The organism is Pseudomonas sp. 382, from assembly GCF_002759075.1.
GTDB lineage: Bacteria > Pseudomonadota > Gammaproteobacteria > Pseudomonadales > Pseudomonadaceae > Aquipseudomonas > Aquipseudomonas vlassakiae.
Genome location: NZ_PEMX01000004.1, coordinates 114,092 through 171,762, shown reverse-complemented (window position 1 = coordinate 171,762; position 57,671 = coordinate 114,092). Strand labels below are relative to the sequence as shown.

Below are 57,671 nucleotides of genomic sequence, written 5' to 3'. Positions count from 1 at the left end.
TTGGCGGCCGCCAGCAGGGTGCCGCCGGTGGCAATCAAGTCATCGAAGATCAATACCGAATCGCCTTCGCACAGGCTGTCGGCATGCACTTCCAGGAAGGCTTCGCCGTACTCGGTCTGGTAGCCCTCGCTCAATACGTCAGCCGGCAGCTTGCCCTGTTTGCGGAACAGGATCAGCGGCTTGTTCAGCTGGTGGGCGATGATCGAGCCGATCAGGAAGCCGCGTGCATCCATGGCGCCGATGTGGCTGAACTCAGCCTCGACATAACGCTCGATGAACTGGTCGGCCACGTAACGCAGCCCGCGCGGCGACTGGAACAGCGGGGTGATGTCGCGAAAGATCACGCCGGGCTTGGGGAAGTCCACTACCGGGCGGATCAGGGCTTTGAGGTCGAAGGCGTCGCTGTGCATTGTTGCGGGTATCCTGGGAAAACGAATGCCCAAGTATACCCGCTAAACGCTGGTCTCAGGCCTCCATTGCACCGCCGGCCAGCGCGCACAGCTGGATCGGGTCGAGGATGTGCACTTCCTTGCCTTCGGCGCGAATCAGGCCGTTCTGCTGGAAGCGGGTGAATACCCGCGACACGGTTTCCACCGCCAGGCCCAGGTAGTTGCCGATTTCGTTGCGCGACATGCTCAGGCGGAACTGGTTGGCCGAGTACCCGCGGGCGCGGAAGCGTGCGGACAGGTTGACCAGGAACGTTGCGATGCGTTCGTCGGCGGTCTTCTTCGACAACAACAGCATCATCTGCTGGTCGTCGCGAATTTCGCGGCTCATCACCCGCATCAACTGGCGACGCAGCTGCGGCAGTTGAACGGAGAGCTCATCGAGGCGCTCGAAGGGGATCTCGCAAACCGAGGTGGTTTCCTGGGCCTGGGCCGACACCGGGTAGGCCTCGGTGTCCATGCCGGACAGGCCGACCAGCTCGCTGGGCAGGTGGAAACCGGTGATCTGTTCTTCACCGCTGTCGCTCAGGCTGAAGGTCTTGAGGGCGCCGGAGCGTACGGCATAAACCGAGCCGAAATTGTCACCCTGGCGGAACAGAAACTCGCCTTTTTTCAGCGGGCGTCCGCGTTTGACGATCTCATCCAGTGCATCCATGTCTTCGAGGTTGAGCGAAAGAGGCAGGCACAGGGGGGCCAGGCTGCAGTCCTTGCAGTGGGCCTGGTTGTGGGCGCGCAGTTTGACTGGCTCGGACATTTGAATCGATCCTTGTGGGAAAACACACATAAGTCGTAAGGGTAACTCACGACCGAGGGTGTAGGCCAGCCTGCGCTACTTTGAAGCGAACTGGCGAAACCCCGGCGGAAAACTGCCGGGAGTCCTTGTCAGCCCATAGTGTGCCTGCCCTGGAGGGCTTGTCCATGTGGTCGATTGACTCCGTGATCAGATTACCCGTGAGAAGCGCTGGCGGTTGTGCATCGCCAGGTAGGCATCGAACACCATGCACACCGAGCGCGCCAGCAGGCGCCCGGCCGGAAGGATACGGATGCCCTTGTCGTCCAGGCTGATCAGGCCATCGCGCTGTAGAGCCTGCAGTTCTGGCCAGAGGTCGTCGAAATAGCCGCGAAAATCGATGGTAAAGGCTTCCTCGATCGGTGCGAAGTCCAGTTCGAAATGGCAGATCAGCTGCTGGATCACGGCCCGCCGCAGACGGTCGTCGTGGTTGCAGACCAACCCGCGCTGGGTCGCCAGCTGGGCATTGGACAGGGTGTCCTGGTAGGTATTGAGGTCGCTGCTGTTCTGGCAGTAAAGGTCGCCAATCTGGCTGATCGCCGAAACGCCCAGGCCGATCAGGTCACAATGACCGTGGGTGGTGTAACCCTGGAAGTTGCGCTGCAGGGTGCCTTCTTCCTGGGCAATCGCCAGTTCGTCGTCGGGCAGGGCGAAGTGGTCCATGCCGATGTAGCGGTAGCCGGCGGCTGTCAGCTGTTCGATGGTGTTGCGCAGCATCTCGAGTTTGACTGACGGTGCCGGCAGGTCGTTGCCATCGATGCGCCGCTGCGGCATGAAGCGCTCGGGCAGGTGGGCGTAGTTGAACACCGAAAGACGGTCGGGTTGCAGGCGGATCACCTCGTCGACGGTGCGGGCGAAGCCTTCCACGGTTTGTTTCGGCAAGCCGTAGATCAGGTCGAGGTTGACCGAGCGAAACTGCAGGGTGCGGGCGGCCTCGATCAGGGTGCGGGTCTGCTCCAGGCTCTGCAGGCGGTTGACCGCACGCTGAACGGCCGGGTCGAGGTCCTGCACGCCAAGGCTGACACGGTTGAAGCCCAGTTCGCGGAGCAGGCCCATGGTCGACCAGTCGGCTTCGCGCGGGTCGATCTCGATGCCATAGTCGCCGGAGTCGTCATCCAGCAGGTTGAAGTGCTGGCGCAGGGTGGCCATCAGCTGGCGCAGTTCGACGTGGCTGAGGAAGGTCGGCGTGCCGCCGCCGAAATGCAGCTGCTCAACACGCTGTTTAGGGGCCAGGTGGCAGGCGATCAGCTGGATCTCCTGCTCCAGGCGTTGCAGGTAAGGCGCAGCGCGGCCGCGGTCCTTGGTAATGACCTTGTTGCAGGCGCAGTAATAGCAGATGTTGGCGCAGAACGGCACGTGCACGTACAGCGACAGCGGGCGCACGGCCCGGCGGCTCTCGCGCAGGGCGTGGAGCAGGTCGAACGAACCTACCTCGCTGTGCAGTTGCACGGCGGTCGGGTAGGAGGTGTAGCGTGGGCCGGCGAGATCGTAGCGGCGGATCAGGTCGGCATCCCAGCTTAGGTCGGCGAGCATGTGGGAGTCCCCGGATGATGCAGCAGTGTCCGGAGTCTATGACTGTCTGTAGGAATGTGTGTTGATTTGTATCAAGCGTCCATCAGTGGCCCATGAGCAAATGCTGGTGCGGGCCGGGCAAGGTCCAGATACCAAACAGCACCACCAATACACCACCGGCCACGCGCACACTACGCCGTCTCAACACGGCGTTTACCCGCTCCGCCGCCAAGCCGGTGGCGAGCAAGATGGGCCATGTGCCCAGCCCGAATGCCAGCATCAACGCTGCGCTGTAGCCGGCGTTGCCCTGGCTGGCCGCCCACAGCAAGGTGCTGTAGACCAGGCCGCACGGCAACCAGCCCCACAGTGCCCCCAACAGCAGTGCACGGGGCACGCTGGAGACCGGCATCAGGCGCGAAGCAGCTGGCTGGATGTGCCGCCACAGCCCACGGCCCAGTGCTTCGATACGGGTCAGGCCGCTCCACCAGCCGGCCAGGTACAGCCCCATGGCGATCAGCAGCAGCGCTGCCACCACGCGCAAGGCCATGGCCGCCGGGCTGCTGGCTAGTGCCCAGCCAGCCAGGCCGAGCAGCAGGCCGGCGCAGGCATAGCTGAGGATACGCCCCAGGTTGTAGGCCATCAGCAGGCGCAGGCGCCGGCCGCGTTGCTCGGGGGGAATGGCCAGGGTCAGTGCGCCCATCAGGCCGCCGCACATGCCCAGGCAGTGCCCGCCGCCGAGCAGGCCGAGCACCAGTGCCGAGCCGAGCAGGGGAAGCAGGTCAGGCACGGGGTGGTGTTTCCTTGTCGTCTGGCGTTGCGCTTTCTTCGGGTTTGACGGCCGCCTGGTGGCGCGGGTCCTGTTCATCGAACAGGATGCTGTGGGCCGGGCTTTCGAGGTCGTCGTACTGGCCGCTGTCCACCGCCCAGAAGAAGATGTAGACGGCCACGCCAACCAACAGCAGGGCAGCAGGGATCATCACATAGAGGGCGGGCATGGCGACTTCCTTCCGTAAGCGGCTGTGTCGTTCGCCGCCAGGCCTGCCACCGCCGGCAGGCGGGTCAGGCGCAGGGCATTGAGCACCACGATCAGCGAACTGACCGACATGCCGATGGCCGCCCAGACCGGGGTGATCCAGCCAAGCGCCGCGAACGGCAACATCAGGCCATTATACAGGGTTGCCCAGAGCAGGTTCTCGAGGATGTTGCGGCGGGTTCGGCGGGCCAGGTCGAAGGCCTGCACCAGTGCCTGCAGGCGGTTGGACAGCAGCACCGCATCGGCGCAGGTCTTGGCAAGGTCCGTGGCGCTGCCCATGGCGATGCTGATGTCGGCAGCCGCCAGCACCGGCACGTCGTTGACCCCGTCACCGAGCATCAGCACCTTGCGCCCGGAGGCCTGCAGTGCCTTGAGCCGATCGAGCTTGTCATCCGGGCGCAGGCCACCGATAGCCTGGTCGATGCCCAATTGGGCGGCCACCTCGGCAACCATCGGCGAGCTGTCACCGGACAGCAGCAGGGTACGCCAGCCTCTCGCCTGGCAGGCAGCGAGCAGGGCGGGGGCGTCGTCGCGCAGGCGATCATCGAGGCCGAACCAGGCGAGTGGCCCTTGGCGGTCGCCCAGTAGCAACCATTGGCCACGCGGCTCCGGCACGCTGGGGATCTCGGCGCCGCTCAAGGCGCAGACGAACGTGGCCTGGCCGATGCGCAACGGTTGGCCGTCGACCCGGCCTTCAAGGCCGAGCCCGGCAACTGTCTGCACATCATCGGCGGCGGCGGCGGTGCGGCCGAAGGCGCGCGCAATCGGGTGCTCGGAGCGGTTTTCGAGGGCGGCGGCAAGGGCCAGGCAACGGTCGGCCGGCAGCGTTGCCAATGGGCGGATGCTGCGCAGGGTCAGGCGGCCCTCGGTCAGGGTGCCAGTCTTGTCGAAAATCACCGTGTCGATCTGGTTCAGGCCCTCGAGTACATGGCCACGGGTTACCAACAGGCCGAGCTTGTGCAGCGTTCCGGTGGCGGCAGTAAGCGCGGTCGGGGTGGCCAGCGAGAGCGCGCACGGGCAGGTCGCCACCAGCATGGCCAGGACGATCCAGAAGGCCCGCCCCGGGTCCAGGTACCACCACCACAGGCCGATGGCTGCAGCGGCCAGCAGCGAGAACAGCAGGAAATACTGCGAGGCGCGGTCGGCAATTTCCGCCAGCCGTGGCTTTTCCGTCTGTGCACGCTCAAGCAGGCGGACGATGGCCGACAGCCGCGAGTCATGGCCTAGCGCTTCGACCTCAACGTTCAGTGTGCTCTCGACGTTCAGCGTGCCGCCGGTGACGCGCTCGCCGACGCGCCGTGGTTGCGGCAGGTACTCGCCGGTCAGCAGCGATTCGTCGACGCTTGAGCGGCCGGCGACGATGCGCCCATCGGCCGGGATCACTGCGCCGGGCAACACCTGCACGGTGTCGCCACGCTGCAATTCGCCGAGCAGGATGCGTTCGGCCTGCCCGCAGCTGTCCAGGCGCAGGCACGAGGCCGGTAGCAGGTTGACCAGCTGCGCGGTGGCTGCGGCCGTGCGCTCGCGGGCGCGGCGCTCGAGGTAGCGGCCGGTAAGCAGGAACAGTGCGAACATGCCGACGGTATCGAAATACAACTCGCCGCTGCCGGTCACGGCCGTCCAGATACCCGCGCCGAAGGCCAGGCCGATAGCCAGCGACACCGACACGTCCATGGTCAGGTGGCGGGTGCGCAGGTCGCGCGCGGCGCCTTTGAAGAATGGCGCGCAGCTATAGAACACGATGGGAATGGTGAGGAACAGTGCAACCCAGCGCAGGATGGTGTGCATTTCCGGCGACAGGTCGATGTTGAACTCCGGCCAGGTGGCCATGGTTGCCATCATCGCCTGGAACCACAGCAGGCCGGCCACGCCCAGCCGGCGCAGGGCGCTGCGGTTGTCCATGGCAAGCTGTTCGGCGGCCTGGTCGGGCTGGTACGGGTGGGCGGCGTAGCCGATCTGACGCAGTTCGGCGAGCAGCCGCGACAGCGGCAGCTGGTGGTCGTCCCAGTTGAGCAGCAGGCGGTGGTTGGACAGGTTCAGGCGGGCTTCGGCGACGCCGGGCAGATTGCGCAGGTGCTTTTCGATCAGCCAGCCGCAGGCGGCGCAACTGATGCCTTCGACCAGCAAGGTCGCCTCGGCCAGGTCGCCCGTATGGCGGACGAAATGCTGCTGCACATCGCTGCGGTCGTACAGGGCCAGCTCATCTTGCAGTTGCTTCGGCAGTGCCTCGGGGTTGGCGCTGCTGTCGCTGCGGTGTTGGTAATAGTGTGCAAGGCCGCTGGCGACGATCGACTCGGCCACCGCCTGACAGCCGGGGCAGCAGAACTGCCGGGGCTCGCCGAGGACCACGGCGGTGAAGCGGCTGCCGGCGGGGACGGGCAGGGCGCAGTGGTAGCAGGGGGTGGGTTGGGTCATAAGGCGAACACGGCTGGTGGGGCAGATGATATACCCTGTGGGAGCGGGCTTGCCCGCGAATGCGGTTGATCAGGCAATGATGTTTTCAGGTCTGGCGCATTCGCGGGCAAGCCCGCTCCCAAAGGGAATGATGATGTGGCTATTGCTGGTGTTCGGCTCCCTGGAGCGCTTCATCGCCTAGCTGCAAGGTCACGCCATGCTCGACCTTCTCTTCCTCGAACAACCGCCATACATGCTCATCCTGGCTGCCCAGCAATTCGACGAACCGCCGCCCGTCGACCTTGTCTTCCAGCTGCCCTACGTAACGCCCGCTCGCTACCTTGCTGAGCAGCACCTTGCGGTCCTTGTCCGGCTGGGTCGGCGAAATCAGGTTGAGCTCCAGGCTTTGCGGGTCGCTGTTGCCGCTCAGGCGCACCTCCACCTCGCCGGTCAGCTCATCCAGGTGCACGCTGGCCTTGAGGTTGAGGGTCTGGGCCAGCAGCTCGCGGTCCAGCGAACGGTTGATGCCTTTGCCCGCTTCGTAGTAGTTGTCGTTGACCAGGTTGTCCGGATTGCGCACGGCGATGCTGACCATGGTCAGGCTCAGGCACACCGAGGTGGTCAGGATGCCGATGATGATCCAGGGCCAGAGGTGCTTGTACCAAGGGCTGGCGGCGGTGGCGGCAGGCATTGTCAGTGTTCTCTCTGTCAGCGGATCTGTGGGCCGATGAAGCGGCTCTTGGCTTCAACCTTGGCAGCACTGTCGTCGGCGCTGTGGAGGATGAAGGTGATTTCGTTGGTGGTGGATGGCAGCTTCTCGGGCGCAATCGACAGCTGTACCGGCAGGCTGACGATATCGCCGGCGGCCACGCGGATCTCGCGCTGGCCTTCCAGGCGCAGGTCAGGCAGGCCGGTGGCGTCCAGCACGTAGACGTGGTCGCGCTGGTCCTTGTTCATGACCTTGAGGCTGTATACGTTCTCGATCCGGCCTTGGCCGTTCTCGCGGTACAGCACGCGGTCCTTGCTGACGTCGAAACCGACCAGCGAACGGGTGGCGAAGGCCGTGCCCAGGGCAATGATCATCACCAGCAGCACCACGGCATAGCCGATCAGGCGAGGGCGCAGCATGTGGGTCTTCTGGCCCGAGAGGTTGTGCTCGGTGGTGTAGCTGATCAGGCCTTTGGGGTAGTTCATCTTGTCCATGATGCTGTCGCAGGCATCGATGCACGCCGCGCAGCCGATGCATTCGATCTGCAGGCCGTCGCGGATGTCGATGCCGGTGGGGCAGACCTGCACGCACAGGGTGCAGTCGATGCAGTCGCCCAGGCCCTTGGCCTTGTAGTCGATGCCTTTCTTGCGCGGGCCGCGGGTTTCGCCACGGCGCGGGTCGTAGGAGACGATCAGGGTGTCCTTGTCGAACATCACGCTCTGGAAGCGCGCATAGGGGCACATGTACACGCACACCTGCTCGCGCAGCCAGCCGGCGTTGCCGTAGGTGGCCAGGGTGAAGAAGCCGACCCAGAAGTAGGCCCAGCCATCGGCTTCGCCGGTGAAGAATTCGGTGAGCAGTTCGCGGATCGGCGAGAAGTAGCCGACGAAGGTCATGCCGGTGACGAAGCCGATCAGCAGCCACAGGCTGTGCTTGGCGAACTTGCGCAGGAACTTGTTGCCGCTCATGGGCGAGCGGTCGAGCTTCATGCGCTGGTTGCGGTCACCCTCGGTGACTTTTTCGCACCACATGAAGATCCACGTCCACACGCTTTGCGGGCAGGTGTAGCCGCACCACACGCGGCCGGCGAATACAGTGATGAAGAACAGGCCGAAGGCGGCGACGATGAGAATGCCTGACAGCAGGATGAAGTCCTGGGGCCAGATGGTGGCGCCGAAGATGTAGAACTTGCGTTCCGGCAGGTTCCACCACACGGCCTGGTGACCACCCCAGTTCAACCACACGGTGCCGAAATAGAGCAGGAACAGCACGGCCCCGCCGACCATCCGCAGCCTGCGGAAGATGCCGGTGAAGGCGCGGGTATAGATTTTTTCGCGAGAGGCGTAGAGGTCGACGGAATCCTTCCCTTTGTTGGCAGGCGGGGTGACGTCATGTACCGGAATTTGCTTGCTCATCATCAAGTCCCACGGCAGTGGAGAAACGCCGCGGCCAGTGCGTGCCGGCCGCGGTCTCGCGCATGCTGCTAGCGCTATGCGATCCATGATACGCCGCTGGTGGCGGTATGGGATCGCGCTGCGACCTTTAGTCGCGTTGGGTTCGTGGTATGAATCGTGATAGGGCGGGTGTCAATTGATCCAGGTCATCTTGTGCTGCTTTTGCCGGCCTCTTCGCGGGCTTGGCCTGCCTTACTCGGCCTGCTGGGCCGCCTCCGGCTGGTGCGACAGGCTGTACACATAAGCTGCCAGCAAGTGCACCTTGTCATTGCCCTGCAGCTGTTCCTGGGCCGGCATCTGCCCCTGGCGGCCATAGCGAATGGTCTGCTGCAGCTGGGCAAAGCTCGAACCGTAGATGAACGCCTGCGGGTGGGTCAGGTTCGGCGCGCCCATGGCCGGGGTGCCCTTGCCCTCAGGCCCGTGGCAGGCCACGCAGTTGGCGGCGAACAGCTTCTGGCCGTTGTCGGCATCGGCCTTGGCGCCTTCCGGAAGGCTGCGGCCATCGAGCTTGCTGGTGACGAACGCGGCGACATCGGCAACGCCCTGTTCGCCCAGCACGTCACCCCAGGCTGGCATCACGCCGTGGCGGCCGCCCATGATGGTGGTCTTGATGGTTTCCGGCTCGCCGCCCCAGCGCCAGTCGTTGTCGGTCAGGTTGGGGAAGCCATAGGCGCCCTTGGCATCGGAGCCGTGGCACACCGAGCAGTTCGAGGCGAACAGGCGTGCGCCCATCTTCAGCGCTTGCGGGTCCTTGGCGACCTCTTCGATCGGCATCGCCGCGAACTTGGCGAAGATCGGCCCGAAGCGTGCGTTGGCCTTGGCCATTTCCTTTTCCCACTCGTGCACGCCGGTCCACCCCGGCTGGCCGTTGGAGAATTCGGTCTGCTTGTCGTTGTCCAGGTACGAATAGCCCGGCAGGATGCCTTTCCAGTTGCCCAGGCCCGGGTACAGCACCAGGTAGCCGAGGGCGAAGACGATGGTGCCGACGAACAGCCAGAACCACCATTTCGGCAGCGGGTTGTCGTACTCCTCGATGCCATCGAAGGCATGCCCGACGGTTTCGTCGGTGACCTCTTCGCGCTGGCCCTTGCGGGTCGACAGCAGCAGCCAGGTCAGCGAGAAGATGGTGCCCAGGGTCAGGACGGTAACGTACAGACTCCAGAAGGTTGTCATTGTTGTTTGCTCCCAGAAGCTTTTGCTTGCTCGACGTGCTTGCTGGCCTCGGGATCATCCGCGAAGGGCAGCTGGGTCGCTTCGTCGAAGTCCTTCTTGCGCCGTGGGTTGAACACCCACAGCGCCAGGCCCACGAAGGCCACCATCACCACGACGGTGCCCAGGCCGCGAATCATCCCGATATCCATCAGCGTCACCGTTTGCTTTTGATGATGGTGCCAAGACCCTGCAGGTACGCGACCAATGCGTCCATTTCGGTCTTGCCCTTGACCGCGTCGCGGGCGCCGGCGATGTCGGCGTCGCTGTAGGGCGTGCCCAAGGTACGCAGCACTTCCAGCTTCTTCGCGGTGTCCTTGCCATCGAGCTTGTTCTCGACCAGCCACGGGTAGGCCGGCATCTTCGATTCCGGCACCACGTTGCGCGGGTTGTACAGGTGCGCGCGGTGCCAGTCATCGGAGTAGCGGCCACCGACGCGGGCCAGGTCCGGGCCGGTGCGCTTGGAACCCCACAGGAACGGGTGGTCCCAGACGCTTTCGCCAGCGACCGAGTAGTGGCCATAGCGTTCGGTTTCGGCGCGGAACGGGCGGATCATCTGCGAGTGGCAGCCAACGCAGCCTTCACGGATGTAGATGTCGCGGCCTTCGACTTCCAGCGCGGTGCGCGGCTTCATGCCTTCGACCGGCTTGTTGGTGACGTCCTGGAAAAACAGCGGGACGATCTGGGTCAGGCCACCGACGCTCACGGCGATGACCATGAAGAAGGCCAGCAGGCCTATGTTCTTCTCGACGGCTTCATGCTTCATCAGTGCGCTCCCACGACGACGATCTTGGCGGCTTCCTCGGCCTGTACCGGGTTGGCGGCACGTACGGTACGCAACACGTTGTAGGCCATCAGCAGCATGCCGGTGGCGAAGAACGCACCGCCCAGGGCACGGACGATATAGCCAGGGTGGCTGGCCTGCAGGGCTTCGACGAACGAGTAGGTGAGCGTGCCGTCATCGTTGATGGCGCGCCACATCAGGCCCTGGGTGATGCCGTTGACCCACATCGAGGCGATGTACAGCACGGTACCGATGGTCGCCAGCCAGAAGTGCGCGTTGATCAGGCCGACGCTGTGCATCTGCTCGCGGCCGTAGAGTTTCGGGATCATGTGGTAGACCGCGCCGATCGAGATCATCGCCACCCAGCCGAGCGCACCGGCATGCACGTGGCCGATGGTCCAGTCGGTGTAGTGCGACAGCGAGTTGACGGTCTTGATGGCCATCATCGGGCCTTCGAAGGTGGACATGCCGTAGAACGCCAGCGACACCACCAAAAAGCGCAGGATCGGGTCGGTGCGCAGTTTGTGCCAGGCGCCCGACAGGGTCATCATGCCGTTGATCATGCCGCCCCAGCTCGGTGCCAGCAGGATGATCGACATCACCATGCCCAGCGATTGCGCCCAGTCCGGCAGCGCGGTGTAGTGCAGGTGGTGCGGGCCCGCCCAGATGTACAGTGTGATCAGTGCCCAGAAGTGGACGATCGACAGGCGATAGGAGTAGATCGGCCGTTCAGCCTGCTTGGGCACGAAGTAGTACATCATCCCGAGGAAGCCGGTGGTGAGGAAGAAGCCCACCGCGTTGTGGCCGTACCACCACTGGATCATCGCGTCGGTGGCACCGGCATAGGCCGAGTACGACTTGAACAGGCTCACCGGCAGCGAGATATGGTTGACGATGTGCAGCATCGCGGTGACCACGATGAAGGCGCCGTAGAACCAGTTGCCGACATAGATGTGCTTGGTCTTGCGCTTGACGATGGTGCCGAAGAACACCAGCCCGTAGGTGACCCAGACGATGGCCAGGAGGATCGCCAGCGGCCATTCGAGCTCGGCGTATTCCTTGGTGGTGGTGAAGCCCATCGGCAGGGTGATCAGCGCGCCGACGATCACAGCCTGCCAACCCCAGAAGGTGAAGGCGGCCATGCTGTCGGAGATCAGCCGGGTCTGGCAGGTCCGCTGCACCACGTAGTAACTGGTGCCGAACAGCGCACAGCCACCGAAGGCGAAGATGACCAGGTTGGTGTGCAGCGGGCGCAGGCGGCCGAAGCTGGTCCAGGGCAGGTCCAGGTTCAGTTGTGGCCACACCAGCTGCGAGGCGATGAAGACGCCCAGGCCCATGCCAAGGATCCCCCAGACCACCGTCATGATGGCGAACTGGCGGACGACCTTATAGTTATAAGCAGTCGGACTGATTGCTGTGCTCATGCTAAGGTTCCACGGTTTTGGTGTTCTTGTTGGTCGAAAAAATCGGCGCCAGTATCGATAACCGCGTGGGTTATGCAACGCAAGGATCCATGCGCCGACCCGTGTCCATGCCCTTTCGCCGGTGTCCCGCGGCGATAGGGTCGGGACGATTGTACACAAATAAATATTTGTAATGTGTACCGTTTTTCACCTTTTTCTGATCGATTGGTCAAGCTTTTTCTGCGGGCGGCATCAGGCTGTGCGCCGCGTCTGCTTCGGACCTTTCGGAGCGAAGCCGCTGTGGCAACAAGCTTAGTTCTGTTCGGAGGGGGTGCAAGGGAGGGGTGGAGCGGGGAGAGGGGCTGCTGTGCAGCCCATTCGCGGGCTCGCCCGCTCCCACAGGTACGGCGCTGCCTTCAAATGTGGCGCAGAACCTGTGGGAGCGGGCGAGCCCGCGAAGGGGTGTTACTTGGCTGTCAGGTCTGGCGAAGCTTGATTCTGCGACAGGCTGTACACATAGGCTGCCAGCAAATGCACCTTGTCATTGCCCTGGATCTCCGCCTGGGCCGGCATCTGCCCCTGGCGCCCATAGCGAATGGTCTGCTGCAACTGGGCAAAGCTCGATCCATAGATGAACGCCTGCGGATGGGTCAGGTTCGGCGCGCCCATGGCTGGGGTGCCTTTGCCTTCAGGCCCGTGGCAGGCCACGCAGTTGCCGGCGAAGATTTCCTTGCCCTTGACCGGGTCGGCCTTGACCCCTTCCGGGAGGCTGCGGCCGTCGAGGTTGGTCAGCACGAAGGCGGCGACATCCGCCACACCCTGTTCGCCGATCACCTCGGCCCACGCCGGCATCACGCCATGGCGGCCATTCATGATCGAAGCCTTGATGGTCTCCGGCTCGCCGCCCCAGCGCCAGTCGTTGTCGGTCAGGTTGGGGAAGCCGTAGGCGCCCTTGGCATCCGAGCCGTGGCACACCGAGCAGTTGGAGGCGAACAGGCGGCTGCCCATTTTCAGCGCCTGTGGGTCCTTGGCAACTTCCTCGACCGGCATGGCCGCGTACTTGGCGAAGATCGGGCCGAACTTGGCGTCGGCCTTTTCCATCTCCTTCTGCCACTCGTTGGCACCGGTCCAGCCATTCTCGTAGCCCGGCAGGATGCCTTTCCAGTTGCCCAGGCCCGGGTACAGCACCAGGTAACCGGCACCGAACACCAAGGTGCCGACGAACAGCCAGAACCACCACTTGGGCAGCGGGTTGTCGTACTCCTCAATGCCGTCGAAGCTATGCCCCATGGTCTGGTCGGTGGTGCTGTTGCTCTGGCCCTTGCGGGTCGACAGCAACAGCCACGCCAGGCCGATCAGGCTACCAATGGTCAGTACGCTGATGTAGGTACTCCAGAAGGTGGTCATTGCGCTTTGCTCCTCACAGCCGCAGTCATGGCAGCAGGTTCCTGCCCGGCGGGGGGCAGGCGGTCGTCGACGAAGGGCAGCAGGCGCGCTTCGGCGAAATCATGGTCGCGGCGACGGTTGAACACCCACAGTGAGAGGCCGATGAAGGCGATCATCACCACCAGGGTGCCCAGGCCACGGATCATGCCGATGTCCATTTCCATGGTGGTTTACCTCTTGTTCTTGATGGCGGTGCCAAGCACCTGCAGGTAGGCGACCAGCGCGTCCATCTCGGTCTTGCCCTTGACCGCGTCACGGGCGCCGGCAATGTCCTCGTCGGTATACGGCACGCCCAGGGTGCGCAGGGTGCGCATCTTGGTGTCGGTATGGCTGTTGTCGACCTTTTCGGCGACCAGCCACGGGTAGGACGGCATCTTCGATTCCGGCACCACGTTGCGCGGGTTGTACAGGTGCGCGCGGTGCCAGTCATCGGAGTAGCGGCCACCGACGCGGGCCAGGTCCGGGCCGGTGCGCTTGGAGCCCCACAGGAACGGGTGGTCCCACACGCTTTCGCCAGCGACCGAGTAGTGGCCGTAGCGTTCGGTTTCGGCGCGGAACGGGCGGATCATCTGCGAGTGGCAGCCCACGCAGCCTTCACGGATGTAGATGTCGCGGCCTTCCAGTTGCAGTGCGGTGTAGGGCTTCATGCCTTCGACCGGCTTGTTGGTCACGTCCTGGAAGAACAGCGGGACGATCTGGGTCAGGCCGCCGATGCTCACGGCAAACACCATCAGCAAGGCCAGGAGGCCTACGTTTTTCTCGATGACTTCATGTTTCATCAGTCAGGTCTCCTCAAGCCAGCTGGGCATTCGCAGGGGCGGCGTCGAGCGCCGGCGAACGCACGGTGCGCCAGGTGTTCCAGGCCATCAGGAACATGCCGCTGAGGAAGATCGCGCCGCCGACGAAGCGCACGATGAAGCCTGGGTGGCTGGCCACCAGGGTTTCCACGAACGAGTAGGTGAGCGTGCCGTCGCTGTTGACTGCGCGCCACATCAGGCCTTGGGCGATGCCGTTGACCCACATCGAGGCGATGTACAGCACGGTGCCGATGGTCGCCAGCCAGAAGTGCGCGTTGATCAGGCCCAGGCTGTGCATCTGCTGCTTGCCGAACACTTTCGGGATGGTGTGGTACAGCGCGCCGATCGAAATCATCGCCACCCAGCCGAGAGCGCCGGCGTGCACGTGGCCGATGGTCCAGTCGGTATAGTGGGACAAGGCGTTGACCGTCTTGATGGCCATCATCGGGCCTTCGAAGGTGGACATGCCGTAGAACGCCAGCGACACCACCAGGAAACGCAGGATCGGGTCGCTGCGCAGTTTGTGCCAGGCCCCCGACAGGGTCATCATGCCGTTGATCATGCCGCCCCAGCTCGGCGCCAGGAGGATCAGCGACATCACCATGCCCAGCGACTGCGCCCAGTCCGGCAGGGCGGTGTAGTGCAGGTGGTGGGGACCTGCCCAGATGTACAGGGTGATCAGTGCCCAGAAGTGAACGATCGACAGGCGATAGGAATACACCGGGCGCTCGGCCTGCTTGGGCACGTAGTAGTACATCATCCCGAGGAAGCCGGCGGTGAGGAAGAAGCCTACCGCGTTGTGGCCGTACCACCATTGCACCATGGCGTCGGTGGCACCGGCGTAGACCGAGTACGACTTGGTCAGGCTGACCGGCAGTTCCAGGTTGTTGACGATGTGCAGCAGTGCCACGGTGAGGATGAAGGCGCCGAAGAACCAGTTGCCGACGTAGATGTGCTTGGTGGTGCGTTTCATCAGCGTGCCGAAGAACACGATGGCGTAGCTGACCCAGACGACGGTGATGAGGATGTCGATCGGCCATTCCAGCTCGGCGTACTCCTTGGAGCTGGTGTAGCCCAGCGGCAGGGTGATGGCCGCCAGCAGGATCACCAGCTGCCAGCCCCAGAAGCTGAACGCCGCCAGTTTTGGCGCGAACAGGGTGGTCTGGCAGGTGCGTTGCACCGAATAATAGGAGGTGGCGAACAGCGCGCAGCCGCCGAAGGCAAAGATCACCGCATTGGTATGCAGCGGTCGCAGGCGGCCGAAGCTGGTCCAGGGGAGGTCGAAGTTGAGGGAAGGCCAGGCGAGCTGGGCGGCGATGAAGACGCCGAGCCCCATCCCGACTATTCCCCACACCACCGTCATGATGGCGAATTGGCGGACCACCTTGTAGTTATAGGCGGTACTGCTGGTTGTGTTCATGTATGGGTTCCCATCCACGGTTATTGGCAGGCTTTACAGCGAGGCAAGCATGAGTAATGGGCAAAGTGCCGGTATTGACGGGGATCAATGGGCGCAAGTCGGAAATGTCCCAGGCTTGCGCTGCGATCCTCCGCGAAATGGGGGGGAAGGGCGTGCGTCCGCGTGCCTGATCCTGGCCCATGGCGCAGGTGCGCCGATGGACAGCGAGTTCATGACTGAGATGGCGCAAAGGCTGGCGGCGCTTGGGGTCGGGGTGGTTCGCTTCGAGTTCCCCTACATGGCCGAGCGGCGCAACGGCGGCGGCAAACGGCCGCCCAATCCGCAGAAGGTGCTGCTGGAATGCTGGCGCGAGGTGTACCGGCAGGTGCGACCTTTGGTCGCGGGCAGGTTGGCCATTGGCGGCAAGTCGATGGGGGGGCGCATGGCCAGTCTGCTGGCCGACGAACTGGAAGCGGATGCGCTGGTGTGCCTGGGGTATCCGTTCTATGCGGTGGGCAAGCCGGAGAAGCCCCGGGTCGAGCACCTGGCCGAGCTGAAGACACGCACGCTGATTGTTCAGGGGGAGCGCGATGCGCTGGGCAATCGGGAGGCGGTGCAGGGGTATGCGCTGTCACCGGCGATCGAGGTGAGCTGGCTGGTGGCGGGGGATCATGACCTGAAGCCGCTGAAGGCTTCGGGGTTCAGCCATGAGCAGCACTTGCAGGCGGCGGCGGAGCGGGTTGTGGCTTTTTTACAAAAATAGCGGTGGGATTTCGTACATTGATCGCCGCCGAATCTAATCAAATCCGGGCTTACTTGTAGGAAAAACTACCCTGCTATGTGGGAACCTTCCTAATCGCCTGCCTCGCATGGACTATCAACAAATTACAGGCCAATGTAAACGGAAATTCTTCTCCTTTCGGCGCCAAGTTGTCGCAGATGAGTTGGGAAATGCAGTTTCCGTTCAGGGGTCGTTATGTCTGAAACCGTACGCTTGATCTTCAACCATAGCCAACACATCCATGGTGATGCCTCTGCGGACTTCGTATGGGGTGATAACTGGGCTCATGCGTCTGTCCGCTTCCTGCGATGAAACCACCCTGGAACCACACCTGGCCCTGGTCGGGTGTGGCAAGCAGTACTGCATCTACCAGCCCCCGCCTGTTGGCAGAAGATGGTAGCGAGGGCTACTCGTTACGAGCTTGATTCACAGGCTCTCAAACTGAGGATGGAGTGAACATGGAGTCCACCAACGATAGCCAGGCAGAAGCACCGCCCGCAGAAGGGGTGATCAGTAGAGAGGGCACTGTAGTGGTTGCCTACCAGAAAGCCGCGCATGCTACTTCCGCCCCGACACCGAAGAGCTGGTATTCCTTGCCGGCATGGAGGCCGGCAGGTTTGAAACGCACTGGCGTGGCATGCAGGCCAGCATCAGCAACTTCCACGAGGCGCAAGCCAGGTATCAGGAAGTGCTTGAGGCCTACATGGCCGGTTCGCTGAAAGGCCTTTCGGCGATGGCGCGGGACCAACACGAAATCGCAATTGCCGCTGCCGAAGACAATGTGGATGAACACCGCAAGGCGATACACGAGAAGCTGGGCACATTCTCGCAAAGCGGCATGGCCTACGAGGATGTGGTCGAACTGCTGCCGATCATAGGCCAGAACAGCAAGGGCAAGCGGGGCAAGAAGCCCATTCGCTATGCCTATGTCAAAAAGAGTTATTACGACGAAAACAAACAGGGAGGAAAGCTGAGCAGCAAGTCGCTCAAGGCCAAGGACAAGAAAACCGGCCAGCAAAGTTTTATCCGCAAGGACAAACGCGGCAATACCCGCATTGACACGCAGCTGTTACGGCAACAGTTGCAGAACCTGGAGTGGCCAAAGCTGAAGCTCGAGCTGGCCGACGTGCTGAAGTGGGCCGGTACTGACTTCAACCCGGAGGACTTGCAAATCGACCGCACGCTGTTCGACTGGGCGGAAAGCTGGAACGAAAGTGCAACGACCAGCGGCGCGGTGCTTGGTAGCGAGAATATCGATTTTTCGGCCGGTGCCCAGTTCATGCGCCTGGTTTCCAATGTGGGCGCCAGTGCCGATTTCGACCCCGCCAAGGGCCAGGCAGCGGTCAATGTCGGTGCCAAGGCCAGCTTCTCCATTGCCTCGGCAACGGTTGGCACTCAGGCCTACGTACCGGATCGCCTGGGCTGGTCGCTGGCCTATGCCCACGGTGATGGCCAAACCTTCGACATGGGCCGGATGCGCCTGTTGATCGAACCGGAGCTGACCGGCTTCATCGGCGGCTCGGTAGTGCTGGAAGGCCAGTTGCAGGTCGTGGTCAAAGGCGACAAACAGATGCTGGCCGGCCAACCGGGTGGGCGGCTGCCGCGCTTCGAAACGCGGCGCACCAAAGCAGCTGTGTTTCACCAGCAGATGGACGCCGAAGACGAGGGACTGAAGCTTACCGGTCAGGCATTTGCAGGGGCTCGGGCAGAGGGCAGCCTGAAAGGCAGCTTGCAGTGGTTGAAACCGGCGGGGCCGATCGACCCGGAGTACTGGACCGCGGGCATGCTGATGTCCAGTGGCGAGTTCACGGACTTTTGCACGATTGCGCCAAATATTGGCGGGTTGGCAGGCGTTGGCGCGAGTGGGAAGTTTTACTGCACCTTTATCAACGGCAAGTTTTGCTTTCATGTCGCAGCCAGCCTGTGTTGGGGCTATGGGGCCAAGGGCGGGCTTTTATTTGAGGTAGGTACCAATTCGATTGCGGAGTTTGGTGCGTGGTTGGTGTATCAGCTTCATCGATTGGACTATGGGTTCTTTTCTATCGTTGATGAGGATGCATTTGCTATTTATAGCAAGGCATCTGTGATTAGCCTGGTGGGTCCAGTGGTTGATGTCTATTTGCAATATGCAAACTATGCCGAAAATCTATTGGGTGTATCCCTTAAGCTATCTGAAGACTTGGTTGAGTTTGCTGGTGGTTATAAGGATAGGGTTGCAGCCTCTCATCGAAGAAATGCGTTGGCGAAAAGTACAATTTCTCGTCGGTTTGAATTGCTTGCCTATACCCCGGAAGCAAAGGGGATCTTGATATATCTGCTGACTAGACATGGCAAGCTGGATTATATGGATCCTGATAATATGGGGTCAAACCTTGTCCCTGATTTATTTCAGCGGCGGAAAGAAGCAGTGATTTGGGTTTTGAGAAGTATTCAAACTCTTGTGGAGTGGAGAAAGGTGCTTTGCCACGTAACAGTTGATGGAAGTAGTCAGGCAGGCGAGGGGGATGAGGCAACTGTAGAGAAACGACAAGAGCAGAGTTTGGTGGAGTTTCTACAAATCGGGTTCGATCGTGACGATGATCTTCGCAAGGCGAAAGGGGAGCTTTATGCTATTCGAAAAAGTATCAGATTGGAAAGCAGTTGGGGGTATGCGCTTGTTATGAATAACACCGAATACTACAGACTGAATTACGGTGTTAATCCCAATTTTCCTAATCGCTGCAATTTTGGCCCTGGTTGTAGTGAATTGGATTTCAGATGGGGAGAGGTATGAGAAAGTATTTGGGTGTTGGGTTCGTTGTGGTGGCTGCAACGTCTAGTGGATGCGATCAGAAGGTCGAAAGTAATTCGGTTGCTGCTCCGCAAGTGAATCCTAAAAAGCTTGAGGCTTTTATCGAGAAGGTTGTTGAGCGGCAAGTATTTGTTGAGGGTGGGAAATACCTGATGGGGGATTTCGGTGCTGAGTATGGACTGGAAGGGATTCATTATGATGCTAATGTGAACAGTAAACCACTTCATGAAGTGGAGCTTAGTAGCTTTTCCATGTCGAAATTCAAGGTGACGAATGAGGAGTATGGTTTTTATTTGATGGCAAACCAGCTGCCATTAGTTGAAGGTGAAGGTGTGGATTATAAGCGTTTTATGCTCATGCGTAGTGAGCAAAAGCTTCCTGCGCACGTCGATTGGCACGAGGCTGAGAGGTACTGTAGTTGGCTTGGCACTGTAAGTGGACTTCCATTCTCATTGCCAACTGAGGCCCAATGGGAGTACGCCGCTCGGAGCAGAGGGCAATTTCTTGCGGTCGCCACGGATGATGGCACTTACAAGATCACCGATGAGTTGTATAACCGTGACGGAAGTGGAGGGCCACAAGGTATCAATATTTCCACGACCAGGGATAGAAAAGAGTTTGTCAAAGCAATGGGTTGGAAAGTTGATAGTCTGATATCACTCCCGGTTGATCAATATCCACCCAATCCATTGGGGATGTATGCTATGTCTGACAACGGCTTTGAGTGGGTGAGTGACTGGTATGATCCAGACTATTACCGCACCTCTCCTGTGTTGAACCCACAGGGGCCAACTGCGCCTGTTTATAAAGGAGAAGAAACGGGTAATAGGTATGCCAAAGTCATGAGAGGTGTTGAAGTTGCTGATGCGCGTTGGGGAGGAGGTTTTAATGTTCGGCGCCGGTACAGTCCCCCTGATGCAACCACGAAAAATTTGTTTCGGGATAAAGATATTCGCATAATTACCGATAAAACCGCTCGGTGCGTCATAAACAGCCCTGTTCCTGTCAGTCGAGGTTAGGTCGTCATGTTTGCAGATGTTTCAGGGCGAAAACGCGTAATGCAAGTGATAAATGCGCCAAGGTGATGACCGGTGTTGATTATACCAATGTACATTGGGGGAGGGTTTGATGCTCAGCGTCGGTATTGTACTCCAGATGCACCGAGGCAGAGTTTTTAGCAGGAGAGGGACATTCGCGTAATTACCGATATAACTGCTCTTTGCGTCGTGAATACCCTGTACCTGTCAGTCCAAGATAAAACCTGAGTGGATGTACAGACGTGCAGCTTGTCCAGGCGCACACGGTCGGTTTGTTGAGTTGCGGTGTTTTATCAACAGTTGGAATCGCAGGTCGAGGCGCTGAGTCTTGCTGGTGAGGCTTTTGCTGGCGCTTGAATGCAAGGCATCCTGGAGGGGAATGCCAGTCAGTAAAGGCACATTGGGGCCGCTAGGCAGCCCCAAATTGCTTAACTGATTTACCTGAAGATAGTTAGCAGGGGTTGAAGCCGGCAGGGCCGATTGACCCTGAACACTCTCACCCTGCTTGGGCAGATTAGTCGCGGTACTCGCACAGGTAGGCGGTATCCACTTTCACCTGCAGCTGGAACTTGCTGTCGGCCGGCACGTTGAACTTGTCGCCAGCGTTGAAGGTTTCCCAGTTGTCGCTACCCGGCAGTTTCACGGTCAGGGCGCCGGACACGACATGCATGATCTCGCGCTTGGCGGTGCCGAACTCGTATTCGCCCGGGGCCATCACGCCCACAGTGGCAGGGCCTTCTTCGCCTGCGAAGGCGATCGACTTGACGGTGCCGTTGAAGTACTCGTTGACCTGGAACATGGGCGACTCCTGAACAATGGGGGTGAAAAAGGGCTGGCCAGTATGCCCAAGCCCATTCGCCCCGTCATCTGCTTTCAGGTGCCGTTCGCAGGCAGGCTCAAGGGCAGCAGGCGTGCGGTGTTGCGGGCATCCTCCAGGGCCCGGTGCTGCTGCCCGCAAAAGTGCATGCCCGCCAGTTGCAGCGCGCCATTGAGGCCGGCCGGGCGCTGCAGGTGGCGAGCCTTGGCGAAGCGCTGCTTGAGGTTGATGTGCGGCAGCTCGCGCAGCAGGCTGTCGACCTCATGCTGGCGCCATTCCTGCAACAGCTGTTGGCGGTCGTAGTCGCCCCAGCTGACCCAGGCCTGCAACTGCTCGCGGTGGTGCCCCAGCCAGCGCTCGAAACGCTCCCACACCTCCGGGAATGCTGCGGCGCTGTCGACACTGGCCTGGCTGATGTGCGTAAGCTCGCGGCAGAACGGTGTCAGCTGCGGCCGACGCCGGGGCCGCACGAAGCGCTGGAAGTGGTCCACTTCGCGGCCTTCGCGGGTCACCAGGCTGGCGCCGATTTCAATGATTTCCATCTCTGTGACCGGCCAGCCACCGTCATCGGTGGTGGCTTCCAGGTCGATCACCAACCAGTGGCCCATACCAGGCTCCCTCGCCATACATGCCAAAGCAGCGTAGCCAATGTCTGGCCACACGGCATCCCCTGGCAAAATGCCCTCACTTTGGCATAACCGGCAGTTGTGCCTCGTCGGGAAAACGCCTAGCTTAAGCGCAACCTAGGTATGAACCGTAATGAGCGTCCGTTTTGACTCCAGCGTCCGGCCTGAAGTTGCTCTCCACCTTGATGATGCTGGCTGCGGCTTGGCTGGCGGCGCCGGCGTGGGCCGACGATGCCATTGAGGTGAAGATCGGCGCTGCGCATTTCCCGCCTTATACCGTGCGCCCCGAGCAAGGCGCCGATACCGGCTTGCTGCCCCAGCTGGTCGAGGCCTTGAACCGCTTGCAACCGGACTATCACTTCGTCCTGGTGCCCACCTCTATCCAGCGGCGCTTTGGTGATTTCCAGCAAGGCCGCACAGACATGGCGATCTTCGAGAACCCCGAATGGGGCTGGCAGCAGATCCCTCACCAGACGGTGGACATGGGCCTGGAGGATGCCGAAGTGTTCGTCGCCAGGAAGACCAACGGCCGCGACCAGCATTATTTCGACAATCTGAGCGGCAAGCGTCTGGCGCTGTTCAACGGCTATCACTACGCATTTGCCAACTTCAATTCCGACCCCAACTATCTGCGCAAGGCCTACAACGCAACGCTGACCTATTCCCACGACAGCAACCTGCTGATGGTCCAGGCCGGCCGCTCCGACATTGCCCTGGTGACACGCTCCTACCTGAGCGACTTTCTGGCCCGCAACCCCGACAGCCTCGACCAGCTGGTCGCCTCGCAGCGCATCGACCAGGTCTACCACCACTATGCGTTGCTGCGTCCTGGTGCTCCGATCACTGATCAGAAGTTCGCCGAATTGCTGCGTCGTTTGCGCGACAGCGGCGAACTGACGCGCATCTTCCTGCCCTACCGGATCACCGTCGCCGCGCCGAACGACTAAATTCCCCGGTCATGGCCACGTCCTGACAAGTGAGCCTTTCTTTCGTTATTTCGTGAGCCAAGACCATGCCGTTCGATGCCGCTTCGCAGCCCCTGTACCTCCCACGCTGGCGCAGCCTCGATGCCGAGGAGGATGACTGCCGGTTGAGCCTGTCCCTTGAAGGGCGCCCATTGATCCAGCTGCGTCTGGAGCCGGGTGATCCGCTGCATGTGCATGTGCAGAGCCTGTGTCCGGAGCGCCCACAGCAGGCGATATGGGCTGCCTGCTATTGGCTGTTGTCGCGCGATCCGGCTCGCCAGCGCCTGGCTGTACATTTGCCCACGAGTATTGCGCAAGCTTTGGCCAGCGGCTTGCTGGTGGCCGGCGAAGTCGCCGGCGTCTACTTGTGCGAGCGCGCCTTGTTCTGGCAGTTGCCGCAGCCATGGCTGGGTAGTTCGAGCGGCGATGTCTACCCGCAGCAGATGCAGTTCAGCAACGGCAAGCGCCACCCGCGCCGGGCACCCAAGCCGCGTGGCGAGGTGTATCGCCGCTTCGATGCGCGGCTGGGTGCCTGGGTGTCGTTGCGCACCCTGGAAGTCGACCAGGACCTCGAGCGCTTCAACCGCTGGCAGAACAACCCGCGGGTGGAAAAGTTCTGGCAGGAGGCGGGCTCGTTGGAGCAACACCGCGAATACCTGACGAAGCTTGAGGCCGACCCGCATACCCTGACCCTGATCGGCTGCTTCGATGACCAGCCGTTCGCCTACTTCGAAGCGTACTGGGCCAAGGAGGATCGCATTGCGCCGTTCTATCCGGCCGATGATTACGACCGTGGCATCCACATGCTGGTGGGTGAAGAGGCGCACCGGGGCCCGCACAAGGTCGCCAGCTGGCTTTCGGCGCTGGTGCACTACCTGTTCCTGGACGACCCGCGCACCCAGCGGGTGGTGGCTGAGCCCCGTGCCGACAACGGCAAGATGATCGGCTACATGCACGATCAGTGCTTCCATTGCGACAAGGAATTCGACTTCCCGCACAAGCGCGCGGCGCTGATGATTCTGGGGCGGGAGCGGTTCTTCGATCGCTGCAAACTGGTTTGAGATCGCCGGGGCCGCTTTGCGGCCCTTTCGCGACACAAGGCCGCTCCTACAGAAATGCGCGATTCCTGTAGGAGCGGCCTTGTGTCGCGAAAGGGGTGCGAAGCGCCCCCGGCAATCCCAAACAGTACTCAGGCCTGCCGGCTGGCCGTCTTGCGGCAGTGCACCAGGGCATCGCGGATCATGAAGTTGACCAGGGTCGGTGAAACCCCCAGTTCCTTGGCAATGTCCTTCTGCGGCACGCCGTGCAGGCGGTACATCTCGAAGGCATAGCGGGTGCGCTGGGGCAGTTCGTTGAGTGCCTCGGCGATGTGTTCGAGCGCCGCCAGGTTGATGTGCGTGGCTTCGGGCGAAGCGTTCGGGATGACCACGTTCAGGCCTTCCTCTTCGCTGCCGGAGTACTTCAGCTCCATCGCCTGCTTGCGGTAGTGGTCGATGGCCAGGTTGCGCACGATCTGGAACAGGTAGCTGAGCTGAGCCTTGAACGACGAGGTGATCTGCGGGGCGGCGCTGAGCCGGAAGAATGCATCCTGCACCACGTCCTCGGCGCGCGAGCGGCAGCCGGTGATGCGCGCCGCAATCTTGACCAGGATGCTGCGGTTGTCGACGAATGCCTGGAGTAATGGTGAATCGCACTTACTTGTGGATAGTTGTTCCGCCATGGAAATCACCTTGTCTCGAAGGGGGGAGGGAGCACCCCTTGAGGGGAAGCTTCCTACGACGTGCGACAAGCTATTCATAATGATAATGATTGTCAAATACGAAAGTTAATGAGTTTCTATTCGTTTCAGTTCTAAAGCGAGCGACGTGATGCAGTTCACCTTGTACCCCCGTTGACGCTGCTAATTTCCCGCCGCGCCCATCCGTTCCCCTGTGTACATCCGGCCGCTGCCCGCCAACTTCGTGCGCTGCAGCCAGCCCGACTTAACCAGACACTGGCAGGAACCCCCCATGACGGACGCCTTCGAACTCCCGCTCTCGCTGGTCCAGGCCCTGGCGCAACGCGCTGCGCAGACCCCGGACCGCATCGCCCTGCGCTTTCTGGCCGATGCCCCTGGCGAGCAGGCCGTGCTCAGCTATCGCGACCTGGATGCGCGTGCACGCACCATCGCTGCGGCGCTGCAGGCCCGCGCCAGGGTCGGCGAGCGGGCGCTGCTGCTGTTCCCCAGTGGCCCGGACTACGTGGCGGCGTTCTTCGGTTGCCTGTACGCCGGGGTCATTGCCGTGCCGGCCTATCCTCCGGAGTCGTCACGCCGCCATCACCAGGAGCGCCTGCTGTCGATCATCGACGACGCCGAACCGCGCCTGCTGCTGACCGTTGGTGCGCTGCACGGCAGCCTGCAGGATCTCGAAGCTCTGACCGGCGACAACGCGCCGGAACTGCTCGCGGTAGATGCGCTTGACCCGGCGCTGGCCGAGCGCTGGCACGCGCCGGTATTGAGCGCGAGCGACATCGCCTTCCTGCAGTACACTTCCGGTTCCACCGCCCTGCCCAAGGGCGTGCAGGTCAGCCACGGCAATTTGGTAGCCAATGAGCAATTGATCCGCGCAGGCTTCGGCATCGACCTCAACCCGGACGATGTGATCGTCAGTTGGCTGCCGCTGTACCACGACATGGGCTTGATCGGCGGGCTGCTGCAGCCGATCTTCAGTGGCGTGCCGTGCGTGCTGATGTCGCCGGGCTACTTCCTCGCTCGGCCGCTGCGCTGGCTGCAGGCGATCAGCGAGTATGGCGGCACCATCAGCGGCGGGCCGGATTTCGCCTACCGGCTGTGCAGCGAACGGGTCAGCGAGGCGGCCCTGGCAGACCTCGACCTGAGCCGCTGGCGCGTGGCCTATTCCGGCTCCGAGCCGATTCGCCAGGACAGCCTCGCCACCTTTGCCGACACGTTCGCCGCCTGCGGCTTCCAGCCGAGCAGCTTCTTTGCCAGCTATGGCCTGGCGGAAGCCACCTTGTTCGTCAGCGGCAGCCGCCGTGGCCAAGGCATCGGTGCGCTGGAGCTGGACGCCGAAGCCTTCGCTGGCAACCGTGCCGAAGCCGGTCAGGGCAGTGTGCTGATGAGCTGCGGCTACCCGCAGCCTGGCCATGCGGTGCGTATCGTCGAGCCTCAGCGCCTGGAGGTGTTGGGCGACAATCAGGTAGGCGAAATCTGGGCCAGCGGCCCGAGCATCGCCCTGGGTTACTGGCGCAACCCAGAAGCCACTGCGCGCACCTTCGTCGAAATGGACGGCCAGACCTGGCTGCGCACCGGCGACCTGGGCTTCATGCGCGACGGCGAAGTATTCGTCACCGGGCGTCTGAAGGACATGCTGATAGTTCGGGGCCAGAACCTTTACCCGCAAGACCTGGAAAAGACCCTGGAACGCGAGGTCGAAGGGCTGCGCAAGGGGCGGGTAGCCGTGTTCGCGGTCGACGATCAGGGCGAGGAGGGCATCGGCGTGGCGGTGGAAATCAGCCGCAACGTGCAGAAGGCAGTCAAACCCGAGGCGCTGATCAAGGCCCTGCGCCAGGTGGTCGCCGATGCCTGTCGCCAGGCGCCGGCCGTGGTCCTGCTGCTCAATCCGGGTGCATTGCCGAAGACCTCCAGCGGCAAGCTGCAGCGTTCGGCCTGCCGCCTGCGCATGGATGATGGCAGCCTGGATTGCTATGCGCGTTTCCCGCTGGCCGCCACCCCGGTTGCAGGCACAGCAAGCGACGATGACCTGCAGGCACGTATCGCCGGTATCTGGCGCGAAATACTCAAGGTCGAGGCGATTGCCGCTGACGATCACTTCTTGCTGCTGGGCGGCAACTCCATCGCCGCCACCCAGGTCACTGCGCGGCTGGCCGAGGAGCTAGGTATCCCGCTGAGCCTGCGCACCCTGTTCGAGGCGCCAACGCTGGCCGAGTACTGCGCTGAGGTGGCCACCCTGCTGGCTGATGGTGCTGTTGGGCCCACCGCTATCACGGCGCTGGCGCGTGGCCAGGCCTTGCCGCAGTCGCTGGCACAGAACCGCCTGTGGCTGACCTGGCAGCTTGAGCCGCAGTCTGCGGCCTACAACATTCCTGCCGGCCTGCACCTGCGCGGCGAGCTGGACGAAGCCGCACTTGAAGCCGCGTTCCAGGCGCTGGTCGCGCGCCACGAATCGCTGCGCACAGTGTTCAGCGAAGCCGACGGGCAGGCCTTGCAGCGTGTCCTGCCGGAGCAGCCGTTCACCCTTCGGCGCCTGGGCCTGGAAGGGCTGGCGCCCGAGCATGTGGTGTCACGCCGCGAGCAAGAGGCGCAGCAGCCATTCGATCTGACCCAAGGCCCATTGCTGCGCGTGACCCTGGTGCGCCTTGCTGACGAAGACCATCAGCTGTGGGTGACCTTGCACCACATTGTCGCCGATGGCTGGTCGCTGAATGTCCTGCTCGACGAATTCGCCAAACTGTACGCCGCCCGTTGCCAGGGCCTGGACGCCCAGCTGCCGGCGCTGACATTGGGTTACGCCGACTACGGCAGCTGGCAGCGGCAGTGGCTGGCCGAGGGCGAAAGCGCACGTCAGCTGGCGTACTGGAAAGCCGCATTGGGCGACGCCTTGCCAGTGCTCGACCTGTACCCGGACCAGCCGCGCTCCAGCCAGCAGCACAACCGCGCTGCCCGCGTGAGCGTGAAAGTGCCGGCCAGGCTGACCGACGCCCTCAAGGCCCTGGCCCGCGAACAGCAGGCCAGCCTGTTCATGGTCCTGCTGGCCGCCTGGCAAGGGCTGCTGCACCGCTATACCGGCCAGGGCGACATCCGCGTCGGCGTACCCAACGCCAACCGCCCGCGCCAGGAAACCCAAGGAATGGTCGGCTTCTTCATCAACACCCTGGTGCTGCGTGCGCAGCTGGATGGCCGCCTGCCGTTCGCCCGGTTGCTGGCCCAGGTGCGCGGCGCGACCCTCGACGCCCAGGCCAACCAGGACCTGCCGTTCGAGCAATTGCTCGAAGCCCTGCCCGACGCTCGCCAGCAGGGCCTGTTCCAGGTCATGTTCAACCACCAGCAGCGTGACCTGTCAGCGTTGCGCCGCCTGCCGGGTTTGCTCGCCGAAGAACTGCCGTGGCACAGCCGCGAAGCCAAGTTCGACCTGCAACTGCACAGCGAAGAAGACCACCAGGGCCGCCTGAGCCTGGCCTTCGACTACGCTGCCGAGCTGTTCGATGTCAGCACCGTCAAGCGTCTTGCCCAGCACCTGCTGGCACTGCTCGAGCAAGTCTGCGCGCAACCGCTACTGCCGCTGGGCGATGTGCAACTGCTGGACGAGCAGGGGCGTGAACAACTGCTGGCCTGGGGTGAGGCGCCTGTGCCCGCCGCGCAGCGCTTGCTGGTCGAGCAGCTCAACGAGCAGGCGCGCCTGACTCCGGAACGTACCGCCCTGGTCTGGGACGGTGGCAGCCTCGGCTACGCCGAACTGCATCAGCAGGCCAACCGGCTGGCGCACTATCTGCGCGACAAAGGCGTCGGCCCCGACACGTGTGTAGCCATCGCGCTGGAGCGTTCGCCGCAGCTGCTGGTCGGCCTGCTGGCGATCCTCAAGGCGGGCGGCGCCTATGTGCCGCTGGACGTCGACTACCCGGCCGAGCGCCTGGCCTACATGCTCGGCGATTGCCAGGCTAGCCTGCTGCTCAGCCACAGCAGCCTGCTGGGTACGTTGCCGCAGGTCGATGGCGTCAGCGCCATCGCCGTTGATCAACTGCACCTCGACAGCTGGCCCAGCCAGGCAACGGGCCTGCACTTGCATGGCGACAACCTGGCCTACGTGATCTACACCTCCGGTTCTACCGGCCAGCCGAAGGGCGTGGGCAATACCCATGCGGCGCTGGCCGAGCGCCTGCAGTGGATGCAGGCCCGCTATGCGCTGGATGAAAGCGATGTGCTGATGCAAAAGGCACCGATCAGCTTCGACGTCTCGGTGTGGGAGTGCTTCTGGCCGCTGATCACTGGCTGCAAACTGGTCCTGGCCGGCCCTGGCGAGCACCGCGACCCGCAGCGCATTGCCACGCTGGTGCAGCAGCATGGCGTGACCACGCTGCACTTCGTACCGCCGCTGCTGCAGGTGTTCGTGCAAGAGCCACTGGCCGCCGGCTGCAACAGCCTGCGCCGGGTGTTTTCCGGTGGTGAAGCGCTGCCTGCGCAGTTGCGTGACCGTGTGCTGCAGCTGTTGCCACAGGTGCAGTTGCACAATCGCTACGGCCCGACCGAAACCGCCATCAACGTCACACACTGGCATTGCCAGGCAGCCGATGGCGAGCGTTCGCCGATCGGCCGCCCGCTGGGTAACGTCCTCTGTCGGGTGCTGGACGATGAACTCGAACTGGCTGCGCCTGGCGTGCCGGGCGAGCTGTATCTGGGCGGTGCCGGCCTGGCCCGCGGTTACCTGGGCCGCCCGGGCCTGACTGCCGAACGTTTCGTGCCCCAGGCTGGCGGCAACGGCGCGCGCCTGTACCGCAGCGGTGACCGTGCCCGCTGGCAGGTGCAAAGCGAGGCTCTGGAATACCTCGGTCGCCTCGATCAGCAGGTCAAGGTGCGTGGCTTCCGCGTCGAGCCTGAAGAAGTGCAGGCGTGCCTGTTGGCTCAGGCGGGTGTCGAACAGGCGCTGGTGCTGATTCAGCAGGACGCGGTCGGTGCGCAACTGGTGGGTTACTACAGCGGAAACGCAACGGCCGAGGTGTTGCTGGCCACACTGGCAAGGCAATTGCCGGCATACATGGTGCCGGCTCAGTTGATCGGTCTGGAGCACTTGCCGCTGGGCCCGAGTGGCAAGGTCGACCGCAAGGCACTGCCTGCACCGGTCTGGCAGCAGCGCGCCCATGTCGAGCCGCAGACCGCATTGCAGCAGCAGGTAGCGGCCATCTGGCGCGAGGTGCTTAACCTGCCGCAGGTCGGCCTGCACGACGATTTCTTCGCCCTCGGCGGCCATTCGCTGCTGGCCACCCAGATCGTCTCGCGTACCCGTCAGGTGTGTGATGTCGAGCTGCCGCTCAAGACGCTGTTCGAGGCCAGCGAGCTGGTTGCGTTCTGCGAGGTAATTGCCCAGGTCCGCGCTGCCGGTGCGCGCAACCAGCAAGGTGCAATCGCCCGGGTCGACCGCCGCCAGGCCGTGCCGCTGTCCTACTCGCAGCAGCGCATGTGGTTCCTCTGGCAGATGGAGCCGGGCAGCCCGGCCTACAACGTTGGCGGCATGGCGCGTCTACGCGGGGCGCTGCATGTGGATGCCTTCGAACGCGCCCTGCAGGCGCTGATCGTGCGCCACGAGACCCTGCGCACCACCTTCCCCAGCATCGATGGCGTGCCATACCAGTGCGTGGCCGACGACAGCGGGCTGCAACTGGACTGGCAGGACTTCACGGCCTTGCCAGCCGACATCCGTCAGCAGCGCCTGCAACAACTGGCTGACGAGCAGGCCCACCAGCCATTCGACCTGGAGCGCGGGCCGCTGCTGCGCGCCTGTCTGGCCAAGACCGAGGACCGTGAACACTACTTCGTGCTGACCCTGCACCACATCGTCACCGAAGGCTGGGCCATGGACATCTTCGCCCGCGAACTGGGCGAGCTCTATGAAGCCTTCGTCGATGAGCGCGAGTCGCCACTGGTGCCGCTGCGGGTGCAGTACCTGGACTACAGCGTGTGGCAGCGGCAATGGCTGGAAGGCGGTGAAGGCGCACGCCAGCTTGCCTACTGGAAAGACCGCCTCGGCGATGAGCACTCGGTACTGGCGCTGCCCGCCGACCGCCCGCGCCCTGCCGTGCAGAGCCACCGTGGCGAGCTCTACCGCTTCGAACTCGACCCGGCACTGGTCGCCCGCGTGCACGCCTTCAACAAGCAGCGTGGCCTGACCCTGTTCATGACCATGACCGCCACCCTGGCCACGTTGCTGCACCGCTACAGCGGCCAGCGAGACCTGCGCATCGGCGCGCCGGTGGCAAACCGTATCCGCCCGGAAAGCGAAGGCCTGATCGGCGCTTTCCTCAATACCCAGGTGCTACGTTGCGAGCTGGACGGGCAAATGACCGCCGCCGCCTTGCTCGAGCAGGTCCGCCAGGCCGCCATCGAAGGCCAGTCGCACCAGGACCTGCCGTTCGACCAGTTGGTCGAGGCCCTGCAGCCGCCGCGCAGTAGCGCCTACAACCCGCTGTTCCAGGTGATGTGCAACGTGCAGCGCTGGGCCTTCCAGCAGAGCCGCACACTCGCGGGAATGCAGGTGGATTACCTGGTCAACGACGCCAGCGCCACCAAGTTCGACCTGTACCTGGAGGTCACCGACCTCGACGGCCGCCTGGGCTGCTGCCTGACCTACAGCCGCGACCTGTTCGACGAGCCGCGCATCGCACGCATGGCCGAGCACTGGCAGCAGCTGCTGGTCGGCCTGCTCGACAACCCGCAACAGCGCCTGTGCGAGCTGCCGATGCTGGCCACTGCCGAGCAGCAAATGCTGATCGGCCAGTTGCAGGGCGAGCAGGACTACGCCCTCGACCAGACGATTCACGGCTTGTTCGCCGCCCAGGCTGCGCGTACGCCAGATGCGGTTGCATTGACCTTCGCCGGCCTGCACATGACCTACGCTGAGCTCGACCAACAGGCCAATCGCCTGGCCCGTGCCCTGCGTGATCGCGGGGTCGGCCCGCAGGTGCGGGTGGGCCTGGCGCTGGAGCGCTCGCTGGAGATGGTGGTCGGCCTGCTGGCCATTCTCAAGGCCGGTGGCGCCTATGTGCCGCTCGACCCGGAATATCCGCTCGACCGCCTGCGCTACATGATCGAAGACAGCCGCATCGGCCTTCTGCTAAGCCAGCGGGCACTGCTCGAAAGCCTCGGTGGATTGCCCAGCGGGGTAGCTCGCTGGAGCCTTGAGGACGATGCCGCGAGCCTCTCGGCCTACAGCGATGCGCCTCTGCATGACTTAAACCTGCCGCAGCATCAGGCCTATTTGATCTACACCTCCGGCTCCACCGGCAAGCCCAAGGGCGTGGTGGTCAGCCATGGCGAAATCGCCATGCACTGCCAGGCGGTGATCGACGCCTTCGGCATGCGCAGCGATGACTGCGAACTGCACTTCTACTCGATCAACTTCGACGCGGCCAGCGAGCGCTTGCTGGTGCCGCTGCTTTGCGGCGCCCGTGTGGTGCTGCGCGCCCAGGGCCAATGGGGCGCCGAGGACATCTGCCAGTTGGTGCGCGAGCAGCGGGTGAGCGTGCTTGGCTTCACCCCGAGCTATGGCAGCCAACTGGCCCAGCACCTGGCCGGGCAGGGTGAACAACTGCCGGTGCGGCTGGTGATCACCGGCGGCGAAGCGCTGACCGGCGAGCACTTGCAGCGCATCCGCCAGGCGTTCGCCCCGCAGCAGTTCTTCAACGCCTACGGGCCCACCGAAACCGTGGTCATGCCGCTGGCTTGCCTGGCGCCGCAGGTCATGCCTGCCGACGCTGGCAGCGTGCCGATCGGCCGGGTGATCGGTGCCCGCACCGCCTACATCCTCGACGAGGACCTGGCGCTGCTGCCGCAAGGGGGGATCGGCGAGCTGTACGTCGGCGGTGCCGGCCTGGCCCAGGGCTACCACGACCGCCCGGGCCTTAGCGCCGAGCGTTTTGTCGCCGACCCGTTCAGCCGTGACGGCGGCCGCCTGTACCGCACCGGCGACCTGGTACGCCTGCGTGTCGATGGCTCGGTGGAATACGTCGGCCGTGCCGACCAACAGGTGAAGATCCGTGGTTTCCGCATCGAACTGGGCGAAATCGAAAGCCGCCTGCAAGAACATGCCAATGTCGACGAGGCGGTGGTACTGGCCCTCGACCTGCCGGGTGGCAAGCAGCTGGTCGGTTACCTTGTTTGCCAGCAGGCCGCCGCCGACAGCGAGGCTCAGGCCAGGCTGCGTGAAGCGGTCAAGGCCGATGTCCGTCAGCACCTGCCGGACTACATGGTACCTGCGCACCTGGTGTTGCTCGAGCGCCTGCCGCTGATGGGCAACGGCAAGCTCGACCGTCACGCATTGCCAGCGCCGGATCTGGAGCAGGCCCGCCAGCATTACCAGGCGCCGGCCAATGAGCTGGAGGAGCAACTGGCGCACGTCTGGCGCGAAGTGCTCAACACGTCCCGCGTAGGTGTGCAGGACAACTTCTTCGAGCTGGGTGGCGACTCGATCCTGTCGATTCAGGTGGTCAGCCGTGCACGCCAGCTGGGCCTGCAGTTCACCCCGCGTGACCTGTTCCAGCACCAGACCATCCAGACCCTGGCTGCCGTGGTCAGCCGCAGTGCGGCGCCGAGCAGCATCGAGCAGGGCCCGCGCGAGGGGCGCAGCGGCCTCACGCCGATTCAACACTGGTTCTTCGACAGTGACGTGGCCCAGCCGCAGCACTGGAACCAGGCGGTGCTGCTGGAGGCGCGCCAATCCTTGGACCGCGACACCCTGGAGCAGGCCCTGGCTGCGTTGGTAGCGCACCACGACAGCCTGCGTCTGCGCTTCACCCAGGGGCAGGCGGCCTTCGCGGCGGTGTCTGCCGAGCAGCTGCTGTGGACCGCCACGGTCGCCGACTTCGCCGACTGCCAGGCGCTGTATACCGACGTGCAGCGCAGCCTCGACCTGGAACGGGGCCCGCTGTTGCGCGCCTTGCTGGTCAGTGACGGGCAGGGCGCCCAGCGCCTGCTGCTGGCGATCCACCACCTGGTGGTCGACGGTGTGTCCTGGCGTGTGCTGCTCGAAGACCTGCAGGCGCTGTATCGCGGCCAGCCACTGGCGGCCAAGACCCACGCCATGGCCGACTGGGCTGCGCGCCTGGCCAGCTATGCCGGCAGCGATTCGCTGCGCGACGAGCTGGACTGGTGGCAAGGCCAGCTTGGCAGCGTGCGCCATGAGCTGCCGTGCGATCACCCGCAGGGTGGCAACCTGCACCGGCATGCCGACACCCTGGCCATCGGCCTGGACGCAGAACAGACCCGGCAGTTGCTGCAACAGGCACCGGCGGCCTACCACACCCAGGTCAACGACCTGCTGCTGACCGCGCTGGCCCGCACCCTGTGCCGCTGGAGCGGTGACCAGGAAGTGCTGGTGCAGCTCGAAGGCCACGGCCGTGACGGCCTGTTCGAGGACATGGACCTGACCCGCAGCGTCGGCTGGTTCACCAACGCCTACCCGCTGCGCCTGAACCCGCAGGCCGGCGAAGATGATGCTGCGCGTGCCACCTCGATCAAGTGCATCAAGGAACAGCTGCGGCAGGTGCCGCACAAGGGGCTGGGCTACGGCGTGCTGCGCTATCTGGGCGATGAGGTCAGCCGCGAAAGCATGGCGGCGTTACCGCAGGCACGCATCACCTTCAACTACCTGGGCCAGTTCGACCAGCAGTTCGACGAAGCCGCCTTGTTCCTGCCGCTGGATGCGCCGGCCGGCCTGGCTCACGATCTGGATGCGCCGCTGCCGAACTGGCTCAGCATCGACGGCCAGGTCTATGGCGGTGCCCTGCAACTGCGCTGGACCTACAGCCGCGAGCGCTATGACGAGCGCACCATCGCGCAGCTGGCCGAAGCCTATCGCCAGGAGTTGCTGGCGCTGGTCAGCCACTGCCTGACCGATGGCAACGGCAGCTTCACGCCCTCGGACTTCCCGCTGGCGCACCTGAGCCAGCAGCAGATCGACGCGCTGCCGGTCCCCGCCGCGCAGATCGAAGACGTCTACCCGCTGACGCCGATGCAGGAGGGCATGCTCTTGCACACCCTGCTTGAACCGGGCACCGGCCTGTACTACATGCAGGACCGCTACCGCATCAACAGCGCCCTCGACCCGCAACGTTTCGCCCAGGCCTGGCAGGCGGTGGTGGCGCGTCACGAAGCCCTGCGTGCATCGTTCAGCTGGAATGCTGGCGAGACGATGCTGCAGATCATCCACAAGCCGGGCAACACGTCGGTGGACTATCAGGACTGGCGCGGCCTTGATGAGGCGGCCCAGGAAGCGCGCCTGCAAGCCCTGCACAAACAGGAGCGGGAAGCGGGCTTTGCCCTGCTGCAGGAAGCGCCGTTCCACCTGCGCCTGGTGCGGGTCGATGACCAGCGCTACTGGTTCATGATGAGCAACCACCACATCCTCATCGATGCCTGGTGCCGCTCGCTGCTGATGAACGATTTCTTCGTGCTCTACCAGGCCCTCGGCGAAGGCCGCCAGGCCCAGTTGCCGGTGCCGCCGCGCTACCGCGACTACATCGGCTGGCTGCAACGCCAGGACATGGACGAAGCGCGCAACTGGTGGCAGGCCAACCTGGCCGGCTTCGAGCGCGCCACGGCCCTCCCCAGCGACCGCCCGCTGCGCAACGACCACGCCGGTGACGGCATGGTGGTGGGCGACTGCTACACCCGCCTGGAGGTGAGTGATGGCGTGCGCCTGCGCGAACTGGCTCAGGCCCATCAGCTGACCATCAACACCTTCGCCCAGGCGGCCTGGGCGCTGGTACTGGCGCGCTACAGCGGTGATCGCGACGTGGCCTTCGGCGTTACCGTGGCTGGGCGCCCGGTGAGCCTGCCGCAGATGCAGCGCACGGTCGGCCTGTTCATCAACAGTATCGCCCTGCGCGTGCAACTGCCCGAGCCGGGCCAGCGCCGCAGCGTGCGCCAGTGGCTGCAGGGCGTGCTGGAGCGCAACATGGAGCTGCGCGAGTACGAGTACCTGCCGCTGGTGACGATCCAGGACTGCAGTGAACTGCCCAAGGGCCAGCCGCTGTTCAACAGCTTGTTCGTGTTCGAGAACGCCCCGGTGGAAACGGCGGTGCTCGACCATGCCCAGCACCTCAACGCCAGCTCCGATTCGGGCCGCACCCACACCAACTTCCCGTTGACAGCGGTGTGCTACCCGGGCGATGACCTGGGCCTGCACCTGTCATTCGACCAGCGCTACTTCGACTACCCGACCGTCGAGCGCCTGCTGGCCGAGTTCAAGCGCCTGCTGCTGGCGCTGGTGCAGGGCTTTGAAGGGGAGGTGAGTGAATTGCCGTTGCTGGGCGAGGAGGAGCAGCGCTTCCTGCTCGACGACTGCAACCGCACCGGGCACGCCTACCCGCTGGAGCAGAGCTACGTGGCACTGTTCGAAGCGCAGGTGGCTGCCCACCCTGAGCGCACCGTTGCCCGCTGCCTCGATGCGTCTTATGACTACGCCGGGCTGAATCTCGCGGCCAACCGCCTGGGCCATGCCCTGGTTGGTGCGGGCGTGGCCATCGACCAGCCGGTTGCCCTGCTGGCCGAGCGGGGCTTGCCGCTGCTGGGCATGATCGTCGGCAGCTTCAAGGCCGGCGCCGGCTACCTGCCGCTGGACCCAGGCCTGCCGTCGGCGCGCCTGCAACGTATCGTCGAACTGAGCCGCACGCCAGTGCTGGTGTGCAGCGCAGCCTGCGCCGAGCAGGCGCGCCAGTTGCTGGATCAACTTGAGGGTGTGACGCGGCCGCAGCTGCTGGTGTGGGAAGAGGTGCAGGGCAGCAGCGTCGCCAGCCATAACCCAGGCATCCACAGCGGGCCGGACAACCTGGCCTACGTGATCTACACCTCCGGCTCCACCGGGCTGCCCAAGGGCGTGATGGTCGAGCAGCGCGGGATGCTCAACAACCAGCTGAGCAAGGTGCCGTACCTGGCCTTGAGCGAGCATGACGTGATCGCCCAGACCGCCTCGCAGAGCTTCGACATTTCGGTCTGGCAGTTCCTTGCCGCGCCGTTGTTCGGCGCCCGGGTGGAGATCGTGCCGAACGCCATCGCCCATGACCCGCAAGGTTTGCTGGCGCATGTGCAGGCCACCGGTATCACGGTGCTGGAAAGCGTGCCATCGCTGATCCAGGGCATGCTGGCCAACGATCATCAGGCGCTCGATGGCCTGCGCTGGATGCTGCCGACCGGCGAGGCGATGCCGCCGGAACTGGCTGCGCAATGGCTGCTGCGCTATCCGCAGATCGGCCTGGTCAATGCCTACGGGCCGGCGGAGTGCTCGGATGACGTGGCCTTCTTCCGCGTCGACATGGCCTCGACCCGTGGCAGCTACCTGCCGATTGGCACGCCGACCGACAACAACCGGCTGTACCTGTATGGCGAGGACCAGGCGCTGGTACCGCTGGGGGCGGTGGGTGAGTTGTGCGTGGCAGGTACTGGCGTCGGCCGTGGCTATGTCGGCGACCCGGTGCGCACGGCACTGGCGTTCATCCCGCACCCGCACGGAGCGCCAGGCGAACGCCTGTACCGTACCGGTGATCTGGCGCGGCAGCGCCCGGACGGGGTGTTCGAGTATGTCGGGCGTATCGACCATCAGGTGAAGATTCGCGGCTACCGTATCGAACTGGGCGAGATTGAGGCGCGTCTCCACGAGCAGGCCGAGCTACGCGATGCGGCGGTGGGGGTGCAGGAGGGTGCCAGTGGCAAGCATCTGGTTGGCTACCTGGTGGCACACCAGGGTGTACCCGCCGATGCCGCGCTGCTGGAGCAGGTCAAGCAGCGCTTGCGTGCGCAGCTTCCCGAGTACATGGTGCCGCTGCACTGGGGCTGGTTCGCCAGCCTGCCGCACAACGCCAACGGCAAGCTTGACCGCAAGGCATTGCCGACCATCGAGATCGGCGGGCAGCACAGCCAGGCCTACCTGGCGCCGCGGGATGAGCTGGAAGCGGTGCTGGCGGCTATCTGGGCCGATGTGCTCAAGGCCGAGCGGGTCGGGGTGCATGACAACTTCTTCGAACTGGGCGGGCATTCGCTGCTGGCCACGCAGATCGCGTCGCGGGTGCAGAAGCAGTTGCAGCTGAACGTGCCGCTGCGGGCGATGTTCGAGTGCAGCACGGTGGAGGCGTTGGCCGATTACGTGCGTGGGTTGCAGGGGAGCGTGGTGGATGAGGCGAAGGCTGATCGGCTTAGCGACCTGATGGCTGAGCTAGAAGGGCTTTAAGTTGATTGGCTAGCCTGTGCTGGCCTCTTCGCGGGCACGCCCGCTCCTACAGGGATGTCACCGGCCTTGAAAGCAGTGATGTACCTGTGGGAGCGGGCGTGCCCGCGAAGGGGCCAGATCAGGCAAAGCCACTATCAGCGCTTGCCGAGAATCTTGCCGAGCAACTCCGGCCGCGGTGCCCCTTGCTGGCTCTGCAGGTTGCCCTGCTCATCCTGATAGAAAATCGCCGGGGTCGCCTGCAGCCCCATCTCTTCCATCAGCGCCATGTTCGCTGCCAGCTTCTGTTGCACGGCATCGGGCACCTTGTCCAGCGGCTTCAGGCTGCTCGCCTTGCCTGCTTTTTCGTGCTCATGCAGGGCCTTGGCCGGGTCCTTGGCTGCCAACAATGCCGCCGACTTGCCCGGACTGTCCTCGCGGATGATGCCGACCATGATATGGCGCAACTGCACCTTGCCCGAGTCGACCCACGGCCGTGCCTGCTCCCAGAACATGTTGCAGTACGGGCAGTTGGGGTCGCTGAACAGGTACACCTTGCGCGGCGCACTGTCCTTGCCGTCGGCGATCCAGGCGGTTTTCTCCATCTTCGCCCAGATCTCCTTGCTCATCGGCGCGTACACCAGCTTTTGCAGGGGCTCGGCGCTGAGGTCCTTGCCTTGTTCGTCGAACAGGCTGCCGACCAGTACGTGCTTGCCGTCCGGGGTCAGGTACAGGGCCAAGGCGTTGTTCTGGTACTCGGCGGCATAGCCGCGCAGGCCGTTGGGCGCATCGAAGCTGCCCTTGATCTCGGCGCCTTTGGCTTGCAGTTGCTGGATCGCCTTGGGCAGGTCTTCGGCCTGCACCAGCGGGGCGGCCAGCAGGGCCAGGGACAGGGGCAACAGGGCAGTCAATCGCATGTCAGTTTCCTTGTGCGGCAGGGGCGGGCGCCTTGGCCCGCTCGAAAGGTTCCAGGGCATGGCGCAGGCTGGCCCGCGACAGCTCGCCGAGGTGGCTGCCGATCAGGCGGCCGTCGGCGTCGTAGAACAGGGTGGTGGGCAGGGCCATCGAACCGACCCGCTGAGCCAGCACGCCAGTGCCGTCGAACAGCACATGGGTCAGGCTCAGCCCGGTGGTGGCGAGGAAGGTCGTGACGTTTTCCGGTGTCTCGCCCTGATTGACGAAGATGAAGGTCACGTGCGGGTATTCGCCCTGAGCCTGTTGCAGCACTGGCATTTCCCGGCGGCATGGCGGGCACCAGGTGGCCCAGATATTGATCACCAGCGGCTTGCCCCGGTAACTGTGCAGGGCCACCGACTGGCCAGTGGCGTTGCGCAGGCTCAGGTCGGGCAGAGCGGTGCCCTTGCTGTACAGGTGGCTGCCCAGGCTGGTCAGGGCCCAGAACAACGCACCGCTGAACAGTGCCCAGCCCAGCGGGCGCCGCAGGCCAGGCTGGCGCCAGCCCTGCCAGAGGGTGGCGAGGACGATGCCGACCAGGCCCGACCAGAGCAGGAAGCCGCCGTCACGGATATCGATGACTTGCACCAGGTCATCGCGGTACATCGGCCAGTAGGCCAGCACGAAACCCAGGCGGGCGCACAGCAGGCCGACCAGGAACAGGTTGAACAGCGCCGATTCCGGGCTTTCGCCGCCACGCCGGGCGACCCACCAGCCGACCAGGCAGGCCACGCCGAGGGCGGCGAGCATCAGCAGGTGGTTGAGGGCCATGGTCAGCGGCCCGAGGGTTACCGTCAGCATCAGCCTTGGCTCCGGGTCTGGGTCCAGTGTTGCAGGAACGCGGCGGCATCCACCTCACCAGTGATGCGCCGTGCGCGGCGCTCTTCGCCTTCCGGGCCGAGCCAGATGATGCTGGGCGGGCCGGGCACCTGGTAGCGCTGCAACAGGGCGTGGCTGGCGGCGGAGTCGGCGGTCACGTCCAGGCGCAGCAGGTGCACGCCGGCCAGGCTGGTTTGCACGTCGGGGCGGCTGAACACTTGTTTCTCCATGACCTTGCACGACACGCACCAGTCGGCGTAGTAGTCGACCATGACCCACTGGCCGCGGGCCTTGGCGGCGTCCAGCTCGCGTTGCAGGGCTTCAGGGCTGCTGACCGTGACGAAGTGCTCGTCGGCCTTTTGTACGGTGGCGGCTGCGCTGCCGCCGGCGAACGGCCGCAGCGGTTGCCACAGGTCGTCGCCCCCCGCAGCAGCGCCGACCAGTAGCAGGCCACCCCACAAGGCGCCCAGCAGCGGTACCGCACGCAGCGCCGGCAAGCGCTGCAGGGCTGGCCACATGGCCCAGCCCAGGGCAATCAGCCAGGCACCGCTCAGTGCCAGCAATACCGGGGCGGCGAGCAGGCTGCGCACGGTGTAGAGGGCCATGGCCAGGAACACGAAGCCGAACACGCCCTTGACCCGGTTCATCCACGCCCCTGGGCGCGGCAGGTAGCGGTTGCCCAGGGTCACCAGCAACAGCAGTGGCACGCCCATGCCCAGGCCGAGGCTGAACAGCACCAGCGCACCTTGCAGCACATCGCCGCTTTGCGCGATGAACAGCAGCGCACCGGCCAGCGGCGCGGTCATGCAGGGGCCGAGCAGCAGGCCGGAGAGGGCGCCCAGCAGCGCTGCGCCGTACAGGTTGCCACCACGGGTGCCCTGGCCGGCGCGGTCGAGGCGATCACGCAGGGCGGCCGGCAGTTGCAGCTCGAAGGCTCCGAACATGGGCAGGGCGAGGACGATGAACAAGCCGGCCAGGCTGCCCAGCAGCCAAGGTTGCTGTAGCCACGCCTGCAAGCTGGCCCCCAGCAGCGCCGCGACCACGCCCAGGGCCGCATACACCAGCGCCATGCTCAGCACATACACCCCGGCCAGCAGCCAGCCGCGCCGGGCGCTGGCGCCGTTGCCCAGGACCAGGCCGGCGAGGATCGGCAGCATCGGCAGCGAGCAGGGGGTGAACGCCAGCAGCAGGCCGAGGCCGAAGAATGCCAGCAGGCTCCAGGCCAGGCTGGCGCTTTGCAGGCCGCTGGCCAGTGCCTGGTCGCTGGCTTGTTCGGCGGCCGGCGTCGCGCTGCCGCCCAGGTCGATGGCGGTGGTCTGCGGTGGGTAGCACAGGCCGGCATCGGCACAGCCCTGCCAGCCCAGGCGCAACTGGCCCTGGGCGTTGGCCGGAATCAGCAGTTCGAGCTGGTCGCGGTACACCGCGCTGTCACCGAAGAACTCGTCATGGTGATTCAGCGCGGGGGGGAGTTGCGGCTGTTGTTCGGCAGGCAAGCCGTCGAACTTCAGGCGCTTCTGGTACAGGTAGTAACCCTGCTTGATCTGGAAGTACAGGCGCATCTGGCCATCGGCCTGGCGGTCGTGAGTCAGCACGAACGCCTGGTTGACCGGCAGGAAGTCGGGTTTGGCGTCGAACGGGTTGGCCTGCAACGGGCCAGCCAGCAGGAACGTCAGGAAGAGCAGAAGGATGCGCATGTCTTCGCCTTGGCAGTACGGAATGGTGGCCATGCTGGCTGGGGTCGATTAACCCAAGGTTAACCGTAGCGATGGTTGGTTAGGGCCATTTGGAATTGCATCAGGGCCGAAAGGTGTTCGCCACAGCATTATTGTCGCCTATGAGATCGAGCGCCGCCCGCGCGGCGCATCGCGGGCAAGCCCGCTCCCACATCTGTTTCGGGCCAATCACTCCTATGAAGCCAACAGGGACCGCCTTGTTGGCATGTCGATGCATCTCGGTGGGCGCTGATGTCGCTCCACTTGTCTCCAGTCATGCACCAAGGCGGATCCTGTTGGCGGTACAGGAGTAACTGGCCCGAAACAGATGTGGGAGCGGGCTTGCCCGCGATGCGCCGCGCGGGCGGCGCTCGATCTCATAGGCGCCACACCTCTCCAGCCATGCACCCCCAGCCCCACCACAGCCTCCAGACACACCGCGACATACTGTCAACTTGACTTTGCCTATCCCCCTCCCATTGGTGTAAAGTTGACGCATAAGTCAGTTTTTCCTGACTTGCGTGACAAGGTTCTCATCCCTCCGAGTTCCCCGCACTAGAATCAGAAAAGTTGGGCAGAACCCCTGCTGCCCAGAGGATCAAGCATGTCCAACCGTGATATTTCCCGGCGCGCCTTCTTGCAAGGCGGCCTGATCGCTGGTGTCGGCGTGACCATGGCGCCGCTCGGCAGCCAGGCGTTCGCCGCCCTGATGGAGGAGCGCGTCACCACCTCGCCGCAAAAGTGGATGAACCATGACGGCAAGGCGCGTTTTCGTAACGACGCGCTCTCCAAGGTCTGCGGCAACAAGGTCTTTGCCCGCGACATCCGCGCCAAGGACATGCCTGGCTGGCCGACCCGGCAAGGCCACGCGCTGCTGCTCAAGGCAACCAAGGTCGATCGCATCTATGCCGGCCATGACCTCAGCCTGCTCGGCGCCGACCTGCAGCCGGACCGTATCGTCACCGCCGCCGACCTGGCCCAGGACGGTATCGCCTGGCCCGAGGCCCATTCGCCCGACCCACTGTTGCCGCCCGGCCAGGTGCCGATGTTCATCGGCCACCCGGTGGCGATCCTGATCTGGCATGACTTCGAGCGCTTCCGCCAGGCCAAGCGCAAGTTGCAGTTCAACGACAAGGCTATCAAGTACGGAGCCCAGGCCGCGCTGTACCAGCGCGACCCCTATGGCAGCTTCCGCTTCGTGCGGGTGGGCGGCGCCACGCCGTTCGACGACGATGAATTCTCCAGCCTGAAGAATTCCATGCTGTTCCCGACCATCCTCAACCGCAAACCGGTGTGGTCCAAGCAGCCCAACCAGCACGGCGACCTGACCGAGCAGGGCCTTTTCTACGCCAAGCGCATGGCTGAACAGCTGGATAATCCGCCTGAGGACTGGCTGGTGTTCGACGAGCGCTACAAGACGCCATCGATCGAGCCTGCCGCACTGGAGCCGGACAACGGCAACGGCTGGTACGACCCGGCGACCGGCACGCTGCACTTCGTGGTCGCCACCCAGTGCCCGTTCGAAGTGGCGCAGGAATGCGTGCACATGATCAAGCCCTCGCGCTTCGCCCTGAACACGCTGAACATGCACCCGGGCTACACCGTGGGCTACGGCTCGAAAGACAACAACATCTTCGTCTTCTACGCGGCCGTGGCGGCCCTGTATGGCGCTGGTGTGCCGATCCGCCTGGCCAACGACCGCTACGAGCAGTTCCAGAGCGGCATCAAGCGCCATGCCTTCGACATCCGCTACCAGCTGGCCGTGGACAAGAAGGACAACAGCTTCAAGATCTTCCGCGCCGACATGAGCTGCGACGGCGGCGGGCGCATCAACTACAGCCCGTCCGTGGCTGCGGTAGGCGCCACCGCGGCGCAGTCGATCTACTACATGCCGCAGAACGACCTGTCGGTGACCGCCTACTACTCGCGCGGCGTCGAGGCTGGCTCCATGCGCGGTTACGGCACCCTGCAGAGCATGGCCGCCACTGAGATGATGGTGGATGAAATCGCCGGTCGCCTGGGCGTAGACGCCATCGACCTGCGCCGCGCCAACGCCCTGAAGTCGGGCATGAAGAACACCCAGGGTGCGGTCCCGGCCGGAGCCCTGCGCTTGTACGAGATCCTCGACAAAGCCGCCGTGCACGACTGGTGGCGTAACCGCGATGCGCGCAAGCAGCAGATGGACGCCAAGGACCCGGACCACTGGTATGGCGTCGGCTTCGCCATCTGCCAGAAGGACTTCGGCACCGGCTCCGAGGCGCCGATGGCCAGCGTCGAGTTCACCGCGGATGGCCGGATCAGCCTGCGCCACATCGGTACCGAGCTGGGTACTGGCATGTCCACGTCCCAGGCGCTGGTGGTCAGCGATTTCCTCGGCCGCTCGGCCGACGAGGTGAAGACCGCCGTCACCGAATGGCCGGAATTGCAGCTGACCACCAGCGGCAACCCGTACCTGATCAGCCAGCCCGAGCAGGACGCCGCACTGCGCAACCCGCGCTGGGTCGGCAAGCTGGCCTCGCCGTCGTCGGCGACCAACTCGGCGTTCTACTTCAGCCACGCCACCCGCGAAGCGGCACGTGTGCTGTTCAACCACGGCCTGTGGCCGGCAGCCATGGCCATCTGGAGCCAGGGGCCGCACGGCGGCCAGGCCAACCCGCTGGTGGTGCGCCGCGAGAACGCGGTGTGGGTCAACGGCGAGCTGACCGGTAACGGCCTGGCGCCGATCCCGTTCGCCCAGCTGGCGCAGAAAGCCCACGAGATGGGGCTGGTCACCGGCGTCAGCGTGCACGGCTTCAACCGCTGGAGCTGGGCCGAGGCCGACTTCGTCATCGACGGCGTGCGCGAGCGCTTCCCGCTCGACGCCGTGGCGGTGAAGTACGGCGATGGCGCGGTCAATGCCAAGAAGGCGCAGATGAGCAGCCATGGCTACCACCTGCTCGACCGGCAGAACGCCGCCTACCCGGATACCCAGCTGAACAACGCCATGGTCACCTACTACAGCCCGGTGGCGACCATCGTCGAGGTCAAGGTCAACAAGGGCACCCACGAGGTTGAGGTGCTCAACCACCACAGCTGGGTCGAGTGCGGCCGTGTGCTGGTGCCGGAACTGGTCAAGGGCCAGCTCGAAGGCGGTATCGCCATGGGCATCGGCCATGCACTGACCGAAGAAATGCCGTTGTACGAGGGCGGGCCCGGGGAGGGCGACTGGAACTTCAACCGCTACCGCCTGCCGCACGCACGCGATGTGGCGGTGTGGAAGCAGACCAGCGAAATCCTCCCGCCGCTGTCACCGACCGACCCGTCCAAGGGCATTGCCGAAGTGGTGATGATCCCGGTCGTCGGTGCCATCGGCAACGCCGTGGCGCATGCCATTGGCAAGCGCGTGCGCGATCTCCCCATCACCCCAGCCCGTATCAAGGAGGCCCTCAATGGCTAACCGTCCACTGCAACTGACCCTCAACGGTCAACCGGTCGGCCCGGTCGAGGTCCCTGATGACCTGGCGATGATCGACTACCTGCACGAACACCAGAACCTCACAGGTTCGCGCCTGGGCTGCGGCCAGGGCATCTGCCATGCCTGCGTGGTGATCGTCGACAACCCCGACGGCACTAGCGAAGAAGTGCGCACCTGCATCACCGGCGCGCATTACTTCGAGGGCAAGAAGGTCCGCACCATCGAAGGCCATGCCAAGCAGGACGAGGCCGGCAACCTGACGCTGAACCCGATCCAGCAGAAATTCGTCGACCTGTTCGCCTTCCAGTGCAGCTACTGCGCACCAGGCTTCGTCAATGCCGCCACGGTGCTGGTGGAAACCGCCCAGCGCCAGCCATTGAAGAAGAGTGAAGTGGAAGACCGTATCGAAGCCAGCCTCGGCCACCACATCTGCCGTTGCACCGGGTACGTGCGTTACTACGACGCCACCCGCACGGTGCTCAATGACCTCGGCCTGGTCAAGGAGGGTTGAGCATGGGCTTTGTTCGTAGCGCTCTCGCGCTGGCCCTGGGCCTTGCCGTCGTTTCGCTGGCCCAGGCGGCCGATGAGGCGCAGGTCAAGCGCGGTGAATACCTGGCCCGTGCGGCCGACTGCATGGCCTGCCACACGGCCGAAGGCGGTGCCCCGTTTGCCGGTGGCCTGCCGATCCATTCGCCGTTCGGCACCATCTATGGCAGCAACATCACCCCGGACAAGCAGTACGGTATCGGCAACTATACGGCCGACGAGTTCTTCGCCGCCGTCACCGAGGGCAAGCGCAAGGACGGCGCCAACCTCTACCCGGCGATGCCTTACACCTCGTACCACCTGATCAAGCGCGAGGATTCCGATGCGATCCTCGCCTACCTGATGACCGTGCCACCGATCAACCGCCCGGCACCGCAGACGGCGTTGAGCTTCCCGTTCAACGTGCGCCTGGGGCTGACCGGCTGGAACATGCTCTATGGCAAGAGCGTGCAGCTGCAGCCGACCGAGGGCAAAAGCCCGGCCTGGCAGCGCGGGCAGTACATGGTCGAGGTCATGGGCCACTGTGGCGAGTGCCACACGCCGCGCAACCCTATCGGTGCACTGCAACAGGACCAGCGCCTGAGCGGTGGCCTGCTCGGTGGCTACCTGGCACCGAGCCTGCTGGCCCAGGACCTGGCCGACCGCGGCTGGACCCAGCCGGACCTGACCACCTTCCTCAAGCACGGCATCAGTGCCCAGGGCAGCATGTTCAACGAGATGTTCCCGGTGGTGCACCACAGCACCCAGCACCTGGAAGATGCCGACCTGGCGGCCATGGCCACCTACCTGCTCGGCGACCAGCCGCCGCCAGCCAAGGCGATCAAGGCCGTAGCCCTGGAGCAGATGAGCGACAGCGCCAAGCGCGGTCATCAGCAGTACCTCAACGTCTGCGCCGGCTGCCATGGTGTCGACGGCGAGGGCAAGCCACACATCGCGGTGGCCATGGACGGCAACACAGTGCTGCGCCAGGCCGACTCGCGCAACCTGGTCAAGGCCATCCGCGACGGCATTCGTGAACAGCAGTTCACCGGCTTCGAGCGCATGCAGCCGATGCCGGGCTTCGCCGACAAGCTCGACGACCAGCAAGTGACGGACATGGTCAACTACCTGCGCCAGGCCTGGGGTGGATTGCCCGGCGACCTGACCGTACAGCAGCTCGCCGAGCTGAAGGCGGAGTAAACCGTGCAGCATCTCGATCTCCAGGTGATCAGCCAGGCGCTGCAATGGTCGTGCAGTGGCCAGCGGGTGTGGTTGTGCACGGTCCTCGCCACCTACGGCTCGGCGCCGCGTGCGCCGGGCTCGTTGCTGGCGGTCAACGCCAGCGGGCAGTGGCTGGGTTCGCTGTCGGGTGGTTGCGTCGAAGATGACTTCCTCGAACGCGTGGCACGGGGCGAATTCCCCGAGCCGATTGCCATCGTGCGCTATGGCGATGGCAGCGACCCGCGTTCGAGCATTCGCCTGCCTTGTGGCGGCGTGCTCGAGGTGCTGGTCGAGAACCTGTCGGCCGACTGTGAGGTGCAGGCCCACCTGCGTGAGCTGGAAGGCGCGCTGCGCGGCCAGCGCCGGTTGTTGCGTGAGGTGAGCCTGCCGCAAGGTGAGCGCATCGTTGTCGACGACCACAGCCAGGGGCCGCGTGTGGAACGCGAAAGCGGCCGTGTGCGCTTGCGTGTCGGCGCTGCCCAGCGCCTGCTGCTGGCTGGCTACTCCAGCGTCGCGCATTTCTGCGCCGAGTTCGGTAAAGGCATGGGCTTTGAAGTCATCCTCTGCGACCCGCGTGATGAGGTGCTCGAAGGCGTGGTGCTGGACGGCATCGAGGTGCGCCGCGAGCTGCCGTCGGAGTTCATCGCCAATGGCGGTTGCCATGCCGACACGGCGGTGGTTGCATTGACCCATGATCCGAAAATCGATGACCTCGCCATGATGGAAGCAGTGCGTACCGAAGCGTTCTACATCGGCGTGATGGGCTCGAAGGCCACCTCCGACAAGCGTCGCGAACGCTTGCACCGCATCGGCGGCCTGGGCTACGACGAGCTGGCGCGGATCCACGCGCCAATCGGCCTCAACCTGGGCAGCAAGACCCCGGCCGAAATCGCCCTGGCGGTGCTCGCCGATATCCTGCGCCTGCGCAACGGCATCGGGCGGGCGGCGCTGTGAGTGTGGTGGCGCTGGTGTTGGCGGCTGGCAGCAGCGTGCGTTTCGGTGCTGACAAGCGGCGGGCGCTGATGGCCGATGGTCGCAGCTTGCTGGTGCACAGTGTCGAGCGGGCCTGCGCGGTGTTCGATGACGTGCGGGTGGTGTTGCGTGACGGCGAGCGGGGCGAGGAGCTGGGGCTGCCGTCGGCGTGCCGGGTCATCGGCAGTGCCAATTTCACGCAGGGCTTGGGCCATAGTCTGGCGGCTGGCGCCGCTTCGCTGGTCGACAGCGAGGCACAGGCGGTGGCGATTCTGCTGGGTGACATGCCCTGGGTGGCGCCCGAGACCCTGGGCTTGCTTGCACGCGAGGCCGGTGGGTCGACGATTGTTCTGCCTTGTCATGACGGGCAGCAGGGCCATCCGGTGCTGTTCGGGCGTGATTTCTGGCCCGAGCTGGTGCGGCTGGCGGGCGATGAGGGGGCGCGTTCGGTCGTGAGGGCCCATCCGGACCGTTGCGTCAGGCTGGCAGTCGAGGATGCCGGTGTGCTGCGGGATGTCGATACACCCGATGCACTGCGCCAATGAGCGTCGGTTCTACTCATCTTCTTCATCATCGAATGCACAAGGCTCCAGTTCGGCAAGCTGGGAAAGCAGAATCAGATGCACGTCGGCCTTGAGCCGCTGGAGATTGGCCAGGCTCGCAGGCCCGCCCAGCATCAACGCCGGGACGAAACCATATATCTTGTTTGGCGCCAATGTGCCTCCCATTTCGGCCATTTCTTCGGCAGCCTGTCGGAGCCCTCCTATCCTGCTTTTCCACTGAGGACCAATACTTGAATTAACCTCGTCCACCTGCACTAAGATCAGGGTGTTTTGGAGGTGTTGCTGCGGGGATACGGCCGGGGGGGATTTGGCGCCTGTGATATCGAGCGCCGCCCGTGCGGCGCTCGATATCACAGGCGCTGAAAGCATCAAGGCGAACGCAAAAAAGGTCCATAATCCCCCCTTAATCCCCCCATAGTGCAATCCCACCCACACCACTCCGGGAGCCCCACCATGCACGTTCTGCTCTGCGAGGACGACGACCTGATCGCCAGCGGCATCTGCGCCGGCCTCACCGCCCAGGGCCTGACCGTCGACCGCGTGGCCAACGCCGCCAGCGCTCGGGCGTTGCTGCAAGCGGCGCAGTTCGACGTGATGATCCTCGACCTCGGCCTGCCCGACGAAGACGGCTTGAAACTGCTGCGTCGCCTGCGCCAGCAGCGTGTGGACCTGCCCGTGCTGGTGCTCACCGCCCGTGACGCCGTCACCGACCGCGTCGACGGCCTGCAGGCCGGTGCCGACGACTATCTGCTCAAACCCTTCGACCTGCGCGAACTGGCTGCACGCCTGCACACCCTGTTGCGTCGGGTGGCGGGGCGGGCGGTCAACGTGATAGAGCATGGCCCGCTTCACTATGACCCGAGCAGCTGCGAAGCCACCCTTGCCGGCCAGCCGGTTGACCTGTCGCGGCGCGAACAGGCGCTGCTCCAGGCGTTGATGCAGAACCCCGGCCGGGTGCTGTCCAGCGAACAGCTCAAGGACTGTGTGTACGGCTTCAGCGACGAAGTCGAGAGCAACGCGCTGAACGTGCATATCCATCACCTGCGGCGCAAGCTCGGCAACAGTATCGTCGAGACCGTGCGCGGCCTGGGTTATCGCCTGGGGCCGGCACAGGCGCCGGAGCAACGCTCCGAGAGAAGCGCCTCATGAGCCTGCGGGTACGCCTCAGCCTTATCCTCGGCACCGCCTTCATCATCATCTGGGCACTGGCCGCCGCGTGGATGCTGCGCGACCTGCGCCAGCAGATGATGTTCTCCCTCGACCAGCGCCTGGTGGCTTCGGCGCGCATGGTCGCCGGCCTCGTCGATCAGCTGCCGCAACCGCTGGCGGCCAAGGGCGAGGATGCGCATTTTTCCGCGGACCAGTTGAGCGTGCCCGACGGCATGGCCTGCCAGGTGAGTTCCCTGCGCGGCGAGATCCTCGCCAGCAACCACAAGCATGACGGCGCCATGGACGACCAGCGCAGCGGCTTTCGTGACCAGACCATCGACGGTGCGTCGTGGCGCACCTTCACCTACAACCACGGTGACGTACGCATCACCACCGCCGACCGGCACATGGAGCGCGAGGCGTTGAACCAGTCGATCCTGCTGGCCGCCTCTGCGCCGGTGCTGATGGCCTTGCTCGGCAGCCTCGGGCTGCTGTGGATCGGCCTGGGCAAAGGCCTGGAGCCGCTCAATCGCATGCGCGACGCCCTGCGCCGGCGGCGCGCCGACAGTGTCGAGCCATTGCAGGTGGCCGGCTTGCCCAGCGAGCTGCAACCCTTGCTCGACACCCAGAACCAGCTGTTCCTGCGCATCGCCCAGACCATCGAGCGCGAACGGCGCCTGACCGACGATGCCGCCCACGAGCTGCGCAGCCCGCTGACGGCGATCAAGACCCACCTGCAGGTGGCGCGCATGACCGACGGCGCGGTGCGCGAGCAGGCGCTGGAGCATGCCGAGCAAGGCGCCGACCGCATGCACCGGACCCTGGAGCAGCTACTGATGCTGGCGCGGGTCGAGGGCAGCCTGTCGTTCGAGGACGGGGTGCAGTGCAGCGCCGAGCAGGTCGCCCGCCAGGCGGTGCAGGATGCGGGTGGCGGTGACAATCGACGCATCGTATTGCACCTGCCGCAGGAGGCTACGCAGATCTACCTGGGCATGCCTGCGCCGCTGGCGGTGGCGGCCTTGCGCAACCTGCTGGACAACGCCCTGCGCCATGGCGGTGACACCGAGGTAGAGCTGGAAGTGCAGATGGCCGACGGGCAGGTGGGGTTCATGGTGCGTGACCATGGGCCGGGCATTGCCGATGGCGATCTGCAGCACCTGACCGAACGCTTCTGGCGCAACGGGCAGAGTGGGGGGTGTGGGCTGGGGTTGGCGATCGTTCAGGCGATCGTGCAGCGCTGTGCTGGCAGCCTCAGGTTCGACAGTCGCCAAGATGGCTTGCGAGTCCTGCTGCAGGTGCCGGCGCGTTCGGCCAACTGATCCTCATTGCCTGTGCCGGCCCTTTCGCGGGACAAGCCCGCTCCTACAGGTACGGCACGCACCTCCAGCCCTGTACAGTGCCTGTAGGAGCGGGCTTGCCCCGCGAAAGGGCCGGCACAGGCAAAGCAAAATCCCGCAACAACCGCTAAATCCTCCCCGCACTCAAGCGTTTTCCAAGCGATAACTGCCCATTCGCTTGCTTGCGAGGATTCACCCATGTCCACCGCTACCAGCCTTGCCCAGGTCCCGCCGGCCAGCGCGCCGCAACCTTTGTACGAATTCAGTGACTCGCCCCTGCTGCTGCGCCAGCAGCAACAGGAATCCAACGCCCGCAGCTACCCCCGGCGCATCCCGCTGGCGCTCAAGCGCGCCCGTGGCATCCACGTCGAGGACGTCGAAGGCCGCCAGTTCATCGACTGCCTGGCCGGCGCCGGCACCCTGGCCCTGGGCCACAACCACCCGGTGGTGATCGAGGCTATCCAGCGCGTGCTGGCCGACGAACTGCCGCTGCACACCCTGGACCTGACCACGCCGGTCAAGGACCGCTTTGTCCAGGACCTGTTCGGTATCCTGCCCGAGGCCTTGCGCCGCGAGGCCAAGGTGCAGTTCTGCGGGCCGACCGGCACCGACGCGGTGGAAGCGGCGCTCAAGCTGGTGCGCGGTGCCACCGGGCGCAGCATCGTGCTGGCCTTCCAGGGTGCCTATCACGGCATGAGCCAAGGGGCGCTGAGCCTGATGGGCAGCCACGGTCCCAAGCAGCCACTGGGCGCGCTGCTGAGCAATGGCGTGCAGTTCATGCCTTACCCCTACGACTACCGTTGCCCGTTCGGCCTGGGCGGTGAAGCCGGGATCAAGGCCAACCTGCATTACCTGGAAAACCTGTTGCTGGACCCGGAAAGCGGTGTGCCGCTGCCGGCGGCGGTGATCCTTGAAGTGGTGCAAGGTGAGGGCGGGGTAATCCCGGCCGACATCGAGTGGCTCAAGGGTGTGCGGCGTATCACCGAACAGGCTGGCGTGGCGCTGATCGTCGATGAGATCCAGAGCGGCTTCGCCCGAACCGGGCGGATGTTCGCCTTCGAGCACGCCGGCATCGTGCCGGATGTGGTCACGCTGTCCAAGGCCATTGGTGGCAGCCTGCCGCTGGCGGTGGTGGTGTACCGCGACTGGCTGGATACCTGGAAGCCAGGCGCCCACGCTGGCACCTTCCGCGGCAATCAGATGGCCATGGCGGCCGGTTCGGCGGTGATCGACTACCTGGTCGAGCACCGTCTGGCCGAACATGCCGAGGCCATGGGCCTGCGTTTGCGCGGGCATCTGCAGCGGCTGCAGCGAGATTATCCGCAACTGGGTGATATCCGTGGCCGTGGCCTGATGCTTGGGGTGGAGCTGGTCGATCCACAGGGGCAGACCGACGCATTGGGCCATCCGCCTGCCAACCGGGTGCTGGCACCGAAGGTCCAGCGCGAATGCCTCAAGCGTGGCCTGATCCTTGAACTGGGCGGGCGCCATGGCGCCGTGGTGCGCTTCCTGCCGCCGCTGAACATCAGCGCCCAGCAGGTTGACGAGGTGGCGCAGCGCTTTGCCGAGGCAGTGGCCGCCGCTGTGTGAACCCGGAAGGGCCGCGTTGCGGCCCTCCTGTCAGGCCTGTTCATGCCCAGGGTGAATCAGCCCTTGCCCCCATGCGTCAACTGCCAACCACCCCCTAGTGCCTTGTACAACGCCACGCTGCCCTGCAGGCGAGCCAGGCGCAACTGCGCCTGCTGGTCCTGGGCGAGATAGAGCGTGCGTTGGGTTTCCAGCACACTCAGCAGGGTTTCGGCCCCGGCCGCGTAGCGCCGTTGGGCCAGGTCGAAGGCCAGGCGCGCCTGTTCGACCTCCTGGTCCTGCCACTGGCGCTGTTGTTCAACGCCGTGAATGGCATTGAGGGCCTTCTCGACATCGGCGAAGCCGGCCAGGATGCTGCTGCGATAGCTTTCCAGCAGCTCGTCCTGCTCGGCCTCGGCCAGCTGTTGCGCCGCTCGCAGCCGGCCATTGTTGAAGATCGGCGCGACCAGGCCGGCGGTCAGGGTGTAATAAGAGCTGTCGAAGACCTCGGGCAGGGTGCGTGCGCCGGTGCCAATGTTGGCGCCGAGGGTCAGTTTTGGCAGCAGGGCGGCCCTGGCCACTTGCACATTGGCGTGGGCGGCGGCCAGGCGTGCTTCGGCGGCAGCGATGTCCGGGCGGCGGGCGAGCAGTTCGCTGGGCACGCCGCTGCCAATGCGCGGCCAGTTCACGGTTGCCAGCGCTTCTCCCGTGGTGGGCAGGGCCTGGACCGGGTCGCCCAGCAGTGTGGCCAGGGTAACGCGGTTGTCCTGCCACTGCTGTTCGAGCCGCGGCACTTGCCGTGCCTGAGCGGCCACCAGGCTTCGCTGCTGGGCCAGTTCCAGGCGTGTCGCGGAGCCGGCGTGCTGACGTGTCTCGACCAGCGCCAGGACATCACGGGCGTTACGCAGGTTGAGGCGGGCAATGCGCAGCTGTTCTTCCAGGGCCAGGCCCTGCAGGTAACTGTTGGCCACGCTGCTGACCAGCGTCAGTTCGACCGTCTGGCGATCGAAGCGGCTGGCGTCGAGGCTGTGCAGGGCGCTCGAACGTGCAGCGCGCAGGCCTCCCCAGAAGTCGATCTCGTAGCTGGCGACCAGCTGCATGCCGAACGACGAGCTGGTCCGTTCGTATTTGCTGACATCGAGCTGGTCATAGCCCTCGCCATGCAACAGGCGCTGGCGGCTGCCGTCGAGGGCGAAGCTGAGCTCCGGCAATAGCGGCGCTCCGGCGATGGCCGCCTTGGCCTGGGCCTGGCGCACGCGGGCGGTGGCGGCGGCAAGGTCATGGGCATTGGACCGGGCGCGTTCGACCAGGCGGTCCAGTTCGGCGCTGTCGAAGGCCTGCCACCACTGCGCCGACGGCAGGCTGGCAGAAGGCTGGAGGGCTTCGCCTTGCCAGGCGGTGGGTGCAGCGATGCCGCTGGATGGCGTGGGCGGCAGGCTGCAGGCGGCGAGGCCCAGGCACAGGGACAACAGGCTGATGCGGGTTGGCAGGGTCATGGGTCATTCGCTGGTGAGGGCTTTGACAGGGTCGAGTCGGGCGGCTTTGCGGGCCGGCATGAAGCCGAACACGATGCCGGTGAGAACGGCGCAGGAGAACGCACCGAGCATGGCGGGCAGGGTGAAGGCCACGGCAACCTGGCCCAGCATCAAGGCGCCGCCGATCAGCAGGGCCAGGCCGATGCCGGCCATGCCGCCGACCATCGACAGCATCACCGCTTCGCTGAGGAACTGGCGCAGGATGTCGTGCTGGCGTGCGCCGGTGGCCATGCGGATGCCGATCTCGCGGGTGCGTTCGCGCACGGTCATGAGCATGATGTTCATCACCCCGATGCCACCGACCAGCAGCGAAATCGCGGCAATCGCCCCGAGCATCAGCGACAGGCTGTTCTGGGTACGTGCCTCGGCCTGGATCAGCGCGGCCGAGTTGGTCAGTTCGAAATCGTGACGGCCCTGGTGACGCTGGCGCAGCAGGCGGTCGACGGCAGCCTCGGTTTCATCGACCCGCGCCGCGTCGACCGCGGCGACGGTGATGTAGTCGGGGTCGCGCTGGCCGAACAGGCGGATCGCCGCGGCCGAGTAGGGCACCACGATGCGTCCGTCGGCATCCTGGTCGCCGGAACTCGCGCCTTTGCCGGCGAGTATGCCAATGACCTGGAAGGGCACGTTGCCTATCAGCAGGTACTGGCCAAGCGGGTCGCGGTCTGGCGCGAGCATTTTTTCCCGGACTTTCTGGCCGATCACAGCCACCGCTGCGCCACTGGCTTCGTCGGCATCAGTGAAGAACGCCCCTGCCACCGCCGGCCAGTTGAAGATCAGCGGGAACTGGTTATTGTTGCCGCCCACGTAGAAATGCTGGCTGTTGTTGCCATGGCGCACCATCACCTTTTCGCCCAGCACCGGCATGATCTGCCGGACCTGCGGTAGCTGGCCAATGGCGGCGACGTCGTCGAGGGTAATCGTGCCGGCAGGTTCGCCCGGTGTGGCGGGCTTGCTGTTGAGGTAGAGGATGTTCGAGCCGAAGGCGGCCATCTGCGCCATCACCTGGCGCTTGCTGCCTTCGCCGACGGCCAGCATGACCACCACCGACGCGACCCCGATGACGATACCGAGCAGGGTCAGGGCGGTGCGAAAGCGATTCACCCACATGACCCTCCAGGCAGCCTGCAAGGCTTCGAGCAGCTCGCCTTTCCAGGCCCCGCGCAGGGTCGCGCCACGGTCGAGGCGCTGACGCAGGTCGTCGGCTTGCAATGTCTGGCGGGCAGGGCAAGGCGCCTGGTCGGTCGCGCTGTCGCTGATCATCCGGCCGTCGCGGATCTCGATCACCCGCTGGGCACGCGCCGCCACCTTGTGGTCGTGGGTGATCAGGATGATCACATGGCCCTGGCTGGCCAGTTCGTCGAGCAGCGCCATGACTTCGGTGCCGCTGTGGCTGTCGAGCGCCCCCGTGGGTTCGTCGGCGAGGATGATATGGCCGCCGTTCATCAGTGCCCGGGCGATCGACACCCGTTGCTGCTGGCCGCCCGAGAGCTGGTGCGGGCGGTTGGCGCTGCGGCTGGCCAGGCCCAGGCGGGCGAGCAGGGCGGCGGCACGGGCGTGCCGCTCGCTGGCGGGCGTGCCGGCATAGATGGCCGGCATCTCGACGTTTTCCTGGGCCGAGCCGGAGGGGATCAGGTGGTAGCCCTGGAACACGAAGCCGAACGCCTCGCGGCGCAACCAGGCCAGTTCGTCGTTGCCCAGCTCGGCCACGTGCTTGCCAGCGAAGCGGTAAATGCCCGACGTCGGGCGATCGAGGCAGCCGAGTATGTTCATCAAGGTCGACTTCCCGGACCCGGACGCACCCACGATGGCGACGAACTCGCCGGGCTGGATGCTAAGGCTGATGCCGCGCAGTACATCGACCTTGGGGCTGTCCTGGCCGCCGTAGGATTTGCGGATATCGACCAGCTCGATCAGCGGCGCAGTCATTCAGCCTCCGCTGGCGCTGGGGGCGCCCATCAGCAGTTGCTCACCTTCGCTGAGCCCGTCCAGCACTTGAACGCGCAGGCGGTCGCTGAGACCGGTGCGCACCTGGCGCTGCACCACCTTGCCGTGCGGGTCGAGCACGCGCGCGATGGACAGGCCGCCGTTGTCATCCAGCGCGGCCAGTGGCACGGTCAGGACCTGGCTGGCCTGGCCGGCGACGAAGAATACCTGGGTGGTCATGTTGGCCATCAGCGCGCCATCCGGGTTGTCGACATCGAGCAACACGGTGTACTGCACCACTTGATTGGCAGCATTGACCGGGCTGCCGCCACCCTGACTGGTCTGTTCCAGTGGTTTGGGTGGGATCGGCAGGATTTGCCGCACCTTGCTGTTCCAGCGGCGTCTGCCTCCGGACAGCGTGGTGAAGTAGGCGGTCATGCCGGGTTTTACCTTGCCGATATCCGCTTCCGAGACTTGCGCCCACACGGTCATGGGCGACAACTTGGCGATGCGCAGGATCAAGGGTGTCTGTTGCTGGGCGTTGAGGGTCTGGCCTTCGCGGGCGTCGACGGCGACCACCGTGCCATCCATCGGCGCATAGATACGCGTGTAGCCCAGTTCCGCCTCGGCGCTGCGCAGGCTGGCCTGAGCCTGGCGGATCTGTGCCTGAAACATGTCGATTCGCGCCTGGGTGACCTTGAGCTGGGCAACAGCGGCCTGGATGTCCTCATCGCGGGTAGCGCCGGCGGCGGCGAGCTCGCGCTGGCGCTTGAGCTGTCGGTCGGCCAGCTCGAACTGCGCTCGCTGTTCGGCGAGCTGGGCCTTGAGGTTGTCGATCGAGAAGCGCCCGGCGTCCAGCCGCGCCTGCTGGGTGGACGGGTCGATTTCGACCAGCAGCTGCCCCTTGCGCACCGGGTCGCCGGCTTCCACGTGCAAGGTGCGGATCTGCCCCGAGGCCTGGGCGCCCACATCTACATAACGCCGGGGCTGCAAGGTGCCCAGAGCCGTGACGCTGCTTTCGATGTCTGCCCGGGTGACCGTGACGGTAGCGAGCGGTTGCGCCCCCATGGGCAGGGTTTGCCAGGCCAGCAGGCAGCCCAGGCCAAGCAGGCCCAGGCCAGCGAGAATGAACTGGCGGCGGGTGGAGGTTAAACGGCTCATGCGGACTTCCAGCCAGGGTAGTGGTCACGCGCTGCCAATCGTGGCACGCACCGAAGTCCCAGATAAACGAAGGCTGGCCGGGTGGATTTAACCTGAACGAGAGGGTAGAGGGTGTGTTGCTGAGAATAGTTATAATTTGTACTATCACAGCCCGGTATCACTCAGTCCCGCACGTGGGTTGCAAGGACGATTTCAGGTGCTGTTGTGGAACATTATTATCGCGAACTGGTGAGCTTCCTTAGTGCGCGCCTGGGCAATCGCCAGGCAGCGGAGGACGTTGCCCACGATGCCTATCTGCGAGTGCTGGAACGTACCGACAGCGGGCAGATCGAGCATCCGCGGGCGTTCCTTTACCGAACCGCGCTCAATCTGGTGATCGACCGGCACCGGCGCCACCAGGTGCGTCAGGCCGAATCCCTGGATGCGCTGGATACCGATGGGCGCTTCTTCAGCGCGGAATTGCAGCAGGACCTGCAGCTCGACCAGCGCCTGGCCATGATGCAGAAGGCCCTCGATGAGCTGAGCAGTGTGTGCCGGGAGTGCTTTCTGTTGCGCAAGCTCGATGGTCTTTCCCACCAGCAGATTGCCGAGCGCCTGGGTATTTCCCGCAGCCTGGTGGAGAAGCACATCGTCAACGCCATGAAGCACTGCCGTGTGCGCATGCGGCTGTGGGAGTCCTGAATCCGCAGTGAAGGGCAGGTGAAAATTCTGTGTGATGGCCACTTGATTTCTCCCCGTTTCCCGACAACTATCTAGATTGACCCCTCCAGGTGCAGCCCTGGTGGTTGCCTGTTGCTGGCGCAGTTCGGTCAGGGAGCTGTCCCTCATTCACCTGACGGCCCAGGTCCGACAATGACAAACAAGACCCTGCGCATCCTGATAGCCGACGAGCACCCGCACCAGCGCCTGCAGCTGGAAAAACTGCTCAATGGCCTTGGCTACTACCGGATTGCCCCGGTCGAGTCCTTTGAAGAGTTGCAGCGGCTGGTGCAGTGCGCCTTGCAACCGTTCAACCTGCTGCTGGGCAATATCGAGCTGGCCAGCCATGCCGGCGTCGACCTGGCACGGTTCTGCCGGGTCAATGCGCAGATTCAGCATGCCTTGCTTTACCATTCGCAACACCTGAAAGTGCCTGTCGTGCCGCAGACCGAGCGCCAGGCCGTCAGTGTGAGCCTGCCCCAGGTACCGGATAACGAGGCGCTGCAATCCTTCATGGCAATCATCGACAGCCCCGTGCTGGTCGGCAAGATTGCCCTGCCTTCCGGGCTCAAGGGTGGCCCGGTACCGCCGCGCAAACCGAGGAACTTCGGCCACACCGTGTTCAGCCGTTAGTGGCGTTGCTGGGGCAAGGCGGCGAGCATTTGCTATCCTCTTGCCCTTTGCCGATCTGCGGACCCCTGCCATGACTGCCATCGATACCGCTCGCCCGCCCCGGTTCAGCCGTAGCGACCACCGGA

43 protein-coding genes (2 of these 43 running past the window's edge) are annotated in these 57,671 nt (G+C 64.3%); 17 read left to right on the top strand and 26 right to left on the bottom strand.

Annotation, left to right across the window (positions count from 1 at the left end):
- The 16 genes from CQW31_RS07080 to ccoN (CQW31_RS07000) form a co-directional block, all read right to left on the bottom strand.
- Window positions 1-410, bottom strand: the 5' portion of a protein-coding gene (locus CQW31_RS07080; protein ID WP_054573138.1) for an adenine phosphoribosyltransferase. It extends 139 nt beyond the left edge of the window; 410 of the gene's 549 nt are visible here — the first part of the coding sequence; it begins with the start codon at window positions 408-410; its stop codon lies off the left edge, out of view.
- 55 nt (window positions 411-465) lie between these two features.
- Window positions 466-1,200, bottom strand: coding sequence for a Crp/Fnr family transcriptional regulator FnrA (fnrA, locus tag CQW31_RS07075; protein WP_054884113.1), 735 nt, complete (start codon window positions 1,198-1,200; stop codon window positions 466-468).
- 186 nt (window positions 1,201-1,386) lie between these two features.
- Complete coding sequence (gene hemN / locus CQW31_RS07070) at window positions 1,387-2,769, bottom strand: oxygen-independent coproporphyrinogen III oxidase (RefSeq protein WP_054884112.1); 1,383 nt, start codon at window positions 2,767-2,769, stop codon at window positions 1,387-1,389.
- 82 nt (window positions 2,770-2,851) lie between these two features.
- Complete coding sequence (locus CQW31_RS07065; RefSeq protein ID WP_099814165.1) at window positions 2,852-3,535, bottom strand: sulfite exporter TauE/SafE family protein; 684 nt, start codon at window positions 3,533-3,535, stop codon at window positions 2,852-2,854.
- Complete coding sequence (gene ccoS / locus CQW31_RS07060; RefSeq protein WP_054884110.1) at window positions 3,528-3,743, bottom strand: cbb3-type cytochrome oxidase assembly protein CcoS; 216 nt, start codon at window positions 3,741-3,743, stop codon at window positions 3,528-3,530. Before ccoS ends, CQW31_RS07065 begins: the two co-directional genes overlap by 8 nt.
- On the bottom strand, window positions 3,725-6,196 hold the full coding sequence (locus tag CQW31_RS07055; protein ID WP_099814164.1) for a heavy metal translocating P-type ATPase: 2,472 nt from the start codon (window positions 6,194-6,196) through the stop codon (window positions 3,725-3,727). The genes ccoS and CQW31_RS07055 overlap by 19 nt, the downstream gene beginning before the upstream one ends.
- 139 nt (window positions 6,197-6,335) lie before the next feature.
- Window positions 6,336-6,866 (bottom strand): FixH family protein, encoded by a 531-nt coding sequence (locus CQW31_RS07050; RefSeq protein ID WP_054884108.1) that lies wholly within the window; start codon window positions 6,864-6,866, stop codon window positions 6,336-6,338.
- Window positions 6,867-6,883: 17 nt separating this feature from the next.
- On the bottom strand, window positions 6,884-8,299 hold the full coding sequence (gene ccoG / locus CQW31_RS07045; RefSeq protein WP_054884107.1) for a cytochrome c oxidase accessory protein CcoG: 1,416 nt from the start codon (window positions 8,297-8,299) through the stop codon (window positions 6,884-6,886).
- Window positions 8,300-8,530: 231 nt separating this feature from the next.
- On the bottom strand, window positions 8,531-9,511 hold the full coding sequence (gene ccoP / locus CQW31_RS07040; protein WP_054884106.1) for a cytochrome-c oxidase, cbb3-type subunit III: 981 nt from the start codon (window positions 9,509-9,511) through the stop codon (window positions 8,531-8,533).
- Complete coding sequence (locus CQW31_RS07035) at window positions 9,508-9,699, bottom strand: CcoQ/FixQ family Cbb3-type cytochrome c oxidase assembly chaperone (protein WP_051101055.1); 192 nt, start codon at window positions 9,697-9,699, stop codon at window positions 9,508-9,510. The genes ccoP (CQW31_RS07040) and CQW31_RS07035 overlap by 4 nt, the downstream gene beginning before the upstream one ends.
- Before the next feature lie 5 nt (window positions 9,700-9,704).
- Window positions 9,705-10,313 (bottom strand): cytochrome-c oxidase, cbb3-type subunit II, encoded by a 609-nt coding sequence (gene ccoO / locus CQW31_RS07030; RefSeq protein ID WP_054884105.1) that lies wholly within the window; start codon window positions 10,311-10,313, stop codon window positions 9,705-9,707.
- Complete coding sequence (gene ccoN, locus CQW31_RS07025; RefSeq protein ID WP_054884104.1) at window positions 10,313-11,755, bottom strand: cytochrome-c oxidase, cbb3-type subunit I; 1,443 nt, start codon at window positions 11,753-11,755, stop codon at window positions 10,313-10,315. The genes ccoO (CQW31_RS07030) and ccoN (CQW31_RS07025) overlap by 1 nt, the downstream gene beginning before the upstream one ends.
- A 444-nt stretch (window positions 11,756-12,199) precedes the next feature.
- Window positions 12,200-13,141: a cytochrome-c oxidase, cbb3-type subunit III gene (gene ccoP / locus CQW31_RS07015; RefSeq protein WP_054884103.1), complete on the bottom strand. Its 942-nt coding sequence runs from the start codon at window positions 13,139-13,141 to the stop codon at window positions 12,200-12,202.
- On the bottom strand, window positions 13,138-13,344 hold the full coding sequence (locus tag CQW31_RS07010; RefSeq protein WP_054884102.1) for a CcoQ/FixQ family Cbb3-type cytochrome c oxidase assembly chaperone: 207 nt from the start codon (window positions 13,342-13,344) through the stop codon (window positions 13,138-13,140). The genes ccoP (CQW31_RS07015) and CQW31_RS07010 overlap by 4 nt, the downstream gene beginning before the upstream one ends.
- 6 nt (window positions 13,345-13,350) lie before the next feature.
- Entirely contained in the window at window positions 13,351-13,959 is a 609-nt protein-coding gene (gene ccoO / locus CQW31_RS07005; protein ID WP_054884101.1) for a cytochrome-c oxidase, cbb3-type subunit II, read from the bottom strand.
- Between the two features lie 13 nt (window positions 13,960-13,972).
- Entirely contained in the window at window positions 13,973-15,397 is a 1,425-nt protein-coding gene (gene ccoN / locus CQW31_RS07000; RefSeq protein ID WP_054884100.1) for a cytochrome-c oxidase, cbb3-type subunit I, read from the bottom strand.
- A gap of 49 nt (window positions 15,398-15,446) precedes the next feature.
- Between ccoN (CQW31_RS07000) and CQW31_RS06995 the strand changes: the two genes are divergently transcribed.
- The 3 genes from CQW31_RS06995 to CQW31_RS06985 all read left to right on the top strand — a co-directional run bounded on the left by CQW31_RS06995 (window position 15,447) and on the right by CQW31_RS06985 (window position 19,967).
- Window positions 15,447-16,139, top strand: coding sequence for an alpha/beta family hydrolase (locus tag CQW31_RS06995; protein WP_099814237.1), 693 nt, complete (start codon window positions 15,447-15,449; stop codon window positions 16,137-16,139).
- A 655-nt stretch (window positions 16,140-16,794) separates the two neighbouring features.
- Window positions 16,795-18,930, top strand: a complete 2,136-nt coding sequence (locus CQW31_RS06990) for a hypothetical protein (protein ID WP_099814163.1) — start codon at window positions 16,795-16,797, stop codon at window positions 18,928-18,930.
- A complete protein-coding gene (locus tag CQW31_RS06985) occupies window positions 18,927-19,967 on the top strand; it encodes an SUMF1/EgtB/PvdO family nonheme iron enzyme (protein WP_158238178.1) in 1,041 nt (346 codons plus the stop codon). Before CQW31_RS06990 ends, CQW31_RS06985 begins: the two co-directional genes overlap by 4 nt.
- A 532-nt stretch (window positions 19,968-20,499) precedes the next feature.
- On the opposite strand, the gene CQW31_RS06980 is transcribed toward CQW31_RS06985, so the two are convergent.
- Window positions 20,500-20,784 (bottom strand): pyrimidine/purine nucleoside phosphorylase, encoded by a 285-nt coding sequence (locus CQW31_RS06980; RefSeq protein WP_013973489.1) that lies wholly within the window; start codon window positions 20,782-20,784, stop codon window positions 20,500-20,502.
- A 74-nt stretch (window positions 20,785-20,858) separates the two neighbouring features.
- Complete coding sequence (locus tag CQW31_RS06975) at window positions 20,859-21,410, bottom strand: exonuclease domain-containing protein (protein WP_054884095.1); 552 nt, start codon at window positions 21,408-21,410, stop codon at window positions 20,859-20,861.
- Window positions 21,411-21,574: 164 nt separating this feature from the next.
- On the opposite strand from CQW31_RS06975, the gene CQW31_RS06970 reads away from it, so the two are divergent.
- On the top strand, window positions 21,575-22,375 hold the full coding sequence (locus tag CQW31_RS06970; RefSeq protein WP_099814161.1) for an ABC transporter substrate-binding protein: 801 nt from the start codon (window positions 21,575-21,577) through the stop codon (window positions 22,373-22,375).
- A 65-nt stretch (window positions 22,376-22,440) separates the two neighbouring features.
- Complete coding sequence (locus CQW31_RS06965) at window positions 22,441-23,454, top strand: GNAT family N-acetyltransferase (protein ID WP_099814160.1); 1,014 nt, start codon at window positions 22,441-22,443, stop codon at window positions 23,452-23,454.
- A gap of 128 nt (window positions 23,455-23,582) precedes the next feature.
- On the opposite strand, the gene CQW31_RS06960 is transcribed toward CQW31_RS06965, so the two are convergent.
- Window positions 23,583-24,113: an RNA polymerase factor sigma-70 gene (locus CQW31_RS06960; protein ID WP_054884092.1), complete on the bottom strand. Its 531-nt coding sequence runs from the start codon at window positions 24,111-24,113 to the stop codon at window positions 23,583-23,585.
- Window positions 24,114-24,402: 289 nt separating this feature from the next.
- On the opposite strand from CQW31_RS06960, the gene CQW31_RS06955 reads away from it, so the two are divergent.
- Window positions 24,403-37,344 carry a non-ribosomal peptide synthetase gene (locus tag CQW31_RS06955; RefSeq protein WP_099814159.1) on the top strand — a complete coding sequence of 4,314 codons (12,942 nt, stop codon included), beginning with the start codon at window positions 24,403-24,405 and terminating at the stop codon, window positions 37,342-37,344.
- A gap of 134 nt (window positions 37,345-37,478) precedes the next feature.
- Here CQW31_RS06955 and dsbG read toward each other — a convergent pair whose 3' ends face one another.
- Genes dsbG through dsbD form a run of 3 tightly spaced genes read right to left on the bottom strand, consistent with a single transcriptional unit; the run spans window position 37,479 to window position 40,787 of the window.
- The gene (gene dsbG, locus CQW31_RS06950) at window positions 37,479-38,237 is read right to left on the bottom strand and encodes a thiol:disulfide interchange protein DsbG (protein WP_054884085.1); all 759 of its coding nucleotides are present in this window, start codon (window positions 38,235-38,237) and stop codon (window positions 37,479-37,481) included.
- 1 nt (window position 38,238) lies between these two features.
- Window positions 38,239-39,075 carry a TlpA family protein disulfide reductase gene (locus CQW31_RS06945; RefSeq protein WP_054884084.1) on the bottom strand — a complete coding sequence of 279 codons (837 nt, stop codon included), beginning with the start codon at window positions 39,073-39,075 and terminating at the stop codon, window positions 38,239-38,241.
- Window positions 39,075-40,787, bottom strand: a complete 1,713-nt coding sequence (gene dsbD, locus CQW31_RS06940) for a protein-disulfide reductase DsbD (RefSeq protein ID WP_099814236.1) — start codon at window positions 40,785-40,787, stop codon at window positions 39,075-39,077. Before dsbD ends, CQW31_RS06945 begins: the two co-directional genes overlap by 1 nt.
- Before the next feature lie 622 nt (window positions 40,788-41,409).
- Here dsbD and CQW31_RS06925 point away from each other — a divergent pair.
- Genes CQW31_RS06925 through CQW31_RS06905 form a run of 5 tightly spaced genes read left to right on the top strand, consistent with a single transcriptional unit; the run spans window position 41,410 to window position 47,522 of the window.
- Window positions 41,410-44,241, top strand: a complete 2,832-nt coding sequence (locus CQW31_RS06925; protein ID WP_099814158.1) for a xanthine dehydrogenase family protein molybdopterin-binding subunit — start codon at window positions 41,410-41,412, stop codon at window positions 44,239-44,241.
- Window positions 44,234-44,770: a (2Fe-2S)-binding protein gene (locus tag CQW31_RS06920; RefSeq protein ID WP_013973477.1), complete on the top strand. Its 537-nt coding sequence runs from the start codon at window positions 44,234-44,236 to the stop codon at window positions 44,768-44,770. The genes CQW31_RS06925 and CQW31_RS06920 overlap by 8 nt, the downstream gene beginning before the upstream one ends.
- Before the next feature lie 2 nt (window positions 44,771-44,772).
- The gene (locus CQW31_RS06915; RefSeq protein WP_099814157.1) at window positions 44,773-45,984 is read left to right on the top strand and encodes a cytochrome c; all 1,212 of its coding nucleotides are present in this window, start codon (window positions 44,773-44,775) and stop codon (window positions 45,982-45,984) included.
- A gap of 3 nt (window positions 45,985-45,987) precedes the next feature.
- Window positions 45,988-46,959 carry an XdhC family protein gene (locus tag CQW31_RS06910; RefSeq protein ID WP_099814156.1) on the top strand — a complete coding sequence of 324 codons (972 nt, stop codon included), beginning with the start codon at window positions 45,988-45,990 and terminating at the stop codon, window positions 46,957-46,959.
- A complete protein-coding gene (locus CQW31_RS06905) occupies window positions 46,956-47,522 on the top strand; it encodes an NTP transferase domain-containing protein (RefSeq protein ID WP_099814155.1) in 567 nt (188 codons plus the stop codon). Before CQW31_RS06910 ends, CQW31_RS06905 begins: the two co-directional genes overlap by 4 nt.
- 9 nt (window positions 47,523-47,531) lie before the next feature.
- On the opposite strand, the gene CQW31_RS32055 is transcribed toward CQW31_RS06905, so the two are convergent.
- Window positions 47,532-47,969 carry a T6SS immunity protein Tdi1 domain-containing protein gene (locus CQW31_RS32055; RefSeq protein WP_371858369.1) on the bottom strand — a complete coding sequence of 146 codons (438 nt, stop codon included), beginning with the start codon at window positions 47,967-47,969 and terminating at the stop codon, window positions 47,532-47,534.
- Between the two features lie 24 nt (window positions 47,970-47,993).
- On the opposite strand from CQW31_RS32055, the gene CQW31_RS06895 reads away from it, so the two are divergent.
- The 3 genes from CQW31_RS06895 to CQW31_RS06885 all read left to right on the top strand — a co-directional run bounded on the left by CQW31_RS06895 (window position 47,994) and on the right by CQW31_RS06885 (window position 51,616).
- Window positions 47,994-48,689 carry a response regulator transcription factor gene (locus CQW31_RS06895; RefSeq protein ID WP_099814154.1) on the top strand — a complete coding sequence of 232 codons (696 nt, stop codon included), beginning with the start codon at window positions 47,994-47,996 and terminating at the stop codon, window positions 48,687-48,689.
- Window positions 48,686-50,008: an ATP-binding protein gene (locus CQW31_RS06890; protein WP_099814153.1), complete on the top strand. Its 1,323-nt coding sequence runs from the start codon at window positions 48,686-48,688 to the stop codon at window positions 50,006-50,008. The genes CQW31_RS06895 and CQW31_RS06890 overlap by 4 nt, the downstream gene beginning before the upstream one ends.
- A 216-nt stretch (window positions 50,009-50,224) precedes the next feature.
- Window positions 50,225-51,616 (top strand): aspartate aminotransferase family protein, encoded by a 1,392-nt coding sequence (locus CQW31_RS06885; protein WP_099814152.1) that lies wholly within the window; start codon window positions 50,225-50,227, stop codon window positions 51,614-51,616.
- 56 nt (window positions 51,617-51,672) lie between these two features.
- On the opposite strand, the gene CQW31_RS06880 is transcribed toward CQW31_RS06885, so the two are convergent.
- The 3 genes from CQW31_RS06880 to CQW31_RS06870 are packed head-to-tail and all read right to left on the bottom strand — an operon-like array spanning window position 51,673 to window position 56,214.
- Complete coding sequence (locus CQW31_RS06880) at window positions 51,673-53,088, bottom strand: efflux transporter outer membrane subunit (RefSeq protein ID WP_099814151.1); 1,416 nt, start codon at window positions 53,086-53,088, stop codon at window positions 51,673-51,675.
- A gap of 3 nt (window positions 53,089-53,091) precedes the next feature.
- Complete coding sequence (locus CQW31_RS06875) at window positions 53,092-55,056, bottom strand: MacB family efflux pump subunit (RefSeq protein ID WP_054884076.1); 1,965 nt, start codon at window positions 55,054-55,056, stop codon at window positions 53,092-53,094.
- A complete protein-coding gene (locus CQW31_RS06870; protein ID WP_099814150.1) occupies window positions 55,057-56,214 on the bottom strand; it encodes an efflux RND transporter periplasmic adaptor subunit in 1,158 nt (385 codons plus the stop codon).
- A 204-nt stretch (window positions 56,215-56,418) separates the two neighbouring features.
- Between CQW31_RS06870 and CQW31_RS06865 the strand changes: the two genes are divergently transcribed.
- The 3 genes from CQW31_RS06865 to CQW31_RS06855 all read left to right on the top strand — a co-directional run.
- Window positions 56,419-56,895: a sigma-70 family RNA polymerase sigma factor gene (locus CQW31_RS06865; protein WP_099814149.1), complete on the top strand. Its 477-nt coding sequence runs from the start codon at window positions 56,419-56,421 to the stop codon at window positions 56,893-56,895.
- Window positions 56,896-57,066: 171 nt separating this feature from the next.
- Entirely contained in the window at window positions 57,067-57,546 is a 480-nt protein-coding gene (locus CQW31_RS06860) for a response regulator (RefSeq protein ID WP_054884073.1), read from the top strand.
- 70 nt (window positions 57,547-57,616) lie between these two features.
- Window positions 57,617-57,671, top strand: the 5' portion of a protein-coding gene (locus tag CQW31_RS06855) for an MFS transporter (protein WP_054884072.1). It continues 1,271 nt past the right edge of the window; only the first 55 of its 1,326 coding nucleotides appear in the window; it begins with the start codon at window positions 57,617-57,619; its stop codon lies off the right edge, out of view.

Excerpts from the sequence above, each read along its gene's own strand:
- fnrA (WP_054884113.1), bottom strand. The coding sequence starts at position 1,200 with ATGTCCGAGCCAGTCAAACTGCGCGCCCACAACCAGGCCCACTGCAAG.
- hemN (WP_054884112.1), bottom strand. The coding sequence starts at position 2,769 with ATGCTCGCCGACCTAAGCTGGGATGCCGACCTGATCCGCCGCTACGAT.
- ccoS (WP_054884110.1), bottom strand. The coding sequence starts at position 3,743 with ATGCCCGCCCTCTATGTGATGATCCCTGCTGCCCTGCTGTTGGTTGGC.
- CQW31_RS07055 (WP_099814164.1), bottom strand. The coding sequence starts at position 6,196 with ATGACCCAACCCACCCCCTGCTACCACTGCGCCCTGCCCGTCCCCGCC.
- CQW31_RS07050 (WP_054884108.1), bottom strand. The coding sequence starts at position 6,866 with ATGCCTGCCGCCACCGCCGCCAGCCCTTGGTACAAGCACCTCTGGCCC.
- ccoG (WP_054884107.1), bottom strand. The coding sequence starts at position 8,299 with ATGAGCAAGCAAATTCCGGTACATGACGTCACCCCGCCTGCCAACAAA.
- ccoP (WP_054884106.1), bottom strand. The coding sequence starts at position 9,511 with ATGACAACCTTCTGGAGTCTGTACGTTACCGTCCTGACCCTGGGCACC.
- CQW31_RS07035 (WP_051101055.1), bottom strand. The coding sequence starts at position 9,699 with ATGGATATCGGGATGATTCGCGGCCTGGGCACCGTCGTGGTGATGGTG.
- ccoO (WP_054884105.1), bottom strand. The coding sequence starts at position 10,313 with ATGAAGCATGAAGCCGTCGAGAAGAACATAGGCCTGCTGGCCTTCTTC.
- ccoN (WP_054884104.1), bottom strand. The coding sequence starts at position 11,755 with ATGAGCACAGCAATCAGTCCGACTGCTTATAACTATAAGGTCGTCCGC.
- ccoP (WP_054884103.1), bottom strand. The coding sequence starts at position 13,141 with ATGACCACCTTCTGGAGTACCTACATCAGCGTACTGACCATTGGTAGC.
- CQW31_RS07010 (WP_054884102.1), bottom strand. The coding sequence starts at position 13,344 with ATGGAAATGGACATCGGCATGATCCGTGGCCTGGGCACCCTGGTGGTG.
- ccoO (WP_054884101.1), bottom strand. The coding sequence starts at position 13,959 with ATGAAACATGAAGTCATCGAGAAAAACGTAGGCCTCCTGGCCTTGCTG.
- ccoN (WP_054884100.1), bottom strand. The coding sequence starts at position 15,397 with ATGAACACAACCAGCAGTACCGCCTATAACTACAAGGTGGTCCGCCAA.
- CQW31_RS06995 (WP_099814237.1), top strand. The coding sequence starts at position 15,447 with ATGAGTAATGGGCAAAGTGCCGGTATTGACGGGGATCAATGGGCGCAA.
- CQW31_RS06990 (WP_099814163.1), top strand. The coding sequence starts at position 16,795 with ATGCAGGCCAGCATCAGCAACTTCCACGAGGCGCAAGCCAGGTATCAG.
- CQW31_RS06985 (WP_158238178.1), top strand. The coding sequence starts at position 18,927 with ATGAGAAAGTATTTGGGTGTTGGGTTCGTTGTGGTGGCTGCAACGTCT.
- CQW31_RS06980 (WP_013973489.1), bottom strand. The coding sequence starts at position 20,784 with ATGTTCCAGGTCAACGAGTACTTCAACGGCACCGTCAAGTCGATCGCC.
- CQW31_RS06975 (WP_054884095.1), bottom strand. The coding sequence starts at position 21,410 with ATGGGCCACTGGTTGGTGATCGACCTGGAAGCCACCACCGATGACGGT.
- CQW31_RS06965 (WP_099814160.1), top strand. The coding sequence starts at position 22,441 with ATGCCGTTCGATGCCGCTTCGCAGCCCCTGTACCTCCCACGCTGGCGC.
- CQW31_RS06960 (WP_054884092.1), bottom strand. The coding sequence starts at position 24,113 with ATGGCGGAACAACTATCCACAAGTAAGTGCGATTCACCATTACTCCAG.
- CQW31_RS06955 (WP_099814159.1), top strand. The coding sequence starts at position 24,403 with ATGACGGACGCCTTCGAACTCCCGCTCTCGCTGGTCCAGGCCCTGGCG.
- dsbG (WP_054884085.1), bottom strand. The coding sequence starts at position 38,237 with ATGCGATTGACTGCCCTGTTGCCCCTGTCCCTGGCCCTGCTGGCCGCC.
- CQW31_RS06945 (WP_054884084.1), bottom strand. The coding sequence starts at position 39,075 with ATGCTGACGGTAACCCTCGGGCCGCTGACCATGGCCCTCAACCACCTG.
- dsbD (WP_099814236.1), bottom strand. The coding sequence starts at position 40,787 with ATGCGCATCCTTCTGCTCTTCCTGACGTTCCTGCTGGCTGGCCCGTTG.
- CQW31_RS06925 (WP_099814158.1), top strand. The coding sequence starts at position 41,410 with ATGTCCAACCGTGATATTTCCCGGCGCGCCTTCTTGCAAGGCGGCCTG.
- CQW31_RS06920 (WP_013973477.1), top strand. The coding sequence starts at position 44,234 with ATGGCTAACCGTCCACTGCAACTGACCCTCAACGGTCAACCGGTCGGC.
- CQW31_RS06915 (WP_099814157.1), top strand. The coding sequence starts at position 44,773 with ATGGGCTTTGTTCGTAGCGCTCTCGCGCTGGCCCTGGGCCTTGCCGTC.
- CQW31_RS06895 (WP_099814154.1), top strand. The coding sequence starts at position 47,994 with ATGCACGTTCTGCTCTGCGAGGACGACGACCTGATCGCCAGCGGCATC.
- CQW31_RS06890 (WP_099814153.1), top strand. The coding sequence starts at position 48,686 with ATGAGCCTGCGGGTACGCCTCAGCCTTATCCTCGGCACCGCCTTCATC.
- CQW31_RS06885 (WP_099814152.1), top strand. The coding sequence starts at position 50,225 with ATGTCCACCGCTACCAGCCTTGCCCAGGTCCCGCCGGCCAGCGCGCCG.
- CQW31_RS06880 (WP_099814151.1), bottom strand. The coding sequence starts at position 53,088 with ATGACCCTGCCAACCCGCATCAGCCTGTTGTCCCTGTGCCTGGGCCTC.
- CQW31_RS06875 (WP_054884076.1), bottom strand. The coding sequence starts at position 55,056 with ATGACTGCGCCGCTGATCGAGCTGGTCGATATCCGCAAATCCTACGGC.
- CQW31_RS06870 (WP_099814150.1), bottom strand. The coding sequence starts at position 56,214 with ATGAGCCGTTTAACCTCCACCCGCCGCCAGTTCATTCTCGCTGGCCTG.
- CQW31_RS06860 (WP_054884073.1), top strand. The coding sequence starts at position 57,067 with ATGACAAACAAGACCCTGCGCATCCTGATAGCCGACGAGCACCCGCAC.